Raw genomic sequence first — 57671 nt, forward strand, 5'->3', positions numbered from 1 at the left:
CTCAGGCTTTCGATGCTGCGGCTGGCTGAATCCGCGGCACCGGCCAGTTGCTCGATACGCTGCATGCTCTCGCGCACCACCTGCTGGCCGCTGTCCACCTTGGCATCGGCGGACTGGGCTGCCAGCGCTGCCTGTTCGGCATTGCGGGCCACATCGTGCACGGTGGCGGTCATCTGGTTCATGGCAGTCGCCACCTGCTCGGTTTCCTGCTGCTGGCTGCTGACCTCCAGGTTGGTCTGCTCGGTCACCGCCGACAGCGAGTGGGCCGAACTGGACAGTTGCTCGATGCCCGCCTGCAACCCGCTGACGATGCCGCTCAAACCATTGCCCATCTGCTGCATGGCGGCCAGTAACTGGCCGATCTCGTCACGGCGGTCCACCTCGATGCTGCCACTGAGATCGCCAGCGGCGATCTGCTGCGCCCGGCCGATCACCCGGCGCAAGGGCTGCACCACCAGGCGGGTGATGCCCCAAGCCGCCAGCATGCCCACCAGCAGCGCCAGCAACGAGGCGCCGATGATCAACACGGTGTTCTTTTTCAACTCGCCCTGCATGGCCATGTCTTGGGCGCTGGTGGCCTGGTCGACACGGCTCACCACTTCATCGGCGCGCGCCCGGAGCTGGGCGTAGACCGGTTTTTCCTGGTGCAACAGGTCGGTGTATTCACCCAACTTGTCACTGAAGCTGGCGATGTGGTCGCAGACCTCATTGAGTACGGTCTGGTAACCCGCATCCTGCACCTGCGCCTTGAGCGCTGTGGCCTGCTTCAGGGCCTCGGCGGCCTGCTCGATCTTGCCACCGCCCGTATCGTCCTCCACCCCCTTGCGGCTCTGGTCCAGGCGCACCCGCGCGGCGTCCATGGCCTGCAGCATCAACCGCGCCACCTGGGCCACGTCGTTGGCCTGGGTGATCAATTCACTGCCTTTTTCGCCTTTGGACTCCTTGAGCGCATAAGTGCCGTCGTCGGACAAACCCGCTTGCAGCACATCGAGGTTGTTAGCGACGGTGGTCACCGACCAACTCGCCATGTCCAAGGCCAAGTCCTTGGCCTGGCTGATGTCCACGAACTGGTCGAATGCCTTGCGGTAGGCCGCCAGCGCCGCCGGAACACCCTCGACGCCCGCGGCATCGGCGGCCAGCTGGTCAACCCCCTTGCGCAGGGCTTCGGCGGTCTTGGGGTCGGCATGCAGGGCGAATTCCTGCTCCAGCAGGCGCACGCGCAGCAAGCGGCTATTGAGTGCCGACATCTGCTTGAGGCCATCGAAGCGCTGGCTGATGCTGGCCAACGACCACACGCCGATACCGGCCACCAGCGCGGTCAGCAACAGCACCAAGGCAAAGCCCAGGCCCATCTTCTTCGCCATGCCCAGATTGGCAAAACGTCCACTGCCGGCCGCTGTCATTGCGCGTTCCCCCCGAGTCAATGGCCACAGAGTGGCAACGGCGAGGGGCGAGGCACAAGATCCTGGCGTCGGAATACTGGCAAAAAGCTATAACCGTGTCGCTGTCAGCAACGTCAGCGGCGTTTTCGGCACGGGTGACCTCAGATAGCGGTAGCGCCGCCATCCACCAACAAGGAATGGCCGGTGGTGAACGCCGCCCCGTCGCTGCACAGGTACAACACTGCGCTGGCCACCTCCTCCACCTTGCCGACCCGCCCTACCGGGTGCATGGCAGCGGCGAATTCGGCCTTGCGGGGGTCGGCCTCGTATGCGCGACGGTACATGTCGGTGTCGATCACCGCCGGGCACACCGCATTCACGCGAATGCGCTTCTTGGCGTATTCGATGGCCGCCGACTGGGTCAGGCCAATCACAGCGTGCTTGGACGCTGCGTAGATACTCATCTTCGGCGCCGCCCCCACCCCCGCCACCGAAGCGGTGTTGACGATGGCACCCCCGCCCTGGGCCAGCATCACCGGCAACTGGTACTTCATGCACAGCCACACGCCCTTGACGTTCACGCCCATGATGGCGTCGAACTGCGCCTCAGTGCCTTCGGCCAGGCGGCTGTTCTCGATCTCGATGCCCGCATTGTTGAAGGCATAGTCGACCCGGCCGTACAGCGTGACAGCCTGGTCCATCATCGCCCGCACCTCGGCTTCCACGGTGACGTCACACCGCAGAAAACGCGCTTCACCACCCGCCTCGCGGATGAGCGCCGCAGTGGCCTCACCACCCTGAGCGTCCAGGTCCACTACCACCACGTGCAGGCCCTCGGCGGCAAAGGCCTGCGCCGTGGCCCTGCCAATGCCTGCCGCCGCGCCTGTCACCAGTGCCACTTGCCCGGAAAATGCCATGCCCATGGGGCCACTCCTGCGAAAGATGGGGGGTCAGCCGAGTCTAGCCAAGCGCGCGCCGCACTGCGCATCACTATTGGCCAGCTGTATCGAAGCGTATTCGGCGCAACGGTTACACTTGCAGACCGGCCCTTGCGCCCTTATCAACAGGGCACCCCCTGCCTGCGAGAGTGACTGCCATGACCGAAGCGAACCGCCAATTCCTGCTTGCCCGCCGCCCTGTCGGCGCGGCCAGCCGTGAAGACTTCACCTTTCAGACCGTGCCCTTGGCCGACCTCAGCGACGGCCAGATCCGCGTGAAGAACGCGTACTTGTCCCTGGACCCGGCCATGCGTGGCTGGATGAACGAGGGCAAGTCCTACATCGCGCCCGTCGGCCTCGGCGATGTGATGCGGGCGCTGGGCGTTGGCCAGGTGACCGCCTCGAAGCACCCGGCCTTCAAGGTAGGTGACTACGTCAACGGCGCCTTGGGCGTGCAGGACTATTTCCAAGGCGAACCCAAGGGTTTCTACCCCATCGACCCGACACTGGCGCCGCTGCCGCTGTACCTGTCGGCCTTGGGCATGACCGGGATGACGGCCTATTTCGCCCTGCTGGAAACCGGCGCGCCGAAGGCAGGCGACACGGTGGTCATCTCGGGCGCCGCCGGGGCGGTGGGCAGCGTCGCCGGGCAGATCGCCAAGATCAAGGGCTGCCGCGTGATCGGCATTGCCGGTGGCCAGGAGAAATGCCAATCGTTGATCGACGAACTGGGCTTTGACGGAGTCATCGACTACAAGCGTGAAGACGTGGCCGCCGGCCTCAAGCGTGAATGCCCCAAGGGCGTGGACGTGTATTTCGACAACGTCGGCGGCGACATTCTCGACGCCGTGCTCAGCCGCCTGGCGCCCCACGCGCGGGTGGTGATCTGTGGCGCCATCAGCCAGTACAACAGCAAGACCGGGGTCAAGGGCCCAGCCAACTACCTGTCACTGCTGGTGAACCGGGCGCGCATGGAAGGGTTCGTGGTCATGGACCACGCCGCCAAGTTCGCCGCGGCCGGGCAGGAAATCGCCGGCTGGCTGGCCAAGGGGCAGCTCAAGAGCAAGGAGCATGTGGTGGAGGGGCTGGAGACCTTCCCCGAGACGCTGCAGAAGCTGTTCAGCGGGGAAAATTTCGGCAAATTGGTGCTGAAGGTCTAAGACGGGCGCTGGCCTTTTTTCCTTCGCCCAGTGCTGCTAGGGGTACCTGCAGCACCGGGCGACGTTCGGAAACGCAGCGAGGCCGACGGATCAGGCGTTGAGCTGGGCCACTACATCGGCCAGCGCCTGCGCCGGGTCTTTGGCCTGGCTGATGGGACGCCCGATCACCAGGTAGTCAGAACCGGCATCCAGGGCCTGGCGCGGGGTCAGGATGCGGCGCTGGTCGTCCTGGGCGCTGCCGGCCGGGCGAATGCCCGGGGTCACCAGTTGCAGCGACGGGTGCGCAGCCTTCAGGGCCTGGGCCTCCAGGGCCGAGCACACCAGGCCATCCATGCCAGCCTTGTCGGCCAGGGCCGCCAGGCGCAGCACCTGCTCCTGGGGCTCGATGTCCAGGCCGATGCCCGCCAGGTCTTCACGCTCCATGCTGGTCAGCACGGTCACGCCGATCAGCAGCGGCTTGGCGCCGGTACGCTGGTCCAGCACCTCGCGGCACGCCGCCATCATGCGCAGGCCGCCCGAGCAATGCACGTTGACCATCCATACGCCCATTTCGGCCGCCGCCTTCACCGCCATGGCGGTGGTGTTGGGGATATCGTGGAATTTCAGGTCCAGGAACACCTCGAAGCCCTTGTCATTCAGGGTTTCGACGATGCCCGAGGCGCTGCTGGTGAACAATTCCTTGCCGACCTTCACGCGGCACAGCTTGGGGTCCAGCTGGTCGGCCAGTTTCAGGGCGGCGTCACGGGTGGGGAAATCCAGGGCGACGATGATGGGAGTCTGGCAAGCGGACATGGGCGGGCTCTCAAGGGGGCAAGTCGAAATCGGCGCGCATTGTAGCGGATTTTAGGGGCGCTGGCGCCCCACAAACAGGCACGGCCTGCCCTTAGCCTAGCCCACCCATCTCTACCTGCGACACCAAACCCGCCATTGCGACCCCTTTTGCCCGGCTGGCACGGCCACTGCACGCAAAACAGCACGAACGTTCCAATCCACACGAGGGAGCCGTCATGACTACGCAACTCAAGCCCACCTTGGGCACGCTGCACCTGTGGGGCATCGCGGTAGGGCTGGTGATTTCCGGCGAGTATTTTGGCTGGAGTTACGGCTGGGGCGTGGCCGGCACCCTGGGGTTCCTGGTGACCTCGTTGATGGTGGCCACCCTTTACACCTGTTTTATCTTCAGTTTCACCGAGCTGACCACGGCCATTCCCCACGCGGGCGGGCCCTTTGCCTACAGCCGCCGCGCCTTCGGCGAAAAAGGCGGGCTGATCGCGGGCCTGGCCACCCTGATCGAGTTCGTCTTCGCCCCACCGGCCATCGCGCTCGCCATTGGCGCCTACCTCAACGTCCAGTGGCCCGCCCTGGACCCGCGCCACGCGGCGCTGGGCGCGTACATCGTGTTCATGCTGCTGAACATCCTCGGCGTGCAACTGGCCGCTACCTTTGAACTGGTGGTGTGCATCCTCGCCGTGATCGAGCTGCTGGTGTTCATGGGCGTAGTGGCGCCGGGCTTCAGCGTCAGCAACTTCGTGGCCAACGGCTGGGCCGGCGACAACACCTTCAGCCTTGGCGCGGTGGGCGGCATGTTCGCCGCCATCCCGTTCGCCATCTGGTTCTTCCTGGCCATCGAAGGCGCGGCCATGGCGGCCGAGGAAGCCAAGGACCCGAAACGTACCATTCCCAAAGCCTACATCAGCGGCATCCTCACCCTGGTGCTGCTGGCCGTGGGCGTGATGTTCTTCGCCGGCGGCGTGGGCGACTGGCGGGCCCTGGCGAACATCAATGACCCGCTGCCCCAGGCGATGAAAATCGTGGTGGGCGAAGGCTCGGGCTGGCTGCACATGCTGGTGTGGATCGGCCTGTTCGGCCTGGTGGCCAGCTTCCACGGCATCATCCTTGGCTATTCTCGCCAGTGCTTCGCCCTCGCCCGCGCCGGCTACCTGCCGCGCGGCCTGGCCAAGCTGTCGCGGTTCCAGACCCCGCACCGCGCCATCATTGCGGGCGGCGTGGTCGGCATCGCGGCCATCTACAGCGACGGCCTGATCAACCTGGGCGGCATGAGCCTGACCGCGGCGATGATCACCATGGCCGTGTTCGGCGCCATCGTCATGTACATCATGAGCATGCTCAGCCTGTTCAAACTGCGCCGCAGCGAACCGAACCTGGAGCGCAGCTTCCGCGCCCCTGGCTACCCCATCGTACCGGGCATCGCCCTGGTGCTGGCGGTGGTGTGCCTGGTCGCCATGGCTTGGTTCAACGCCCTGATCGGCCTGATCTTCCTGGCGTTCATGGTGGTGGGTTTCCTGTATTTCCTGTTGACCGGGGCGGCCCGCGCCCGCGCGCCCGCCGATGCCATGCTCACTGGCGTGTAGCGAACGCCTTATAATGGAACCACTGCCGAGCGCTTGGGCTCCAACGGAGTACAAGCCCCGTCTTTCGCCGCCAGCCTGGCGGCGAGCTCGGCGCTCAAGGAGAAGTGGCCATGCCGTGGTATGCCTGGTTGATTCTGGTGGTCGCGATCGGCTCGATCGTCGGCGGCCTGATGATGTTGCGTGACAGCGCCAACAAGGTGGAGCTGACCGATGAACAGCGGCGCAAAGTGGCGCAGCGCAATGCCGAGGCCGATGCTCGGGATGCACAGAACCGCTGATGACCGGCGCCCAGGCCGATCGCCGCCGGGTCGCATCAGGGTGAAGCTTACCCAGTAGGCGGTCGACCTTTCTGTTAACATGATACCCACCATCCCATAAGCCATTCGGAGGGTATCGCCCGTGCGTTACTCTGCAGACCATAAAGCTCAGACCCACGACCGTATCGTCAAGGAAGCCGCAGCGCGATTTCGCCGTGATGGCATCGCCGCCACTGGCCTGCAGCCCCTGATGAAAGCGTTGGGCCTTACCCACGGCGGCTTTTATGCGCACTTCAAATCCAAGGATGAGCTGGTGGAAACCGCACTGCAGGCGGCCACCGACGAGCTGACCGAGGTGTGCGAAAAGGCCTTTGCCAAGCACAACCCCCTGCACAGCTTCATCGACACCTACCTGAGCCCCGCCCACCGCGACGCACCCGAGCGTGGCTGCCCGCTGCCGACCATGGCAGCGGAACTGGGACAACGGGGCCAGGCCAGTAGCGTCACCGACCGCGGGGTACAAGACCGCCTGGCGCGAATCGCGGCCACGCTGAACGCCGACGACGCCGATGAACGAAGCGTGGTCATGCTGTCGACACTGGTGGGGGCATTGATGCTGTCGCGCAGCGTCGAAGATCCACAGCTGTCGCTGCGCATCCTCGACACCGCCCGCGAGGCGCTCAAGCGGCAGGCCGACGAAGCCTGCTGAGCCCCGTCACGTCCAGCGCTTGAACAGCGCGCTGGCGTTCACCCCGCCGAAGCCGAAGCCATTGGACAGGGCATACTCGATCAGCACCTTGCGCGGCTGGCCGCTGACCAGGTCCAGGCCTTCGGCCAGTTCATCCGGGTGTTCCAGATTCAATGTCGCTGGCGCGACCTGATCACGCAGCGCCAACACGGTGAAAATCGCCTCGATGCCGCCTGCGGCGCCCAGCAAGTGCCCGGTCGCCGATTTGGTCGAGGTGATGGCCGGCCCGTTGCCCGTGCCAAACACTGAACGAATCGCCGCCAATTCGCCCTTGTCACCCACCGGCGTCGAGGTGGCGTGGGCATTGAGGTGCTGCACCTGTGCAGGCACGACACCGCCCTGGGCCAACGCCTGGGCCATGGCGCGCCGCGCCCCGCTGCCGTCCTCCGGCCCCGCCGTCAGGTGATAGGCGTCGGCACTGGTGCCGTACCCCACCAGTTCCGCCAGAGGCGTGGCGCCCCGGGCCAGGGCGTGGTCCAGCGCCTCGATCACCAGCATCCCGGCGCCTTCACCCATCACGAAACCATCACGGTCACGATCGAATGGCCGCGAGGCTTTATGCGGGGTGTCGTTGAAGGCGGTGGACAGCGCTCGGGCAGCCGCAAATCCACCCAGGCTGACGCGGTCGATTGCTGCTTCGGCCCCGCCGCATACCGCGATGTCCGCTTCGCCGGCGCGAATCAGCCGTGCGGCATCGCCAATGGCTTGCACCCCAGCGGCGCAAGCCGTGACCGGCGCGCCCAGCGGGCCCTTGAAGCCATGCTGGATCGAGACATGGCCAGCCGCCAGGTTCACCAGGAAAGCGGGAATGGTGAACGGCGACAATTTGCGCGGCCCACGGGCGTCGGTGGTGCGTACGGCATCGACGATGGTACCGAACCCGCCGATACCCGAACCAATGACCGTGGCCGTACGCTCGCGCTCGCCTTGCTCGGTTGGCGCCCACCTTGCCTGGGCCAGAGCCTCCCGGGCAGCCGCCAGCGCGAACAGGATGAACCGGTCCATTTTCTTCTGCTCCTTGGCCGGCGCGGCGGTATCAGGGTCGAAGCCGGCCTGCGGGTCTTGAGCCAGGGTCGGTACCCTGCCACCAACCCGCGCAGGCAGGTCGGCGACAACCTCCTCGGGCAACAGGTCCAACCCGGACTGGCCTTGAAGCAGGCGGCGCCATACGGTTTCTACGCCACAGCCCAGTGGAGAGACCAGGCCCATGCCGGTGATGACGATTCTGCGGTTGTGCATCTTGATTTCCTTGCCTGACACCTGTGACGGTCAACGAAGAGACGGGGGTACGCCCCCCCGCCCCTTTAGATTACGACCACAATACTATCCGCTTGATATGACGATCAACATTTAATTATCCGGCAAGGGCTACAAGGGGCATTCGGCTGATGGAAATTCTGAGGAACGTGTTCGCTCGGTGGATGTATGATCACCGATACATTGCCCAGCCAACACAAGGACGATTCACATGAAGGCATTCATTCTGCTGCTGGCAGCCACCCTTACCGGGTGTGGCACGGTGACCACCGTCATGCGCGACGACCAGGTCACGATCAAGAACCTTAACGATGCGAAGACGTATTGCGGCGCGGTGCCCAGGGTTTATAGCGGCGTGATGTACGACTTCTGCTCGCTACACGCCCCCCTGCCCGCCGGGGATACCACCCAGGCGTCCACTTCGAGGACCCTGGGCTATCTGGTCGAAATGGGCGCCTCTGCCACCCTCGATACGCTGGCCCTGCCGTACACGCTGGTACGGCAGCACCAGGATGGCAGCATCGTTCTCAACTGATGGCTGCACAGGCGGCTCTGTACGAAATGCATCCCAGCTCGGCCATGCTGCGTTGAAAACAGGCCTTCGCGGGAATACCTTTCATACAGGCCCTAGCGGGTTACTCCAGCGCGAGTTTTTCGCGGTTCTTGTCCAGGAGTGACTTGCCGATCCCCTTGACCTCCAGCAGTTCGTCGACCGAGCTGAAGGGGCCATTGGCGTCACGGTGAGCAACGATCGCCTGGGCTTTTGCCAAACCGATCCCGGCGAGTTCGCGTTGCAGGGTTTCGGCATCTGCCTTGTTGAGGCTGACCTTGTCGCCCTGCACCACCATCGCAGACGTGCTGGGCTGAGGGGCGGCAGGCGGGGCCGCGTTGGCGGCGATGGAGACGCTGGCGAGGATGACGAACAGCAGGGACGCGAGAGAAGGTATACGCATTGGGAAGCTCCATGACATCAATGGGTTCAAGGGCGGCTTTCCTGAGCCGCCTCTTTAACCTAGCTCACCCTGTGAAGCAGGCAAATGTGCATTGGTAATGGGATATGTCTCCGGGGAGAAGGGGGCGTAGCCGGATATTCCAGGACCAACCCGCCTACGCGCTCCGCGCCTTGACGTTCAGGGTTGGGTGAACCGAAGCGTGGGAATCATGGGCCTGAGTCATTGCCAGGAAGACAGAGGACAGGTGCTCCCTGTCCACACGTAAATAACGCGCACCATCAACTAATCCCTGCATGGCTGCGGCCACGACGAAATCGAAAGGTAATCCCATTTCGACGGCAGCTCCGGCGACGGCGTCCAACGCCTGTTGCAATATCAGCTCACGATCAGTCGACACTGGCAGCCTCTCCCTCTATCAGAGAGGCAGGCTATAACAATGCGCAACTGTTGTGCTAGCAGTACTGCCGTGAGTCAAGCGTCGCGTCGCTATTAGGATTCCATGCGCGACAGACGCTCACGCTCCGCCCTTACCTGATCAGGCCGGGCGGCCTGGGCAAAATGCGCCAGTGCCATCTCATTTATCACCGAGTTCAGGGCAGATTCCTTGATCCAACGGTAGGAGGCGTTGGCAAGAAGCCCATTCATGGCATTCGAGACAAGGACATCCGTTTCGACTCCCATATCCTTGGCCGCTCCCAACATAGCGATCAGTGCTTGCTCGAGCACCGCTTCCCTTTCAAATGGCATGGCGAATAGCCTCCTTTCAGTGGGAAAAACTATACCCCACCGTATGAGCAAAATGATACAAAGGATGTCGATGTGAAAAATTTATCATCCTGGCATTGGCACGAATCGGCCCAGGGCAGCGCTACCGAAGGCGTGCGGGGAGTAGAGATCAGGTAGACCGCGGCGGTTGATCAGGCAGGTTCAGAGATCGCTGCGCTGCTGCTGGTATATCCAGTCCACGATGTCGCCATCCGGTGCGTAACCACTCACCGTTTCGCGCAGCAGTTGGCGCACAGTCGCGTAATCATCCGCGTCGAGGGCGGCAAGCAGCTGTGCGAAGCGCTCCTTCAGCAGATCCCAATGAAGGTGGTCCTCGCGAGCACTCATGATCATTGGGTGGCGGGTGGCCTCTACGTTGTCGCCTATCAGCAACTCTTCGTACAGCTTTTCTCCAGGCCGCAGGCCGGTAAACTCGATGGAGATATCGCCTTGAGGGTTACGTTCGGAGCGTACGCTGAGACCTGAGAGGTGGACCATTTTTTCCGCAAGCTCGGCAATGCGGACCGGCTCCCCCATGTCGAGCACGAACACGTCACCGCCCCGCCCCATGGATCCCGCCTGGATCACCAGTTGAGCGGCTTCTGGAATGGTCATGAAGTAGCGAGTGATTTTGGGGTGCGTGACCGTCAGGGGGCCACCTGTCCTGATTTGCTTGTAAAACAACGGAATGACGGAGCCTGACGACCCAAGCACATTGCCAAAGCGAACCATGGTGAAGCGGGTTTTGTTGACGCGCGCTACGTTGGCAGGATCACCGTACAATACCGGTGCCAGTTCCCTGCTGAGCGCCTGCAACGTCATTTCGGCGAGTCGCTTGGTGCTCCCCATGATGTTCGTCGGCCTGACAGCCTTATCAGTGGAAATAAGCACGAAGTTGGCAACCCCTACCTGCAAGGCTGCTTGCGCAGTGTTCAGCGTGCCGATGACATTGTTCAGCACACCCTCCGCGATGTTGTGCTCGACCATGGGAACATGTTTATAAGCAGCTGCATGATAAACGGTATCGATACCCCAGGTTGTCATCACATCCAGCAACTTGGCGGGATGACGGACCGAGCCCAGGATTGGAAGCAGCTTTACATTGAATGCCTCGCGGTTCTGACGCTGCTCCAATTCAGTGATGATGGTGTAAAGGTTGAATTCGCTGTGTTCGAACAGGACGAGCAAGCGGGGCTGGAGCGACAAGATTTGCCGACAAAGCTCCGAGCCGATGGACCCTCCCGCGCCGGTAACCATGACAGCCTTGCCCTTGACACAATGCTCGAGCAAATCGTCTTGGGCAGGCACCGCATCGCGTCCCAGCAGGTCGGCGATATCCACTTCCTGGATATCATCGACCTTGACCCGCCCGCTGGCGAGGTCAGTGAAGTTGGGAACACTGCGCACATGCAGGGGAAAGCCCTCGAGAAAGCCCAGAATCTCCCTGCGCCGAGCACGAGTGGTCGACGGCAGCGCCAGCAGCAACTCCTGAGCGCCGGTAACATCGATCATTTGCTGGATATGTTTGGGCTTGAACACCTGAAGCCCGGAGATGACCCGGTCAGCGATGCTGCTATCGTCATCGATAAATGCCACGGGGCGCATCACCCGCCCCATGCGCAGGGCGGCGACTAATTGGTTGCCTGCTACCCCGGCACCGTAAATCGCGACCTTGGTCAGTCCTTCATCACGTGTCCGAAACGGGACGTAGTTGACCGACGTGAACCAGTCGCCCATAAAGTATTGCCGCATCCCCAGGCGCAGGCCACCGATGATGACAAGGCTCAACCACCAATAATTGAAGATGATGGAGCGAGGGACCACGACTTCATGATTGCTGTACCAATAGACAACTACCGCCAGGATCAGAGAGGACAAACTGACGGCTTTGACGATGGCGACCAACGCATCATTGCCGAAATAGCGCATCACGGCACGGTACATGCCGAAGCGAATGAACAACGGGATGGCAACCACTGGCGCACACAGGAACAGCCAGAAATGGACGCGCCACGGATTGTACATGTCCTCTATGCCGAGTCGGACCATGAACGCCAGCCACAGAGCCGCCCAAACCAGAAGGACATCTGTCCCCACCTGGAGTAGTCGCTTGGTGCGCCTTGGCAATGCAAGCAAGTAAGCTCTTAATTTGTCCATAGATCCGTCAGCCAACCGCCTATTCCGTTATATGCCTCATGCATCGTAGTCCACAGTAGCCCCTGCGGCATGAAATTCCTATCCCCGCCAAGCTGTTGCGGCGACCACCCTGATCGTCGCCATTTTTCCATCGCCGGTTGAGCCTGTCCACAGGCTGCCGCCCTCGCTCCAGCGCAAAAGCGTAAGCCATTTTTTCGGACAACAAGAACCGGGCCAATCAGGCGCATTACGCGAGTTGGAAGCCGTCAGGCACCACGTGCCGCAACATTTGTTGACGAGATGCCACACCCTATGCCGTCAACAGGCTGGTCTGCTGCGCTACCATTTGCCCGGGCGACTTGCGCCTGACTGCCATTCACTCGGCAAGTTCCACAAACCGTGAAAAATCTTATCGCTCACGTAAAGAGCAAATCTCGTTATGATCAACGCAGCCACGGCGCTGAAGAGTGCCGACGCTAAATGCAATTGATTAATACTCGCACCGCGAGATACCACGTTTTACCCGGCATTTACCGACCGACCCTGCGGCGGGACACAAAAAAGGCATGACAGGCAAATGACAAGCAATATCGCAGAGGTCGCGGTTCTGCTCTGCACCTTCAATGGTGAACAGTTTCTAGACGAACAGTTGCGTTCAATCGTGCAGCAGACGCACCCGCGATGGACCCTCTACGTCTCCGACGACGGCTCTACCGATGCAACGCTCGCTATCTTGCGTGCCTATCAGCAGCGCCTTGGCGCCGAACGGCTTGTAATAATGAACGGCCCCAGGGGCGGGTTCGGAAAAAATTTCATGTCCCTGGTCGGCAACAAGAGCCTCGCGGCCGATTATTACGCGTTCTGCGATCAAGACGACTTGTGGTTCCCGGACAAATTGGAGCGCGGCATTCGCGCGTTGGAAGCACTGCCTGCCGCAGAACCTGGCCTGTACTGCTCCCGGACCCGGCTGATCGACGAACAACGTCGGCATATTGGCTATTCTCCGCTCTTCAATCGATCACCAAGCTTCAGCAATGCACTGGTCCAGAGCATCGCCGGCGCCAACACCATGCTCATCAACGATGCTGCACGCAACCTCCTGTGCCTGGTTGATGAGAGTGCCCCGATCGTCGCGCATGACTGGCTGACCTACATGATTGTCTGTGGCTGTGGCGGGACCACTATTTTTGATCCGACCCCATCGATCGATTACCGCCAGCACAGCGGCAATCTGATAGGCGCGAATTCAAGCATCCGCCAGCGTCTGGAGCGCCTGGGGAAGATGCTCACAGGGCGGTTCAGTCATTGGAGCGAACAAAATATTGTCGCGCTGGGGAATATCAGGCCTTTTTTGAGCCCGGCAAGTGCCCATATCTTGCAGCAATTCGAAACAGCCCGAAGAAGCCCACTGGCACGACGGATATGCCTGATGCAGAAAGCCGGTGTATATCGGCAAACGCTACAGGGGAATATCACCTTGCTGATTGCAGCCACCTTGAACAAGATCTGAACCTGCGTGAAACGATCAAGCGCGCGCGGGGCCTCAATTCCCCCCCATTCAGCCACCATTTTATTTATGGTAACGTTGACGGCTGAGTGTGTTCGACAACCTCAAAGCGCTGTAAAGGCGACACCACCTTTCCCGCTCCCTTGCTTGTCAAGGAAGAGGGTGTCGGGGCAGACCTTTTTTCGCCGAACCACCCGCAGCGATGTTTTCCCTGTCGCCCCCCTTGGCGAGCCCCCGTGTACGCAGATCGAATGGAAACGGACTGAAGATGAGGCACACGACGATTTTCTTGACCGGGCAGCACATCAGCCGGCGCCCCTTCAGCTTCCCGACCTGCGTCTGCGCAGGCACGTTCGCATGGCACCGCGCCCTTGCGCGCGCTCTTTCTGCTTGACGACCTCCCCCATTCCGAACATTGCCGCACGTTGCGGCAACGGCCCCGCTTGCTTTGAATTTTCTGTGGAGACTCTGCGTCGATGAATGCAACCCCTCTCGCCACCCCTGAGGTCACTTCCTTTCAGCCAAGCGTTTCTGACATCTGCCATACCCCGGCCATGCCCCGGGGGCTGCAATGAATCCGCATCTCGCCCCCCCATCAAGCCCAATCAGCATGGTGCGCAGCCTGTGGACCAACAGGCAACTGATTGGGCAAATGACCAAGCGAGAGGTCATTGGACGGTATCGCGGCTCAGTCATGGGCCTGGCCTGGTCATTCTTCAACCCGGTCTTGATGCTGGCCGTTTATACCTTCGTCTTCTCGGAAATTTTCAACTCTCGCTGGGCGGGCATGGACCCTGGCAAAGGCGGTTTCGCCATACTGCTCTTCGTCGGCATGATCGTGCACGGGGTGTTCGCAGAGTGCGCCAACCGCTCGCCGTCCCTGATCATGTCCAACGCCAACTACGTGAAGAAAGTGCTGTTCCCTATCGAAATACTGCCGGTCATCTCTCTCGGCTCGGCGATTTTCCACGGCTGCATCAGCCTCATCGTGCTGTTGCTGGCACAACTGGCGCTCGCCCATACACTCTGCTGGACCGCCGTGTTCTTCCCGCTCGTACTGATCCCGTTGATTCTGGGGACCCTGGGCATCAGCTGGCTGCTCGCGTCGTTGGGCGTGTACCTGCGTGACGTGGGGCAAATCATCGGGGTATTGACGACCGTCCTCATGTTCTTGTCTCCGGTACTCTACCCCATCGCCTCCCTTCCAGAGGTCTACCGCCCCTGGATGCAACTCAACCCGCTCACTTACATCATCGAGGAAAGCCGCAGCGTGTTGCTGATGGGCAATCTTCCGCAGTGGGATCATCTGGTCGTGGCCATGTTGGTAGGCGTGGTAATGGCCGCAGCGGGCTTCTGGCTCTTTCAAAAAACTCGCAAGGGGTTTGCCGATGTCCTCTGATGACTTCGCGATCAGCGTCCAAGATGTCTCGAAGTGCTTCTACACCTATGAGAAACCATCAGACCGCTTGAAACAATCCATTGTGCCGAGGCTGCAACGGTTCCTCGGCGACAAGGTGACCAGCTACGGCAAAGAGTTCTGGGCGCTGCGCAATGTTTCATTCGATGTACAGAAAGGTGAGACCGTCGGCATCGTTGGCAGAAACGGTTCGGGCAAGTCGACCTTGCTTCAAATCATTTGCGGCACGTTGATGCCCACCACTGGCCAGATAGCGACTCAGGGCAGAATTGCCGCACTGCTGGAACTGGGGTCGGGTTTCAACCCCGAGTTCAGTGGCCGTGAAAACGTGTACCTCAATGGCGCCGTGCTTGGTTTGAGCAAAGACGAAATTGATGACCGCTTCGATGCGATTGCCGGCTTCGCTGACATTGGCGAGTTCATCGATCAACCCGTCAAAGCCTATTCCAGTGGTATGGCGGTGCGGTTGGCCTTCGCCGTCCAGGCCCAGGTGGACCCCGAGATCCTCATCGTCGACGAAGCACTTTCCGTCGGTGATGCGCGCTTCCAAGCCAAATGCTTCGAGCGCTTGAGGCAACTGAAGGAAAACGGCACCAGCATTCTGCTGGTAACCCACGCCAGCGAGCAGGTCGTTACCCATTGCAACCGGGCCATCCTGCTGGATCGTAGCCGAGTGGAAATGATCGGTAGCTCACGACCGGTCGTGAACCGTTACCTGGACATCCTGTTCGGGCGGGAGAAACGTCCCGAGGCGCTCAGCCCTCCCGACGCTGACACGCTTAGCACGGAAGCCCGCGAGCTCAGCCCTGCAGACCCTGTGCTGGATTTCAATACCGACGTTTTCTCGACAAGGATTGGGTACAATCCCCATGAGTATCGCTGGGGTGACGGGGGCGCAACCATCCTCGACTACCACCTTTCGGCCAACGGTCGTGAGTTTCCCAATAGCGTGGAATCAGGTGAAGAGGTTGTGCTCCAGGTAGCTGTGCGCTTCAACCGTATGATCGTCAATCCCATCCTGGGCTTTACCCTCAAGACCAAGGAGGGGGTGACCGTCTACGGCACCAACTCTTTCATGCTGGAGTGTGACGGCGTGCAGAGCATAGGTGCCGCCGGCAGCCACGCCAAGGCATGCCTGCGGTTTGCCGCGCGACTGGGTTCAGGCGACTTTTTCATTTCGCTGGGACTGGCTTCCCGCGAAGGAGAGGAGATCGTGCCGCACGACCGGCGCTATGACTCACTGCACTTCGTAGTAGCACCAACACCTAAATTGCTCGGCCTGATTGATCTGGCTGTCTCAATGGAAATTGATCAGGTGAATGAGAATGTTTGATCTGGAACAGCAAGGATACGTCCTGAACGCGCTCACCGGCATATGGGAGCGGGACGACTATGCAGGCATCGCCTACAGCGATGGGGACACCACCGAAATCAAGCTTGGGAAGATTCTGCGCGAGGCCAGCGACCTATCGGCGCTCTCTTCTGAATTGCGGGAACACTGCACAGACTGGGCAACGCTTTATCACCTGAGTTCTGCTCGCGGAAACATCCTGCGCCCATTCGAGCAGTATCTGAATAGCGATATTCTGGAAATCGGTGCAGGTTGCGGCGCCATCAGCCGGTATCTCGGGGAGTGCGGGGGCAATGTTCTAAGCCTGGAGGGAAGCCCCCGCCGCGCGCAGATGGCTGCCAGCCGCACGCGCGACCTGGACAATGTCACCGTGTTGGCCGAACGGTTCGATGATTTCAAGACAGATCATCGCTTTGACGTCATCACGCTGATTGGCGTCCTTGAATACGCCAGCATGTTCAGTAATGCCGAAGACCCAGCGCTTGGCATGCTCGAACGTATCCGCAGCCTCCTCAAGCCCAATGGCCATCTGTTCATTGCCATCGAAAACCAGTTAGGGCTGAAATACTTCGCTGGCGCGCCGGAAGACCATTTGGGCGTGCCCATGTACGGCATCGAAGGCCGGTACCTGAAGGGTCAGCCAAAGACCTTTGGCCGCAAGGAACTTGCCGAGCTGATCAAGCGCGCAGGATTCGCGCAGTCTGAATTTCTGTCCCCAAGCCCCGACTACAAGTTACCCAACTCGATCACTACCGAAAGGGGGCTCGGCAGCAGAGACTTCGATGCCGCAGCGTTGGCCTGGCAGAATGTGAAGAAGGACCCGCAACTGCCTGGCGAAACCTTTTTCAACCTTGAGCAGGCGTGGCCCGTCGTGATTGATAACGGGCTGGGCATGGACATGGCTAACTCGTTTCTGATCGCAGCGTCTCAGGACCTTCAGCCAACCGTTCCGGAAAATGTCCTCGCCTACCACTACAGCACTGGTCGGAAGACGTCCTATTGCAAGGAGTCGCGCTTTGTCGATACGGCGGACGGCATCGTGGTCAAATACCGACGCCTCGACTCACAGGAAGCTGCGGTAGCATCGCGCGGTTTCAACTATATCCTGCCGGAACAGGATCGCTACGTACGAGGACATGTTCTCTCGGAAGACTTCCTGGATATCGCCGCCACCCAGAATTGGACCATCGATGATTTCGGCGGCTTCGTCACCCAGTACATCCGCGCCCTCCAGGGCCTGCTTGCCCAACGCGGCGAGTCAGTAGAACTGAACGCCGTGGACGCGGTGCTGCCCGGTATCTTCCTGGACGCCGTACCACAGAATATCGTTATCAATGATGAACACACTCCCTCGCTGATCGACATCGAATGGGAGGTCACCTCGGGGGTGTCCCTTGGTCACCTTCTGATGCGTGCATTGTTGTTGCTGATTGCGTCGGCAAATCCATTCGTCGCCAGCCCAGCGATGCCAAGCCGCCGTCAGTTCGTCATTGGCGTACTCAAGGCGGCTGGGCTTTCGGTCACGCACCGACAGTTGGACAGCTACGTGGCACTGGAGGCTGAGTTCCAGGAAACCGTCACTGGCCGCGCTGCTGCTGAATTCCTGGACTGGGCACCGGACGAGCCCGTTCACCAGAAAAAACCCGTCACCCGGGCGGTGATGCACACCAAACTGTATTGCAGCGATGCGCAGGGCACTTTCTCCGAAGCATCCACGGCAACGGCCGAAGTGTTCCCAGGCAAACAAACGCTCAGCTTCGACCTTTCGAATTTCGAGCAGCCGTTGCGCACCATCCGCTTTGATCCGGTCGACACACGGATTTCCTTCTCGATCAATTACATGCGCGTCATCAGTCACGGCGAGACGCTGTGGGCCTGGAGTGGCCGCCTGGACGAACTGAAAGGCGTCGCTGGCTTGATGCAGGTGGCTCGACCGGATTATTCGGGCTTCTTTCTCAGCATGGACAGCGACCCCCACTTCGAATTGCCAATCGACCTCTCCACCCTGAGTGCCTTCACGCATCTGACCCTTGAGCTGGAGCTCGTCATTCATACCGACGAGCACGTCGCACAAGAGCTGAAACAGGGCAGCCATGAGGAAGTGAATAGCCCTCAGAAAGACCTGCACGCCCCGCTTCAGTTACTGTTGGGCATCAACAAGAAACTCAACAACCTGCTGACTGACCGAGAGGGCCGCATCAGGGAGCTGACAGCCGAGCTGGATCTGCGACAACAGCACGGTGAACTCTTTGAATCGAACCTTAACACCAAGGGTGGGGGTGCAGATGCGCATCCGTCTCGGTCGACGGTTGCCGATTCCATCGTGCAGAACCTCATGGGTGAATACTCCAGGCAGATGAGCAAGCGCATTACAGACCTGCTCGCCGCAAAACAGCAACTTGACGAGCACTTCCGACAAGCGCTTGTCATTCATGGCAACAACGCCGAATTGCCCGACGGTGTGCAACTGGGCCAGCAGAGCGTGATGAGCTTGATAGACATTGCCGTGCCAGGCGCTTCTGAAGACCTCGCGGAAAACACCTTGCTGCAAATCAGCGCGCCTGCGTGTAACGAGCAGGTCCGGCAGTTGCAAGCCGAAGTTGCCGCACTTCATCAACAGTTGCAGCAAATGCAGATCGAAAAGGATACGCATATCCATAATCTGAACCTGCATATCCTTGCGCTGGCCCGGTCCACGAGCTGGCGTATCACCCGACCATTGCGAGTATCCGTGCGCGGCGCCCGCATGATCAACGATGGCGCCAAGCTGCTACCCTCCATCGTTCGCCGCGGTGGCGGCGTCGGTGCCACCCTGCGCAAAGCTGCTCGCGTACTGAGGGCTCAGGGTGTGCAGGGTGTGATCGCACATTTGAACTGGTTTCGGAACAATACCTCGCTGGACCTCACGTCCCTTGAGCGCAAGGAAACCAGCGATCGCCACGACTACACCACGTGGGTCGAGCACTATGACACCCTTGATGACACCACTCGCTGGAAGCTGAAGGAGCAGATTCGCCTGTGGCCGAAAACCCCGGTCATCTCGATAATCATGCCCGTGTACAACCCGCCCATTGCCCTGCTGGAAGAGGCTGTCGCCAGTGTGCAGAACCAGCTCTACAGCAAATGGGAGCTCTGCATTGCCGATGATGCGTCGACGAACCCGGAGGTTGCCGAATACCTCAAGAGCGTAAGCAAGAAAGACGCTCGCATAAAAGTCAGTTTCAGGGAAAAGAACGGCCACATCTCGGAGGCAAGCAATTCGGCCCTGGCGTTGGCGACTGGCGCATTTGTCGCGCTGATGGACAACGATGACTTGATTGCGGAGCACGCGCTCTATTGGATTGCCAAGACGATCAACGAAAATCCCCAGGCCGGCATCATCTACTCGGATGAGGATAAAATTGATAACAATGGCGTCCGTTCAGCGCCTTACTTCAAATCCTCCTGGAACAAGTTCCTGTTCCGCTCGCAGAACATGATTTGTCATTTGGGCGCCTATCGTCGCGACTTGGTCAATCAGCTGGGAGGTTTCCGTGTAGGTTTCGAAGGCTCTCAGGATTACGACCTGGCGCTGCGATGCAGTGATGCGATTGACCCGTCAGCCATTATTCATATTCCTCGCGTCCTCTATCACTGGCGCATGCACTCGGGTAGCACGGCGCTGGCCGGCAATGAAAAACCCTACGCCGCACTGGCCGGCGTACGCGCTCTGGACGAGCATCTGCAACGTATCGGCTGCGCAGGCCATACGGAGTTATTGCCGACAGGCATGTATCGTGTGCATTACGAGGTTCCATCGCCCGCGCCGCTGGTCAGCCTGGTGATACCGACCAAGAACGCCCACGCATTGGTGAAGCAATGCATTGATAGCATCATTGGCCTCTCGACTTACCCCGCCTACGAAATCATTTTGGTAGACAACGGTTCGGACGAGCCCGCTTCAATCGAATACTTCGAATCGTTGAAAAACGTGCCCAATGTGAGAGTCGTCCGCGATGACGGGCCGTTCAATTACTCGGCCATCAACAACCGCGCGGTCGAGATCGCCAATGGGGAGCTTGTCGGCCTGATCAATAATGACATCGAAGTCATCACGCCAGAGTGGCTGGATGAAATGGTGGCAATCGCTATGCAGCCGGGGGTCGGCGCAGTAGGTGCCAGGCTGTGGTACCCCGATGATCGCCTGCAGCATGGTGGCGTTGTCGTGGGCGTGGGTGGCGTTGCAGGCCACTCCCACAAATATCTGCCTAAAGGTCACCATGGCTACTTTGGCCGCGCCGAACTGATTCAGGAGTTCTCGGCGGTAACTGCGGCTTGCCTGATCATCAAAAAGTCGATTTTCAACGAAGTTCATGGCTTGGACGAAGTCAACCTCTCCGTGGCATTCAACGATGTCGATTTTTGCCTGCGCGTTCAGGAAGCCGGCTATGTCAACGTCTGGACCCCGTACGCAGAGCTTTATCATCATGAGTCGGCGACACGCGGCCTTGAAGACACGCCAGCCAAGAAAGAACGCTTCACGAACGAAGTGTTATATATGAAGGGGCGTTGGCCGAAGATTGAGCAGGACTATACCTACAACCCGAACCTGACCCTTGAGCATGAGGATTTTGGCTTGGCTTGGCCGCCGCGGGTGACGCCGTAGCTGACCAGAGCAGTGGCCACTGCACGGGTCGGGATACCTTTGTCCCGACCCGTTCCATTGAAGCGACCTGCTTGAATGATCAGGCAGCAGGGACGCAACCGTTTCGCGCTAACATCACCCGTCGCCTACGACAGGCGAGATTACCAGCCGACAGACAAGAGCCATGCGCAAAGACCATTACCCTTTGATTAAAGACCGCCCTGTCAGACTGACGCTAGCTTCTGCTTTCGTCGCTCTGGTCGTCCTCTGGTCACTCACCATCGCCTTCCACGGCGCCCCTGATGAATCGACCCACTTCTTCCTTCTGGATTACCTGTACACAAACCACCACTTCCCGCTTCATACCGTTATCGATCAGCCCTTTCATGGGACGGTGAGCCTCCATACCTGGGCCCCCGGCGATTTCTGGTATCACGGACTGCCGTTTCCGCATGTGCTTGGCGGCCTCGTGACCACCTATGTCGGCAGTTTCATCCTCCCGCAGAACCTGCTTTATTTAGGCGCCAGGGCCTTCAATTGGCTATTGGCAGGGTTGTTCTTCTCGGCGATCTATCGAATTGGGACATCCCAGAACCTGGGCACGAAACGCGCCGCGCTCATAGCCGGGATCATTTGCCTTATCCCACAGGTTACCTTCATTTTTGCCTACTTCAATAGCGATGCGTATGGCATTACCGTCATAGCACTGGCTTTGGCGGCACTACTGGAATACAAAGCAACACCGACATTGAAGACCGCGCTCGCCGCTGGATTCTTCATTGGTTTGACGTGCTTGGCAAAAATATACTTCCTGCCAAGCCTGGTTTTCTTCGCGGTGACGCTTACATTACAAACAGTCTGTGTGAAGCCTTCCAGAACACGCCTGCTGGCACTCATTCTATTGACCGCCTTTGTCACATGCCTACCCATGCTCGCGTATACCTACCATCTTTTTGGTGAAGTCAGTGGTGTTTCCGGCCAGGCTGAGTTCGTCAACATGCATCGCGAAAGCGCAGCCGCAGCCGGTGGCACCTGCTACTTGATGTGCAAGAACGGCTTGGTAGATCTCCACACCTTGATCCCATGGCTTACTACGTCAGCCAAAAGCTACTTCTCATTGACGGGGTGGATGAGCATCGCACTGTCTCAAACCCACTACATCATCGCACTGGCGGCGATGACAGGGCTCGTCCTGGCAACACTATTCCTGCTCATCAGGAAGCCTGCCAACTTTGCGCTCAAGGACTTCAACCTGAACTTCGCCATCCCCAGCATCATGATCCTGGGTTTATTTCCAGCGATCGTTCTATTTAGCATCATCGGCTCTCAGCTGGCGATGCCGCAACCTCAGGGGCGATACCTTTTCGTGACAATCCCCTTCCTTGGCTACTTGATTGCAATGCTGGTTTCCACTCACCCGCTCACTCACTACCAGGCGGGTAAAACTCAATGAGCCTCAACACTGGAAAATTGAAGAACATCCTGTTGGCCGCTGCTTTTATCTGGTTATGCACAGCCAACATCAGTGCACTCCACCGTAATTTCATGGAAGCCCAGAATATTGGCCTGACGCCTGCTGTCAAGCTTCTGGACACACTATCAAATCATAACGTGAGTGCTTGGCAACGCGAAAACGCCGGGATTTCCTCCGCACTGCTCGCAACCCACTTACGTATTTCGGGTGATACCCTGAGCATCACACCTTCAACTTCGACCGAGCCCGTCAAGCTCTCGATCGACCATTATGAAAATAATGGAAATACTTACACTGCCACCGGTTGGGCCTATGCCAAAGGCGCTGATAATGCGCAGATAGTACTCATTTACAAAGGGAAAACGCTTGCCGTTTCCCCCCTAAACGGCGCACGCCCCGATGTTGCTGTTGCATTAGGCACCCCACAGGCGCAAACATCTGGCTTCAGTCTCCAGTTCAAAAGCGAGTCGCCGGTCGAGCAGTGCGATATCCGTTATTATGTAATTTCCGAAACACTGACCGCTTACTCAGCCCCCCCTATTTGCAGCAATCTGAATCATTAAGGATCCGACATGTCGAATATACCTCTTTTTTCTGCAAAAGCCGTTAACGCCGGCCTGGATTTTCAAACGCCTATTAACACGGTATTGAATCGCCATTGGTACATCATGGGCGAAGAGGTGGCGAGCTTCGAGGGGGAGTTTGCCAATTACGTGGGCGTATCAAACTGCATCAGCGTAGCCAACGGTTCCGAGGCCCTCGAACTCGCCTTGAAAGCCCTTGGCGTGAGTAGTGATTCAAAAGTGATAGCGGTTGCCAATGCAGGGTTCTATAGCAGTACAGCGATTCATGCCGTGGGCGCTACCCCACTCTATGTAGACATCGACGCCGCTCTGTTGACCTTGTGCCCACAAAAGCTCCGCGAAGCCTTGGCCCAGAAGCCGGCGGCGATCATCGTCACGCATTTGTACGGTCAACTCGCCAATATCGAAGAGATCATCGCAATAGCTGACGCTGCCGGTGTTCCTGTGCTGGAAGATTGCGCCCAGGCCCACGGCGCTCGTCGCAACGGCAAGCAGGCGGGTAGCTTCGGGACGATTGCGTGTTTCAGTTTTTACCCCACGAAAAACCTCGGCGCGCTGGGCGACGGTGGTGCGATTGTTACCAACGATGACACCCTGGCTGGCAAGGTTCGCCAACTTCGCCAATACGGCTGGTCGAGCAAGTACACCGTTGCAGTGCCAGGTGGCCGCAATAGCCGGCTGGACGAGATGCAGGCCGCCATCTTGCGGGTCAAACTTCCACACCTGGACCAATGGAACGCGCAACGCCGCGCTATCGCAGCACGCTACAACAGTGCGTTCAAGAGCCTGCCGTTGCAGTTGCCGGCTTCGGTCGGTGAGGACTACGTCGCACATCTGTATGTAGTGCGTAGTGATGACCGCACCGGCCTCGCGGCCTTCTTGAAGGAGCAAGGTGTCACTACCGACATCCATTACCCTATCGCTGACCACCATCAACCTGCCTACCAGTCTTCCTGTACCCTGCCGGTTACCGAAAGCGCATGCGATCAGGTAATATCATTCCCTTGTTTCCCTGGCCTTACCGACGAGGAAGTCGGGCGCGTCATCGATGCCGTAACACGGTTTTTTTCATAAGGAGATAGGCTTGCTCACCCTGGTCATACCGGTTTACAAAAACGAAGGGTCGATCCCTGACCTACTGGCGGCTATCACAGGATTGAACCAGAAGCTCGATGGCGAGCTGGAAGTGGTGTTCGTGGTTGATGGTAGCCCCGATCGGTGTTACGAGCTGTTGAGCAAGGCCCTGCCGTCACAGCAATTTGTTTCGAAACTGATATTGCTGTCGCGTAACTTCGGCTCTTTCATGGCGATACGTACCGGACTGCAGCACGGTACCGGGACTCGATTCGCGGTGATGGCGGCTGATCTGCAGGAGCCACCGGAACTCGTCCTGGAGATGGATCGCATTCTTCGTACCGAGCCGATTGATGTCGTGGTGGGCGCCAGAGAGGGTCGGAAGGACCCGCTCCTCTCGCGCACGGCTTCGCGGATTTTCTGGGGTATGTATCGCCGTTATGTCGTACCTGAGATTCCGCCAGGCGGCGTCGACATGTTTGGCTGCAATGCCGCTTTCCGCGATACCTTGTTGACGCTCGACGAACGCCATAGCTCCCTGATTGCGCAAATCTTCTGGCTTGGCTACCGCCGCAAATGCATCACCTACTCACGCAATGAACGTGAGCACGGGAAATCAGCCTGGACTTTCCGCAAGAAGGTCAACTACCTGATGGACAGCGTGTTCTCTTTCACCGACCTGCCCATTCGCCTGCTCATACGCGTGGGCGGTGGCGGTGCGGCACTTGCGGCGCTGCTGGGCCTGTTTATTGCGGCCGCACGGCTGCACGGTATGATCCAGGTCCCCGGCTACGCAATGATCATGCTGGCGATCACTTTTTTGGGGTGCGCCAACCTGCTTGGCCTGGGCATCGTCGGGTCGTACGCCTGGCGCACCTACGAAAACACCAAGAACCGACCTTTGGCTATCCCAATGCGTGTGGATAGCTTCGGAGCAAAGCAATGACTGAAGCGGCTCGTGATTTTTTTGTCCATTCGCATGCGCTATGTGAAAGCCAGAACATCGGTAAAGGTACCCGAGTCTGGGCATTTGCCCACATCCTTCCAGAAGCGAAGCTCGGCGCCGACTGCAATGTGTGTGACCAGGTCTTCATCGAGAACGATGTGGTCATCGGTGACCGAGTGACCATCAAATGCGGCGTGCAGGTGTGGGACGGTATCGAGATTGAGGACGATGTATTCATCGGCCCTAACGTGACGTTCACCAACGACCGCTTTCCGCGCAGCAAAGTGTACCCTGAGACCTTCGCCAAGACGGTCATTCGCAAGGGCGCATCCCTTGGCGCCAACTGCACCATTCTGCCTGGCATTGTCATCGATACCAATGCAATGGTCGGCGCCGGCGCCGTCGTCACCCGCTCGGTTCCGCCAAACGCCATCGTCGTGGGCAACCCTGCCAAGATCATTGGCTATGTCAACGCCAAACCTGGCAGCGCCCAGCAGGAAGCCGTTTCAGGTCAAGCCCAGCCGGTGATCCAAACGTCCGTGGATCAGGTCACCCTGCACTCACTGACGGAGGTAACCGATATCCGCGGTAGCCTGTCGGTAGGTGAGTTCGACCGAGCCATTCCCTTCAACGCCGAGCGCTACTTCCTGGTATACGACGTCCCCACCGCGGAGACGCGAGGCGAGCATGCGCATCGCAAATGCCACCAATTCCTCATCGCGGTGAAAGGCACTGTGCACGTCGTGGCGGATGACGGCGTGAACCGCGAAGAGTTTATTCTCGATAAGCCGAACACAGGCATCCATCTGCCGCCAATGACGTGGGGCATACAATACCGTTACTCGAGCGACGCGGTATTACTCGTATTTGCCTCGCACTATTATGATTCGTCGGACTATATCCGCAATTACGACGAGTTCATCAAACTGAAGAACAGCAGCCGCTGATGCTTCGCGCCGTCTTCGACAAGCTGACGCATTTCAGCTTCATTCGTTTCCTGATGTCGGGCGGTTTCAACACCGCCCTCACCTACGCTATCTACCTGTTGCTTTTGAACCTGACGTCTTATCAGGTCAGCTATAGCGTGGCCTATGGGACGGGTATTCTGATTGCATTCTTGCTTAATCGCTTCTTTGTTTTCAAAACCCACCAGGGTTTGCGCTCTATCCTGCTCTTCCCGTTGGTCTATGTGGCCCAATACCTGGCAAGCCTGGGCATCCTCTGGGTATGGATAGACCAGTTGCATCTGGACGCCAGGCTAGGGCCCCTGGCCGCGATCGTGCTGACCATACCCCTGACTTATGGTCTCTCCAAGCTCATCTTCGGCGCTCAAAAGCCCAGCGACTGAGTGCGCTTTACTCGCGACTGCCTGCCTTGAAGCGATATGCCAAGAGGCAGAGCGGCGCGTAGGCTAGCGCCAACCCTGCAATACCATAGGCAGGGTTGAACGCCGCCCAGGCCGCGATCGGCAACAACCAGCACACGTTGATAACCACCACGCCCATCGTCACCGTGCGGTGGCTGACGTAGTGGCGCGAAGCGAATTGGTACGCGTGGCTGCGGTGAGCCTGATACACCTTGTCCCCACGCAACAGCCGATGCAACAAAGTCCACGTGGCATCAACCACGAACACCCCTAGCAATATCAACCAACTCCACAGGAAAGCGCTATTGGACCAGGCCCCCTGCAAGGCCAGCGCACCAATGATCAACCCGAGGAAACCGCTGCCAGCATCGCCCATGAAAATTTTCGCGGGCGGAAAATTCCAGATCAGGAAGCCGGCCACCGCCGTGCACATCACCAATGGGTATCCGATCAATTCAGTATGGCCGGTCACCCCATAGATCAGGCAAGCACCGGCACACACGAAAATCGCTTCGGCGCTTGCCAGGCCATCAATGCCATCCATGAAGTTATAAAGGTTCAGCACCCAGACGAGGTAGACCAGTGCCAACCCTGCCCCTGACCAACCAAGGTCGATCTGACCCCACGGCGTCGCCAGCGGAGCCAGGCCGCCCAGCCAGAACAGCGCCCACCCCGCCGCCACGAAATGCCCCAGCAAGCGCCAGCGCGCAGCAATGTGCCCATGGTCATCTGCGAAACCGAGAATCGACACCAGTACCCCCGCTCCCAGATAGGCTATTGCAGAAGACTCGCTGGCGAGCCCGACCGACGCCAGTGCCGGCACGGCGAGCAGGAATGTCACGACGATGGAAACACCACCCCCGCGAGGTGTAGGAATCGAGTGAGAGCTTCGTTCATTGGGCACGTCTATCAAGCTTCGTGCCAATGCGTATCGCCGCAGCAGCCCGGTCATGGCGAACGACAGAAGGAGAACGGCGACGCAAATCCAAATGATCATGCTCTGGTCTGGCTCATGAAGTAATGCACAGTACGATTTATCCCTTCGACCGTTCGCATGGGTGGTGTCCAGCCCAGCAGGTTGTTGTTCTTTTCGATGTCCACCTGCAAGGACGCCGTTAGTCGCTGAAGTACACCACGTCTGCCCAGCAGCCCGGCAGCCCACCCCAGCATCCAGACAGGCACGGGCAGCAAGCGAGCCCGCCTGCCCATGGCATCGGCGATAACAGCGAGCAACCGTGAGGTAGAAATGGGTTCTTGATCACTCGCCAGGAATATCTGATTGGCCGCTGCCGGGTGCTGTAGGCAGACACGCACAAGGTCCACGAGGTTATCCAGATAGACCAGACTGCGGCGGTTATCTATGGCGCCCAGAGGCAATGGCACGCCGCGGCGCACCCACCGCAGCATCGCCAGGAAGTTAGCCTTAACCCCGGGCCCGTACACCAATGGGGGACGGATGATTACGACCTGCATTCCGCCCTCGGCAGCCAACGCCATTAAGGCGGTTTCCGCCTCCGATTTGGAAATGCCATAGGCGTCCTGAGGCGCCGGTGCATCGTCGGCATAAAACTTCCGGCCCGGGAGGGTCACCTCACCGTTCACCTTGATGGAACTGAGATAGATGAAACGTTTCACACCGCTCGCTTGGGCATGTCGAGCCAGCGCCAGTGTGGCGTCGACATTGGCTTGCCGAAAGGCCGCTAACGCATCACCCGCTGTTTCATGCATCACATGAACTCGCGCCGCGCAGTGAACGACCACATCGATATCGGTCAGAATGGGCAGACAATCAGGCCGGGCCAGGTCGAATTGGCGAGCAGGACTGTGCGCATCACCCCGCACGCAAGAAATGATACTGAGCAATGGTATCTGCTCGAGGGCGCGCACTATCGCCCCCCCGACAAACCCCGTGGCACCGGTCACCAGTACAGCTGTGGAACTCATCCCTCGTACCCCGCCGTGAATGTCGCCAGAAGGCAGGCCAGCCGAAACATCCACTGGTCACGGCGCCTACGCCGGCACTGCGTCGCATAGGAGAACAAGGCAAGCAGGGTTCGCCGCGAGAGATTGCCGTTCCCGGGGAGCACCGCCCAAGGCCGCCCAATCAATTGCGAAATAAGCGCGACCTGACCAAACCACCAACCATCACGGATACGCGAGAGTCTTTGCAGCAGCGACTTGAGCCCTACGTTGGCGCCCACCTGGTTGTGAGGATGCTGTCGGTAATCCAGGCCTGGGCGAGAATCAATGTACCAGCCGTACCCGTGACTGCGCGCAAAGGCATAGATAAACCAATCATGCAGCGTAATAGCCTGCGCGGCATCCCAATGCGCACATAAGTGCACCTTGAAGGCGCTCGCCAAGGGAGCTGCCAGCACGTAGGTGCAACCAGGCCCTGCCGCTTCGAACAGATGGTCCCATGCAACCTGTGGCTGCGCCTTGTCCAACAGGCGGCGGCGACCATCCGGCCAGAACGCAGTGACATTGCTGGAGTAGGCTTGCGGTTCGCTGAACAACAGATATTCGGTGGCACGCTGAAGCTTATCTGGATGCCAGAGATCATCCTGATCGGATAATGCGATGAAATCGAAAGGCGAGATGTCCACGTCTCGGAACAGGCGGAAGAAGTTCCGCCCTGCCCCGCCCAGCCGGCCGGGCGAAGCCAACACCTGAGCGTTGCTATGCTGACGCGCATATCCCTCGCACCAGGCTTGGGTATCATCGCTGGAAAGGTCGACGCTGATGAATATCGTTACATCAACTTGGTGCTGCGCCTGGATCGAGGCCAGCTGCTGTTCGATCCAACGCATCCCATTATAAGCGGCCAACAGTACGGCGACGCGTGGCTTTACCATTGGCATCAATCGTTTACCAAAAACGAAACGAGGGCCGCTATTCTAGCTTGATACCTAAGCAAAAATCACTGTTCAGCAACGTTTGCAAATAAGGTCCACCGATGAAGCTTCCGGGGTCTTGTTCCGATTTTGGTTACTTGGAACGGAAAGCGTTCAGGCGCCTTTGCAACTTGCCCTAAGCAAGTCATAACCGGACGAACGACGGTATATGAGCTTCACAAGCCTTTACCGGGAAGCCGCCGACGCCGAAGCAATACTAGCGCCGTAAAGATCGGAGCAATGATCATGCCCATAAGGAAGGCGAGAGTCAGTAGAAGAGAGACCGGAAGTTGCGGCGCAGATCGCCCCAGGACAACGATAGAAACCGGTTGTGGGTTTTCTATTGCGAATACCACTCCGGCTGCCGCCACGATTAGTACCAATACAACCAGCAGAAGCCTTCTCAACCTTCCCACAGCATTCTCCTCCCGAAAGGGTCACGCGTGCTCATGTTCTTCATCCTCATTGACCCGATCCCGCAACTCCTTCCCCGGCTTGAAATGAGGCACAAACTTCCCATCCAGACTGACTGACTGCCCAGTCTTCGGGTTACGCCCCACCCGCGGCGCGCGATAGTGCAACGAGAAGCTGCCGAACCCACGAATCTCAATGCGGTCCCCGGTCGCCAAGCACTGTGACATCTGTTCAAGCATGGTCTTGATAGCCAGCTCCACATCCTTGGATGAGAGCAAGCCTTGATGGGTGACAATACGGTCGATCAGTTCAGATTTCGTCATATTTTTCCCTTCTTTATCAAGAAGCTAGACAATCGCTTGAAAGGTTTTAGCATGGCTGGAGGGTTTTGAACAGCCCGCATATTGACTTGTTGCAAAGCTTTACGGTAGCTCGGCGCGGTATCCTCCCAGAAACCTCATGACTGCTTGCACTTCACCACCAAGCTGCGGCTCGACAGCCCTGCAGGATTGATACCAAACGGGTAGTCTGGGGTATCGTCCGTCAGGTCCGTCGTCTTCGCCAATACGTTGTAACCTGAGCTTCCACAGGCCTGCTCCGCCCGTTCATAGCATTTGTCCCAGGAAGATGTAATGCCTGAGCAATTGATGTGCAGCGTTGCTACGCCCCTGATCTCATGCGAAGACATTGAGGCGGCGCACCCCGACAACGCCACGCAGAATGCCGCCAGCAGTAGTCCTTTCATTCTTTGATCCTTGTGCTGCACCCAAACCGCGCAACTCTCCTAGGCCGAGGTGCGTGCATGCCCTGTTTTAGGTAGACAGCTGATTTCACTAGAGATTCTCCCTCGCCAAGGTATTTCTTGCAGAGGGTAAGCGTGGCGTTCCTTCATGACTGTTTAATGTAGCAACGCTGAGGAATTTCGCCCGGGCGAAACAGAGAATGGCGCAGGCAAAACCAAGGCAGCATCAAACAGCTGCCCTGGCGCGCCAGACTCAGAGCGGCGTCACACCTTTGGCTTGCGGCCCTTTCGGCCCATTGGTATCAATGTCGAAAGAAACCGCCTGGTTTTCAGCCAGGGACTTGAAGCCATCGACCTTGATTTCCTTGAAGTGCACAAACACGTCAGGACCACCGCCATCAACCGTGATGAACCCAAAGCCCTTGTCGTTGTTGAACCATTTAACTTTACCGGTAGCCATTTGCTGTTCCTTGGAGGCGGTGATCGAGCCTAGGCTCACTCCACAACCTCGATGTTGATTGCATAAAGCCTGCCGTCCGGGCCCTCCTGGACCTCGTAGGTAACGGCCTGGCCTGGAAGAAAGGTGGGGCCACCCTCCACGCTGGATTTGACCCTGAAGAAGATCTCACGGCCATCGGCGTCATTGGTGATGTACCCGATACCCGCCCTGCTGGAGTCGAGCGGCTCATCCGCGTGCTTTTCCATGGCGGCCTACTCGTTTTCGACGTCGATCGCCTGCTCACCTTTGGCTGTGCGCTCGACCGTGAAGGTAACCCTCTGGCCTTCCGTCAGGCTCTTGTAGCCCGGCGCCTTGATGGCCTTGTAATGGACGAACAGGTCATTGCCGCTCTCGGATGAGATAAAGCCAAACCCCTTGTCGTTGTTGAACCATTTGACTGTGCCCGTCGGCATGAAACCATCTCCTTGAAAAATCAAATAGGCAGATTGCGGGAACCTGCATGCATCCTGCGGACACCTGTATCGATCCGGCCAGGTAACGACGATAGTGCGCGAGGGATGCACGCGGATCAACGAGGGGTTTGTTTCAAAAATGAACGGTGTCGGACCGGTTGGCGGGGGGTGTGATAAGCCGGGATGCAGGCTGTAGGAAAATAGGTACGAGGCGTCTTCCGGAGGGGCCGCTCCGCGTGGAGCACAGAAATCGCAGGCATGAAAAAGGGCGACCGAAGTCGCCCTTTTTCTTAATGGTCAGTCAGAACTTAGTTCTGCTTTTCCATTTGAGCACGCAGCAGGTCACCCAGGGTGGTTGGACCGGTTGCGATGTCCGAAGCAGCTGGCTTGTCGCGCAGGCTCTGGATTGCTTCTTTCTCGTCTTCAACGTCTTTCGACTTGATGGACAAGTTGATCACGCGCGACTTGCGGTCAACGCTGATGATCTTGGCTTCGACTTCTTCGCCTTCCTTCAGGACGTTACGCGCGTCTTCAACGCGGTCACGGCTGATTTCGGAAGCTTTCAGAGTGGCTTCGATGTCGTCGGCCAGGGTGATGATGGCGCCCTTGGCGTCAACTTCTTTAACGGTACCGCGAACGATAGCGCCTTTGTCGTTGACAGCAACGTAGTTGGAGAACGGATCGCTTTCCAGTTGCTTGATGCCCAGGGAGATACGCTCACGCTCTGGATCAACCGACAGGATCACGGTGTTCAGCTCATCGCCTTTCTTGTAGCGGCGTACTGCTTCTTCGCCAGCTTCGTTCCAGGAGATGTCGGACAGGTGAACCAGACCGTCGATGCCGCCGTCCAGACCAATGAAGATACCGAAATCGGTGATCGACTTGATGGTGCCGGAGATTTCGTCGCCCTTGTTGAACTGGCCAGAGAAGTCTTCCCATGGGTTCGACTTGCACTGCTTGATGCCCAGGGAGATACGACGACGCTCTTCGTCGATGTCCAGAACCATGACTTCCACTTCGTCGCCGACTTGTACGACTTTCGAAGGGTGGATGTTCTTGTTGGTCCAGTCCATTTCGGAAACGTGTACCAGACCTTCAACGCCTTCTTCCAGCTCAGCGAAGCAGCCGTAGTCGGTCAGGTTGGTCACGCGCGCCATGACGCGGGTGTTCTCTGGGTAACGAGCCTTGATAGCAACCCATGGGTCTTCACCCAGTTGCTTGAAGCCCAGGGAAACGCGGTTGCGCTCGCGATCGTACTTCAGAACCTTGACGTCGATCTCGTCGCCAACGTTGACCACTTCGGAAGGGTGCTTGATGCGCTTCCAGGCCATGTCGGTGATGTGCAGCAGGCCGTCCACGCCGCCCAGGTCCACGAAGGCGCCGTAGTCGGTGAGGTTCTTGACGATACCCTTGACTTGCTGGCCTTCCTGCAGCGATTCCAGCAGAGCTTCGCGCTCGGCCGAGTTCTCTGCTTCCAGGACGCTGCGACGGGAAACGACAACGTTGTTGCGCTTCTGGTCCAGCTTGATGACCTTGAATTCCAGCTCTTTGCCTTCCAGGTGCGTGGTATCACGAACCGGACGGACATCAACCAGGGAACCAGGCAGGAACGCACGGATGCCGTTAACGTCGACAGTGAAGCCGCCTTTAACCTTACCGTTGATAACGCCCTTGACCACTTCTTCGGCGGCGAAAGCTGCTTCCAGAACAATCCAGCACTCGGCGCGCTTGGCTTTTTCACGGGACAGCTTGGTTTCGCCAAAGCCGTCTTCGACCGCGTCCAGCGCAACGTGAACTTCGTCACCGACCTTGATGGTCAGCTCGCCAGCTTCGTTGTAGAACTGCTCGAGCGGGATGACGCCCTCGGACTTCAGACCAGCGTGGACAGTAACCCAGTCACCGTCGATATCGACAACGATACCGGTGATGATCGCACCTGGTTGAAGGTTGAGGGTTTTCAGGCTTTCTTCAAAGAGTTCTGCAAAGCTTTCGCTCATTTTAATTCCTGTAGATTTGGGCGGAGAAAACGCCCATCAGCCGCACTCCAGACAATGCGGGTTCGTTCATAGTAAAGAAGGCGCACGGGCTAGGGACTGGTTTCCCGTGCGCTTTCTGGTCACCCGGCGATATCGCGGATTGCGATTTCGCTCATGATGCGTTCCAGCACCTGCTCGATGGACAATTCCGTGGAATCCAGCTGAATGGCGTCGGCCGCCGGTTTGAGCGGGGCCACCGCTCGCTGGGTGTCGCGTTCATCACGCGCACGTATCTCATCTAGCAGACTCGACAGACTAACATCTTCGCCTTTGCCCTTCAACTGCAAGTAACGTCGACGCGCACGCTCCTCGGCACTGGCGGTCAGGAAGACCTTCAATGGCGCATCGGGGAACACCACGGTGCCCATGTCACGGCCGTCGGCGATCAGCCCCGGGGCCTCGCGAAAGGCGCGCTGGCGCTGCAGCAAGGCTTCGCGCACGGCCGGCAGGGCCGCGACTTTCGACGCGCCGGCGCCGGCGGTTTCAGTGCGGATGACGGTGCTGACTTCATCGCCTTCCAGAATGATGCGTTGCAGCTGACCTTCGGTCGCGGCGATGAACTGAACATCCAGATGAGCGGCAAGCTGAGCCAGCAGCACTTCATTGTCCAGGGCCACGCCATGGTTGCCGGCATTGAAGGCCAGCAGGCGGTACAAGGCGCCGGAGTCAAGCAGGTTCCAGCCCAGGCGCTTGGCCAGGATGCCGGCCACGGTGCCCTTGCCAGAGCCACTAGGGCCGTCGATGGTAATTACTGGCGCGTGGGAAATCACGACTTGCCCTCTTCGGTTACACGGATCCCGACCTGGCCACACAGCGCCAGGAAGTTGGGAAAGGAGGTGGCGACATTGGCGCAATCGAGGATGCGCACCGGCCCGCTGGCCCGCAACGCCGCCACACTGAAGGCCATGGCGATGCGGTGATCGCCGTGGGCCTGGATTTCGCCGCCGCGCAGCGCGCCACCGTCGATGATTATGCCATCTTCGGTTGGCTGACAGGTTACACCCAGGGCACTCAGACCATCGGCCATGACCTGGATGCGGTCCGATTCCTTCACCCGCAGCTCCTGGGCACCGCGTAGCACGGTGCGACCCTGGGCGCAGGCGGCGGCGACGAACAGCACCGGGAACTCATCGATGGCCAGGGGCACCAGCGCCTCGGGAATCTCGATCCCCTTGAGCACGGCTGAGCGCACCTGCAGGTCGGCCACGGGCTCGCCGCCGACCTCACGCAGGTTGTGCAGGCTGATGTCAGCCCCCATCAGCTTGAGGATATCGATGACGCCGGTGCGCGTCGGGTTGATCCCTACATGTTCCAGCACCAGGTCGGAGCCTTCGGCGATGGAGGCGGCTACCAGGAAGAACGCCGCCGAGGAGATATCCCCCGGCACTTCAATGCGCGTGGCCGCCAGGCCGTGGCCCGATGCCAACGCCACCGTGGCACCCTGGACAGCCACCGGGTAGCCGAAGCCCTGCAGCATGCGCTCGGTATGGTCGCGGGTCGGCGCTGGCTCGGTGACGCGGGTTTCGCCCTCGGCATACAGGCCGGCCAGCAGCAGGCTGGATTTGACCTGGGCGCTGGCCATGGGCAAGGTGTAATCAATGGCCCGCAGGCGCTGGCCGCCTTGAAGGGTCAATGGCGGCAAACCGTCGGCACCGGCCTCGATGCGCGCCCCCATGGCCTGCAGCGGCGCGGTGACGCGACTCATTGGCCGGCGCGACAACGAAGCATCCCCGGTCAGTTGGCTATCGAAGCGCTGGGCGGCCAACAGCCCCGCCAGCAGGCGCATGGACGTACCCGAATTGCCGACATAGAGGGGGCCTGGCGCCGGCTGCAACCCGTGCAGGCCAACACCATGAATGACCAGCCGACCATGGTGCGGCCCCTCGATGACCACCCCCATGTCGCGGAACGCCTGCAGGGTAGCCAGTGCATCCTCACCTTCAAGGAAGCCTTCGACTTCGGTCATGCCTTGCGCAAGGGAGCCCAGCATGATCGAGCGATGGGAAATGGATTTATCGCCTGGCATGCGCACGCTGCCCGACAGGCGGCCGCCCGGTTGCGCAAGGAAGTTCAAGCCCTTGACCGCGCGCTTGTCCATATACGCCCGACGGGCGAGGATCTTGCCGAAATGTTCGCGCGCCACCCGGGCACGGGTAAACACCCCCAGCATATGGTGACCATCACCGGCGGCCACGGCCTCGCGCAGCACATCCAGGTCACTGCGGAAGGTGTCCAGGGTGCGCAGCACGGCATCGCGGTTGGCCAGGAAGATGTCATGCCACATCACCGGATCGCTGCCTGCGATACGGGTAAAGTCGCGAAAACCGCCGGCGGCGTAGCGGAAGATGTCGAGGTTTTCGTTGCGCTTGGCCAACGAGTCCACCAGGCCGAAAGCCAGCAAATGCGGCAAGTGGCTGGTGGCGGCCAGGACTTCGTCGTGGCGCTCGATGGCCATGTGCTCGACGTCCGCCCCCAGGGCACGCCACAGCGCATCCACCACCGACAGCGCGCGGGGCGAGGTTTCGTCCAGCGGCGTCAGGATGACTTTGTGGCGGCGGAACAGCTCGGCGTTGGAGGCCTCTACCCCGCTCTGCTCGGAGCCGGCGATCGGATGGCCGGGCACGAAGTTGAGCAACTGCCGCGGCGCCAGCACCTCGCGGGCGGCGCGCACGACATTGCCCTTGGCGCTGCCCACGTCGGTGAGTATCGCGTCGCCCAGGTCGAGCCGCGCCAGCATGCCCAGGAGTTTTTCCATGGCCAGGATGGGCACGGCCAACTGGATCACGTCAGCCCCCTGGCAAGCGGCAGCCAGGTCTTCTTCACAGCGGTCGACCACCCCCAGTTCCACCGCCAGCTTGCGCGACTGCGGATCCAGGTCCAGGCCCACCACTTCGCCGCACAGGCCGCTTTCGCGCACGCCCTTGGCGAAGGAACCACCAATCAGCCCCAGGCCGACGACCACCAGACGGCCGATCAACGGCGTGGGTGTTGCAACAGAGGAAAAATCAGGCACGAGCCAGAACCTTGCTCAACGCTTCCAGGAAACGGGCGTTTTCGGTAGGCAGGCCAATGGTCACCCGCAGGTGCTGAGGCATGCCGTAATTGGCGACCGGGCGCACGATCACCCCTTCCTGCAACAGCCCCTGGAACACTGGCGCGGCCACGCGGCCCAGGTCGATGCACAGGAAGTTGCCCTTGGACGGGATCCAGCCAAGGCCCAGTTCGCGGCAGCCGTTTTCCAACTGCTGCATGCCGAACTCATTGAGCTCGCGGCTCTTGGCCAGGTAGTCGCTGTCGGTCAGCGCCGCGCAGGCGGCGGCCAGGGCCAGGCTGTTGACGTTGAACGGCTGACGCACGCGGTTGAGCACATCGGCGATCACCGGCGACGACAACGCGTAACCTACCCGCAACGCTGCCAGGCCGTAGGCCTTGGAGAAGGTGCGTGATACCAGCAGGTTGGGGAATTCGGCCAGGTAGTCCAGGCCGTCCGGCAGGTCGCCACCGGTCGCGTACTCGATATAGGCCTCGTCCAGCACCACCAGCACATCGGACGGCACGTCACGCAGAAAGGCTTGCAACGCCTGCGCGTTGAACCAGGTGCCGGTTGGGTTGTTGGGGTTGGCCACGAAGACAATGCGGGTATTGGCATCGATGGCCGCCAGCATGGCCGGCAGATCATGCCCCCACTCCTTCGCCGCCACCACGCGCGCCTGCGCGCCTACTGCCTGGGTGACAATCGGGTAAACGGCAAAGGCGTGCTCGCTGAACACGGCATTCAGGCCAGGCGCCAGGTAGGCCCGCGCAACCAGTTCGAGAATGTCGTTGGAACCGTTACCCAAGGTCACCTGGTTGGCCTGCACACGGCAGCGCTCGGCCAGCCGGGCCTTGAGCTCGAACCCATTGCCATCGGGGTAACGGGTCAGCTCGGCCAATTCATTGGCGATGGCTTCGCGCACCTTGGGGCTGGCGCCCAGCGGGTTCTCGTTACTGGCCAGCTTGACGATGCTGGCCGGGTCCAGGTTCAGCTCGCGCGCCAGCTCATCGACCGGTTTGCCGGGCACGTACGGCGACAATTGTTGAACGCCCGACTGCGCGAGGGCGAGAAAATCACTCATGACTACACTCCGAGCCAAGCATCACAGGACAGCTTTGGGGTAGGAACCCAGCACCTTCAGGGCGACGGCTTCCTGGCTGATTTTTTCCAGCACGCCCTTGATCAGCGGGTCGCGGTGGTGGCCAACGAAGTCGATGAAGAATACGTAGGTCCACTTGCCGCTGCGCGATGGGCGGGTCTCGATGCGCGTCAGGTCGATGCCGTTGTCATGGAACGGCACCAGCAACTCGTGCAGTGCGCCCGGGCGGTTGCTCATCGACACGATGATCGAAGTCTTGTCATCACCGGTGGGCGGCACTTCCTGGTTGCCGATGATCAGGAACCGGGTGGAGTTGTCCGGGCGGTCCTCGATCTTCTCGGCCAGGCGCTGCAGGCCGTACAGGCTGGCAGCCATGTCACCGGCGATGGCGGCGGAATTCCATTCGCCCTTCACCCGCTTGGCCGCCTCGGCATTGCTGGACACCGCGATGCGCTCGACGTTGGGGTAATGGGCGTCCAGCCATTTGCGGCACTGGGCCAGCGACTGGGCGTGGGAGTAGATGCGGGTGATGGCATCGGTCTTGGTGTTCTCGCCGATCAGCAGGTGGTGGTGGATACGCAACTCCACTTCCCCGCAGATGACCATGTCGTGTTCCAGGAAGCTGTCCAGGGTGTGGTTGACCGCGCCCTCGGTGGAGTTCTCCACCGGCACGACGCCGAAGTTGACCGCACCGGCCACCACTTCGCGGAACACTTCGTCGATGGCAGCCATTGGCTTGCTGACCACGGCGTGACCGAAGTGCTTCATGGCCGCGGCCTGGGTGAAGGTACCCTCCGGGCCCAGGTAGGCGACATGCAACGGGTTCTCAAGGGCCAGGCAGGAAGACATGACCTCGCGGAACAAGCGCGCCATCTCTTCGTTGCTCAGCGGCCCCTTGTTGCGCTCCATGACACGCTTGAGCACCTGGGCTTCGCGCTCGGGCCGGTAGAACACCGGCTTCTCGCCTTCAGCCAGGGAGGCCATCTTCACTCGGGCGACTTCTTCCGCACAGCGGGCGCGGTCGCTGATGAGTTCGAGAATTTTCTCGTCCAACGTATCGATGCGGACCCGCAGGGCCTTGAGTTCCTGTTCAGACATCAGGCGTTTTCCTTTTCGAATTCGGTCATGTAAGTGACCAGAGCCTCGACGGCATCCAGGCCGAGGGCGTTGTAGATAGAGGCACGCATGCCACCGACCGAGCGGTGACCTTTCAGGTTCAGCAGACCGCGGGCGTCGGCACCGGCCAGGAAGGCCTTGTCCAGGCGCTCGTCCGCCAAACGGAACGGTACGTTCATCCACGAGCGGGCATTGTGGGAGATGGGGTTGGTGTAGAACTCGCTGCTGTCGATGAAGCCATACAGGCGGTCCTTCTTGGCGCGGTTGCGCGCTTCCATGGCCGCGACGCCGCCCTGCTCTTTCAGCCACTCGAACACCAGGCCCGACAGGTACCAGGAATAGGTGGCCGGGGTGTTGTACATCGAGCCGTTGTCGGCGGCGATCTTGTAGTCGAGCATGGTCGGGCAGGCGCTGCGGGCACGGCCCAGCAGGTCTTCGCGAATGATCACCACCACCAGGCCACTGGGGCCGATGTTCTTCTGCGCGCCGGCGTAGATCATGCCGAACTGCGACACGTCGATAGGGCGCGACAGAATGTCGGAAGACATGTCGACCACCAGCGGCACGTCACCGGTCTGTGGCACCCAGTCGAATTCCAGGCCACCGATGGTTTCGTTGGACGCATAGTGAACGTAGGCGGCACCCGGGGTCAGCTTCCACTCGTTCTGCCCGGGAATGGCCAGGTAGTCGTAGGGCTTGGCGCTGGCGGCTACATTGATGTTGCCGTAGCGGCGCGCTTCCTCGATGGCCTTCTTCGACCAGATACCGGTCTCGATGTAGTCGGCGGTGCCGCCTTCAGGCAACAGGTTCAGCGGGATCTCGGCGAACTGCTGGCTGGCACCGCCCTGCAGGAACAGCACCTTGTAGTTCGAGGGAATGGACAGCAGGTCACGCAGATCCTGCTCAGCCTTCTCGGCGATGGCCACGTAGTCGTCGCTGCGGTGGCTCATCTCCATCACGGAGAGGCCCTTGCCGCGCCAGTTCAGCATCTCGGCCTGGGCGCGCTGCAGAACAGCTTCGGGAAGCGCAGCAGGACCTGCGCAGAAGTTAAAGGCTCGGTTGCTCACATCCACTCTCGCTCTGCTTGATGTCTATTTGCATTGGCCGAGGGCGGTGGCGCCTGCTTCCCCAACTTCGCCGGGCCCGACAGAGAACCTCTGCCGGACCGGGCGAAGCTGGGGGAAACAGACGCCACCGCCCCCAAGCCTTACACGCACAACTGTTGTTTATTCCTGCGGCAACTCATCGTCACCTGCGACGTCTTCCGACGCCTCGACACCGTCCACCGGCGCTTCGAAGCCTTCTTCGCCTTCGAGCAATTCCTCGCCCTCGACCTCCGATGGCTCCTGCACCCGCTCCAGGCCTACCAGCGTTTCGTCGCTGGCCAGCTTGATCAAGGTGACGCCCTGGGTGTTACGGCCCAGGCTGGAGACTTCGCCGACACGGGTCCGCACCAGGGTACCCTGGTCGGAGATCAGCATGATCTCCTCACCGTCCAGTACCTGTACAGCCCCGACCAGGCGGCCGTTACGTTCGTTGCTGACCATGGCGATCACGCCCTGGCCGCCCCGCTTGTACTCGGGGAACTCGCTGATGGCGGTACGCTTGCCATAACCACGCTCGGAAGCGGTGAGGATCTGGCTGCCTTCTTCCGGGATCAGCATGGAAATCAGCTTCTGGCCTTCCGGCAGGCGCATGCCGCGCACGCCGCGGGCGGTACGACCCATGGCCCGTACGTCGGACTCCTTGAAGCGGGTCACCTTGCCGCCGTCGGAGAACAGCATCACTTCACGCTCGCCGTCGGTGATGGCGGCGGAGATCAGCACGTCGCCCTCGTCCAGCTCCAGGGCAATCAGACCGACGCTGCGCTGACGGCTGAAGGACTCCAGCGGGGTCTTCTTCACGGTGCCGTTGGCGGTGGCCATGAAGATGAAGTGGCCTTCGGTGTATTCCTCGACCGGCAGCATGGTGGTGATGTACTCGCCATCGTCCAGCGGCAGCAGGTTGACCAGCGGGCGACCACGGGCGGCACGGGAGGCCTCCGGGATCTCGTAGGTCTTGAGCCAGTAGACCTTGCCTTTGCTGGAGAACAGCAGCAGGGTGGTATGGCTGTTCGCTACCAGCAGGTGAGCGATGTAGTCTTCGTCCTTCACGCCGGTCGCCGACTTGCCCTTGCCGCCGCGGCGCTGGGCCTGGTAGGCAGCCAGTGGCTGGGTCTTGGCGTAACCGCCGTGGGAAATGGTGACCACGCGCTCTTCTTCCGGGATCATGTCACCCAGGGTCAGGTCCAGGCGCGCATCGAGAATCTCGGTGCGGCGCACGTCGCCGTATTCGGCGCGGATCACTTCCAGCTCTTCGCGGATCACTTCCATCAGGCGCGCGGCGCTGTTGAGGATGCGGATCAGCTCGCCGATCTGGTTGAGGATTTCCTGGTACTCGGCCAGCAGCTTCTCGTGCTCCAGGCCGGTCAGGCGGTGCAGGCGCAGGTCGAGGATGGCCTGGGCCTGTTCCGGCGACAGCCAGTACTTGCCATCACGCAGGCCATATTGCGGGTCCAGGTTCTCGGGGCGCGAAGACTCGGCGCCGGCCGCTTCCACCATGGCCACCACGGCGCTGGATTCCCAGGCGGTGCTGACCAGGGCTTCCTTGGCCTCGGAGGGCGTTGGCGAGGCCTTGATCAGGGCGATGACCGGGTCGATGTTCGACAACGCCACGGCCTGGCCTTCCAGGATGTGGCCACGCTCGCGGGCCTTGCGCAGTTCGAAGACGGTACGGCGGGTCACCACTTCGCGGCGGTGGCGCACGAACGCTTCGAGCAGGTCCTTGAGGTTCAGTACACGCGGACGGCCGTCGATCAGCGCGACGACGTTGATGCCGAACACGGCCTGCATCTGGGTCTGGGCGTACAGGTTGTTGAGGATGACCTCAGGCACTTCGCCACGGCGCAGCTCGATGACGATGCGCATGCCGTCCTTGTCGGACTCGTCGCGCAGCTCGGTGATGCCTTCCAGTTTCTTCTCTTTCACCAGCTCGGCGATCTTCTCGATCAGGCGAGCCTTGTTCAGCTGGTACGGCAGCTCGGTGACGACGATCTGCTGGCGGCCACCGACCTTGTCGATGTCTTCCACCGTGGAGCGGGCGCGCATGTAAATGCGGCCACGGCCGGTGCGGTAGGCTTCGATGATGCCAGCGCGGCCGTTGATGATGGCGGCGGTCGGGAAGTCCGGACCGGGAATGAACTGCATCAGCTCATCGATGGTGATGTCGGCGTTGTCGATCAGCGCCAGGCAGCCGTCGATGACTTCACCCAGGTTGTGCGGCGGAATGTTGGTGGCCATGCCCACGGCGATACCGCTGGAACCGTTGACCAGCAGGTTGGGGATCTTGGTCGGCATGACTGCCGGGATCTGCTCGGTGCCGTCGTAGTTGGGCACCCAGTCCACGGTTTCCTTGTGCAGGTCAGCCAGCAGCTCGTGGGCCAGCTTGGTCATGCGCACTTCGGTGTATCGCATGGCCGCGGCGTTGTCGCCGTCCACCGAACCGAAGTTGCCCTGGCCGTCTACCAGCAGGTAGCGCAGGGAGAAAGGCTGGGCCATGCGAACGATGGTGTCGTAGACCGCGGTGTCACCGTGGGGGTGGTACTTACCGATCACGTCACCGACCACACGGGCGGATTTCTTGTACGGTTTGTTCCAGTCGTTGCCCAGCTCACTCATCGCAAACAGAACGCGGCGATGCACGGGCTTCAAGCCATCACGCGCATCAGGCAGTGCACGCCCGACGATGACGCTCATCGCGTAGTCGAGGTAGGACTGTCTCAGTTCGTCTTCGATATTGACCGGGAGGATTTCTTTGGCCAGTTCGCCCATGAGAAGCCTGATTCCTTTTTCTGGTGAAACTCCGCGACATCCACCGGGACGTACGAAGCTCGCCGCCGACGGCCAGTGCCGCGAGGCGACTTACGACAAATCAACGAGTTATGCTCAGGATCTGCGCAGTGGGGGCCGCACCTAGAGGCGACCCTGGAAACCGTCGGATGTTACCACAATCGCCGTCAGGGACCTATCCCCCTCAAGGCTTGCAAACCCATTAATTGATAGGCAAATGCGCTTTAAGGTGGGTCTGAGGGGCTTTTGGGGGGATAGCGGGTGTTTTCGGGTGGTTTTTTTGATCGCTTTGGGTTGGATTTGTGGCGCCTGCTTCCCAGGCAAGCCTGGTCCCACACCTTTCGCGGCGGTAGTGTCAGTGAGGCAAAGCACGATCGTGTCCCAGGAAGTGGTGTAACTAAACCAATCGAAGGCGCCCTGCGGGCGAAAGAGGTTGGTCATCGTGGTTTTTGGCTAACGTTGAGTTTGCGGACTTAACCTTCACCAGAGAAACCACGATGACCAAGCCCACTATCGCATTGACCGAGTTGGTTGAGAAAGGGGCAGATGCTGATCTGCTCAAGCAAATGATCCAGTTCGTTGCCCAGCGCATGATGGAGTTCGACGTCGAAGGCCTGTGCGGCGCCGGCTTCGATGTCAAAAGCCCAGACCGGACGAACAGCCGCAACGGCTACCGTGATCGCCTCTGGCAAACCCGCGCTGGCGATGTCGACCTAAAGATCCCGAAACTGCGTCAGGGTAGCTATTTCCCCGGCTTTCTAGAGCCACGCCGTACTGCCGAGAAGGCTATGGCGGCGGTGATCCAGGAGGCCTATATCCAGGGTGTTTCAACGCGTTCAGTGGACGAGCTGGTCAAAGCCATGGGCATGACCGGCATCTCCAAGAGCCAGGTGTCACGGCTGGCTGGCGAGATTGATGAGCGGGTCCACGCCTTCCTTGATCGCCCACTTGAAGGCGACTGGCCCTATCTCTGGATCGATGCTACTTACGTCAAGGTGCGGGAGGCCGGGCGCATCGTCTCGGTCGCCGTCATAATCGCCGTGGCCGTGAACACCGATGGTGGCCGCGAAGTCCTGGGCATGCGGGTTGGCCCTTCGGAAGCCGAGCCGTTCTGGACAGACTTCCTGCGAAGCCTTATGCGGCGTGGCCTGCGTGGCGTAAAGCTGGTCATCTCTGACGCCCACGAAGGGCTCAAGGCCGCTGTTTCCAAGGTCTTCAACGCGACTTGGCAGCGTTGCCGCGTGCACTTCATGCGCAACGCCATGGCCCATGTCGGCAAGGGGCAACGCACCATGGTGGCGGCGCTCCTGCGTACGGTTTTCGCCCAAGACAGCCGTACCGAATGCCATCAGCAGTGGCGCCTGGTCGCCGATCAACTGCGCGAAAAGTACCCCAAGATCGCAACGCTCATGGACGGCTGCGAGGATGAAGTGCTGGCGCACATGGCGTTTCCCAAGGCGCACCGGCAGCAGTTGCACAGCACCAATCCACTGGAGCGGCTCAATGCCGAGATCAAGCGCCGCACCGATGTCGTGGGTATCTTTCCCAACGATCCGGCGATCACACGGCTGGTAGGCGCGATGCTGTTGGAGCAGAACGACGAGTGGTGCCTGCAACGGCGTTATATGCAGTTGGAGGCCTTTGAGGCAGTCAGCGATAATCCACAGGCCAAGCTGTCGGCCGTGATCAACTAAACGGCAAGCTCTGTGGCCAGAACCGCGATGAGTTACACCACTTCCTGGGACACGATCCAAAGCACTTAGCCCTGGCGCATGCCAGGCCTACCCGGAACTGCCATGGCTGACACCCAAGGTGTGGGACCGGGCTTGCCCGGGAAAGGTAGCGCCTGCTTCCCAGGCAAGCCTGGTCCCACACCCTTCGCGGCAGTGGGGTCAGTGAGGCAAAGCACTTAGCCCTGGAGGCATGGCAGGTCTGGCCGGGACTAGCCTGTCTGCCCCCCAAGGTGTGGGACCGGGCTTGCCCGGGAAGGGAGTTGCCTGCTTCCCAGGCAAGCCTGGTCCCACACCCTTCGCGGCAGTGGGGTCAGTGAGGCAAAGCACTTAGCCCTGGCGGCATGCCAGGCCTACCCGGAACTGCCATGACTGACACCCATGGTATGGGACCGGGCTTGCCCGGGAAAGGTGGTACCTGCTTCCCAGGCAAGCCTGGTCCCACACCTTTCGCGGCAGTGGGGTCAGTGAGGCAAAGCACTTATCCCTGGCGGCATGCCAGGTCTACCCGGAACTGCCATGACTGACACCCATGGGGTGGGACCGGGCTTGCCCGGGAAGGGAGTTGCCTGCTTCCCAGGCAAGCCTGGTCCCACACCCTTCGCGGCAGTGGGGTCCGTGGGGCAAAGCACTTAGCCTTTGGAGGCATGGCAGGTCTAGCGGGAGTGGCCTGACTGACACCGAGGGTGTGGGACTGGGCTTGCCAGGAAACAGGTTCAATACTGGCAAACATCTGGAAACCAGCCAGCACTTCGATTTTTGCATAACCACCTAAGGTAGGCATAACTCATCAATAAAGGGCAAAGAGCATGCCTCTGTACAATGAAAGGCGCCTGCGTGTTGGTCGGATTTCAGAAATCGGTCGCGTTTACCTGATCACGACAAGCACCTTCAGCCGAACTCCACACTTCGGGGACTGGCAAGTCGGACGACTGGTGGTCAGGGAGCTCATGCGCGAGCAGGCAGAAGGCAACGCGTTTAGCCTGGCCTGGGTGCTGATGCCCGACCATCTTCATTGGCTGGTGGAGCTCAAATGCGGCAATTTGTCAGCCATGATTCGGCGAGTCAAATCCCTTTCAACGCGAAGCCTGAATGCCACTGCCAATCACAGAGGCAAGATATGGCAAAAAGGTTTTCATGACCGTGCTTTGCGTCGGGAAGAAGACCTGAGGGCTACCGCCCGCTATGTCATTGCCAACCCCCTAAGGGCTGGCCTGGTGAAAAGGGTTGGGGATTATCCTCTGTGGGATGCCGCTTGGATTTGAGTGCTTGGCTGGATTTGTGGTGCCTGCTTCCCAGGCAAGCCTGGTCCCACACCTTTCGCGGCGGTAGTGTCAGTGAGGCAAAGCACTTAGCCCTGGAGGCACTGCAGGTCTAGCCGGAACTGCCATGGCTGACACCCATGGTGTGGGACCGGGCTTGCCCGGGAAAGGTAGCGCCTGCTTCCCAGGCAAGCCTGGTCCCACACCTCTCGCGGCAGTGGGGTCAGCGGGGCAAAGCACTTAGCCCTGGCGGCATGGCAGGTCTAGCCGGAACCGCCCCGACTGACACCCATGGTGTGGGACCGGGCTTGCCCGGGAAAGGTGGTGCCTGCTTCCCAGGCAAGCCTGGCCCCACACCCTTCGCGGCAGTGGTGTCAGTGAGGCAAAGCTCTTAGCCCTGGCGGCATGGCAGGTCTACCCGGAACTGCCCTGACTGCCCCCCATGGTGTGGGACCGGGCTTGCCCGGGAAGCAGACGCCACCCATCAATGCAAGCGTTTGCGGCACATCAACTGCGCCATCTTCGCCGTGTCGGGGCGTTCGACGATGCCTTTCTCGGTGACGATGACGTCGATCAGGTCGGCAGGAGTGACATCAAACACGGGGTTGAACACCTCGACATCAGCCCCCACCCGTTGCCCGCCTACGTCCAGCAGCTCGCTGGCGGCGCGCTCCTCCAGGTAAACGTCGTCACCACTGGCCACACCCATGTCGATAGTGGAACTGGCCGCCACCACCATGAAGCGCACGCCGTGGTGCATGGCGGTCACCGCAAGCTGGTAGGTGCCGATCTTGTTCACCACGTCGCCATTGGCGGCAATGCTATCGGCCCCGACGACCACCCAGGTGATGCCCTTGGTTTTCATCAGGTGGGCCGCGGCCGAGTCGGCATTGATGGTCACCGGGATCTGTTCATTGGCCAGCTCCCAGGCCGTCAGGCGCGAGCCTTGCAACCAGGGGCGTGTTTCGTCGACGAATACGCGCTCCACCATCCCTTCGCTAAACGCCCCGCGGATCACCCCCAGGGCGGTGCCGAAGCCGCCGGTGGCCAGCGCGCCGGTGTTGCAATGGGTGAGCAAGGCCTGCATGTTGCCCTGATGACGGCGAATGATGTCCACCCCCAGCTGCGCCATGGTCAGGTTGGCCTCGCGGTCACTTTCATGGATGGCAACGGCTTCAGCCTCCAGCAGCGCCAGGGCATCGGGTTGCTGGCGCACGCGCACCAGCCGCTCACGCATGCGGTTCAGCGCCCAGGACAAGTTGGTCGCCGTGGGCCGCGCGCCCGCGAGGGCGTCGAAGTCGGCGTCCAGCGCCGCCACCCAGTCACCCCCCTGCGCCTGGCGCTGGCGCGCCGCCAGCACCAGGCCGTAGGCGGCGCTGATACCAATGGCCTGCGCCCCACGCACCACCATGGCCGCAATGGCCTCGGCCACCCCGTGCGCGTCGGTGTAGGCCAGCCACTTCTGTTCGGCGGGCAAGGCACGCTGGTCAAGCAAATGCAGGGCGCCGTCACGCCATTCAATGGCCCTGACTTTCTCTGCTGCCAATAGACGTTCGCGCATTGCCTACCCCTGATCTGAAAGCCGACATCAAAAGCGGCCGATTATAGCGAGCCCCCGAAGAAGACGCTCGGGTATACTTCGCCATCATCGATTGAAAGCACCGGATATTTCCCATGCCCAATGCCAGCCCGCCGCTCGACCTGCTGCTCCTGCCCACGTGGCTGGTGCCCGTGGAACCGGCCGGCGTGGTGCTCAAGGAGCACGGCCTGGGCATTCGTGATGGCAATATAGTATTCATCGGCCCGCGGGCGGAAGCCTTGAAGTACCAGGCAGCAGAGGTAAGGGAGCTTCCCGACATGCTGCTGACGCCCGGCCTGGTCAATGCCCATGGCCACGCCGCGATGACCCTGTTTCGCGGCCTGGCCGACGACCTGCCGCTGATGACCTGGCTGCAGGACCATGTCTGGCCAGCCGAGGCGCGCTGGGTGGACGAAGCGTTCGTGCGCGATGGCACGGACCTGGCCATCGCCGAGCAGCTCAAGGGCGGCATCACCTGCTTTTCGGACATGTATTTCTACCCACGCACCGCCAGCGAACGGGTACACCACAGCGGCATGCGCGCGCAGATCTGCATCCCGGTGCTGGATTTCCCTATTCCCGGCGCCCGCGACGCCGACGACGCCCTGCATCAGGGCATCGAGCTGTTCAACGACTTCAAGCACCACCCGCGCCTCTCCATCGCCTTCGGTCCCCACGCCCCTTATACCGTGGGTGACACCAACCTGGAGAAAATCCGTGTGTTGGCCGACGAGCTCGATGCCCCCATTCAGATGCATGTCCATGAGACCGCCGGCGAGGTGGACGAGGCCGTGAGCGCCAGCGGCGAACGCCCGCTGGCCCGCCTGGCGCGTCTGGGCCTGCTGGGCCCGCGGCTGCAGGCCGTGCACATGACCCAGATCAGCGAAGACGACCTGGCGCTGCTGGTGGAAAGCAATACCAGCGTGGTGCACTGCCCCGAATCCAACCTGAAACTGGCCAGCGGCTTCTGCCCGGTGGAACGCCTGTGGCAAGCCGGCGTCAATGTGGCAGTAGGCACCGACGGCGCCGCCAGCAACAATGACCTGGACCTGCTGGGCGAAACCCGTACCGCCGCCCTGCTGGCCAAGGCCGTGGCCGGCAGTGCCACGGCCCTGGACGCCCACCGCGCGTTGCGCATGGCCACCCTTAACGGCGCCCGCGCAGTGGGCCTGCAGGCCTGCATCGGCTCGCTGGAGGTGGGCAAGGCCGCGGACATCACCGCCTTCGACTTGTCGGGTCTGGCGCAACAACCGATCTACGACCCGGTGTCGCAACTGATCTATGCCACCGGACGCGAGTGCGTGAAGCATGTCTGGGTGGCCGGCAAGGCCTTGCTCGATGACCGGCGCCTGATGCGCCTGGACGAGCAGGCGCTGGTCGACACCGCCCAACGCTGGGGCCAGCGCATTGGCGCCCGGCACGAATAACCGTCACGGCGGCGCTCAAGCCGCCGGCTACCGATTTCAAGCAAGTTTTCAGAGGACACCCCCATGAGTAACGTCGACTACGCCGAAATCGCCAAATTCGAAGCCTTGGCGCACCGCTGGTGGGACCGCGAAAGCGAGTTCAAGCCACTGCACGACATCAACCCGATGCGGGTCAACTGGATCGACGAGCGCGCCAAGCTGGCCGGCAAGAAGGTGCTGGACGTAGGCTGCGGCGGCGGCATTCTCAGCGAGGCCATGGCCCTGCGCGGCGCGACCGTGACCGGTATCGACATGGGCGAAGCGCCGCTGGCCGTCGCCCAGTTGCACCAGCTGGAGTCCGGCGTGCAGGTGCAATACCGGCAGATCACCGCCGAAGCCCTGGCCGAGGAAATGCCCGGTCAGTTCGACGTGGTCACCTGCCTGGAAATGCTCGAGCACGTGCCTGACCCTTCTTCGGTCATTCGCGCCTGCTTCAAGATGGTCAAACCCGGCGGCCAGGTGTTTTTCTCCACCATCAACCGCAACCCCAAGTCGTACCTGTTCGCGATCATCGGTGCCGAGTACATCCTCAAGCTGATGCCGCGCGGCACCCATGACTTCAAGAAATTCATCCGCCCTTCCGAGCTGGGCGCCTGGGCCCGCACGGCCGGCCTGGCGGTCAAGGACATCATCGGCCTGACCTACAACCCGTTGACCAAGCACTACAAGCTGGCCGCCGACGTCGACGTCAACTACATGGTCCAGACCCTGCGGGAGGAGTGATCGATGCGCTTGAGAGCGGTTCTCTTCGACATGGACGGTACGCTGCTGGACACCGCGCCGGACTTCATCGCCATCTGCCAGGCCATGCTCGCCGAACGCAACCTGCCGGCCATCGATGACCAGTTGATCCGCGACGTGGTCTCCGGCGGCGCCAAGGCCATGGTTTCGGCCACCTTCGCCCTGTCACCCCAGGCACCGGAATTCGAGGCCTTGCGCCTTGAGTTCCTGGAGCGCTACCAAGTGGGTTGCGCCGTGCACAGCCACCTGTACGAAGGCATGGCCGAGCTGCTGGACGACATCGAGAAGGCAGGGCTGCGCTGGGGCGTGGTCACCAACAAGCCCGTACGGTTCGCCGAGCCCATCATGCAACAGCTGGGGCTGGCCGAGCGCTCGGCGCTGCTGATCTGCCCGGACCACGTGACCCACAGCAAGCCGGACCCGGAGCCCCTGACCCTGGCATGCACGATGCTCGACCTGGACCCGGCCAGCGTGCTGTTCGTGGGTGATGACCTGCGTGACATCGAGTCGGGCCGCGACGCCGGTACGCGTACTGCCGCGGTGCGCTATGGCTACATCCACCCCCACGACAACCCCAGCCACTGGGGGGCGGATGTGGTGGTAGACCGGCCGCGGGACCTGCGCAAGGTGCTCGACCAGGCGCTGTGCGGCTGCTGACCTGACAAGGGGCGTCGCTTGCCCCGATGCCAACCCAAAGGACAACCCATGTTCGACTACACCGCACCACCCGACCTGCTCGATGGGCGTGTCATCCTGGTCACCGGTGCCGGCCGCGGCATCGGTGCCGCCGCTGCGCTGGCCTACGCCGCACACGGCGCGACCGTGCTGCTGCTGGGCAAGACCGAAGCCAACCTGAATCAGGTCTACGACCAGATCCAGGCCGCCGGCTATCCGCAAGCAGTGGTCATCCCGTTCAACCTGGAAACCGCCCTGCCCCACCAGTACGACGAACTGGCGGTCATGATCGAGAACGAATTTGGTCGCCTGGACGGCCTGCTGCACAACGCCTCGATCATCGGCCCGCGCACGTCGGTCGACCAGCTCAGCGGCGAGCACTTCATGCGCGTGATGCATGTCAACGTCAACGCCATGTTCATGCTCACCCAGACCCTGCTGCCACTGCTCAAGCTGTCTGCCGACGGGTCCGTGGTATTCACTTCCAGCAGCGTGGGGCGCAAGGGGCGGGCCTACTGGGGCGCGTACGGGGTATCGAAGTTCGCCACCGAAGGGCTGATGCAGACCCTGGCCGACGAGCTCGATGCCATGGGCACCTTGCGGGCCAACAGCCTCAACCCAGGCGCCACCCGCACCAGCATGCGGGCCCAGGCGTACCCGGCCGAACCGCCGGAGAAAAATCCGCTGCCCGAGGCCATCATGCCGGTGTACCTGTACCTGATGGGCCCCGACAGCAAGGGCGTGAACGGCCAGGCGTTCAACGCCCAGTAAGGCGTCAGTGCTGAGCGACCGCTACCACGCGCTCGCGACGCACGGTACGCTGTTCCAGCTCCAGGGCCATGCAGCGCTCGAGGAAATTGAACATGTAGTCGTAGCTCATGCAGATGGCGCGGCGCAGCTCCGACTGCAGGGCACGGGTGGGGTTGTGCCCGGCCAGGGTGCAGATGATCTCCAGCGCTTCCCACGGGTGGGCGTCATCGTACTGGGCATGCATTTTCAGCCACTTCATGGCCCGCTTGCGCCCTTCCTCCGGGAAAGCCTGGGCGTAGGTGTCGTTTTCGCACACCACCGCCGACCATTCACCAGTCGCCCCTTCAATCGCATAGTTGGTCGCCGCCATGCCGATGATCAGCGAGTCGGCCGTGGTGCTCTGCCAGCACCAATGGCTCAGCGACAGCAGTTCGGCAGGCACATCCTGGGCCTGCAGATCCTCGAGGGTGATGCCATGGGCGTTGCACCAATGCAGCCAGTAGTCCGCGTGGTTGAGCTCGACACGGATGTTGCGCATCAACCAGCGACGCGCCATGTCTTCGCCAGGGTGGCGACCGAAGCGCGTCTTGGTCAGGCTGTTGGCCATGTACAGGGAGAATTGCTCGACCACCGGCCAACCGCCAATCAGGTACTGGCGCATGGTCTTGGCGCTCAGCGTGGCATCGCGCATATGGCGGTACAGCTCATGCTCGACCACCCGGCGCTTGCTTTCACTGCAGTCGCGGATCAGTTGCTGAGCCCAGAGCGGGTAACTGGTGGCTTCCATGAGGGGGCCAGTACGGACGAACGCCTCGATCACTTTTCAGATTCCTTCTTTATGGAGTGACGGTCACGGCTGCCAGCGTCAGCGAAACGTCCCCGGCGCCGTGAACAACAAAGGGCGGGGGCGGATCTCGCGTCGCTGCAGACTTTCGCAGGTGAATACCTGTGGACGTTCTATCAGATAACCCTGGGCATAATCTACCCCGATTTCCAGTAGCGCCTGCTCTATCAGCGGTGTTTCGACGAACTCGGCGATGGTTTGCTTGCCCATGACATGGCCGATATGGTTGATGACCTCGACCATGGCGCGGTTCACCGGGTCGTCAAGCATGTCCTTGACGAAACTGCCGTCAATCTTGAGGAAGTCCACCGGCAGGTGTTTCAGGTAGGCGAACGAAGACATGCCAGCGCAGAAATCGTCCAGAGAGAACCGGCAGCCCAGGCCCTTGAGCTCATTGATGAAGCGAATGGCGCTGCCCAGGTTGGAGATGGCCGCGGTTTCGGTGATTTCGAAACAGATCAGCTCCGGCGGTATGGAGAAGCGCTGGAACTGCTCACGCAAGTAGGCCAGGAAAGCGTCATCGCCGATGCTCGTGCCGGACAGGTTGATGGCGCAGATCGCCAGCGGTTGCGGCGCACCCTCGCTCAGGCACTGCTGGATGACCTTGAAGACGTTCTGCACCACCCAGCGGTCCAGGGCCGTCATCAACCCATAGCGCTCGGCGGCGGGAATGAAATTTTCCGGCATGATCACCCGCCCGCTTTCATCATGCAGGCGCAGCAGAATCTCGATATGGCCACCGGAGTTGTCGGTACGGCCCAGAGAGGCGATTTCCTGGGCATATAGCACGAAGCGGTTGTCTTCCAGGGCCATGTGCAGCCGCTGCACCCAGGCCATTTCCCCGAAGCGCATGGACAGCTCGGTGTCATCGGCGTGGTACACCTGAACCCGGTTGCGGCCCTTTTCCTTGGCCATGTAGCACGCCATGTCGGCGGCGCGCAGCGAAGCTTCCAGCGTGGAGGGTGCCTGGGCGATGTGCACCAGGCCGATACTGACCGTGGTGACGAACGGCCGCCCTTTCCAGACGAAATGCAGGTTCTGCACGGTCTGGCGCAGGTTCTCAGCGATGCGCTCCGCCATGTCTGCTGGGCAGTTTTCCAGCAGGATGCCGAATTCGTCACCCCCCAGCCGTGCCAGGGTATCGCCTTCGCGCAGGCCCGATTGCAACAGGGTGCAGATGTGCCGCAACAGTTCATCACCCGCGGCGTGGCCACAGGTGTCGTTGACCAGCTTGAACTGGTCCAGGTCCAGAAACATCAATGAATGGCGGCTCTGGGCGCGGTTGAGCTTGCCCAGGGCCTGTTCCAGGCGGAATTCGAATTCGCGGCGGTTGGCCAGCCCGGTCAGGGCGTCGTGGGTAGCCTGCCACGACAAGTTGGCGATGTACTGGCGCTCCTGGGTCATGTCATGCAGCACCAGCACGGTGCCACTGATACGCCCGTCGGTACGGATGGGCGCGCCCACCAGGGTCACCGACACGGTACTGCCGTCCAGGCGCTGGATCAGCTTGGCGTGCTCACTGCCCCCGGACAACTGCCCGGCCAGGATGTGTTCGATCAGGGTGAAACTGTCTTTCTCGGCGTTTTCGTCCAGCAGGTTGAACAACGACGCCAGCGGCAAGCCATTGGCCTGCTCGGCGTTCCAGTGGGTCAATTGCTCGGCGGCCGGGTTCATGTAGGCGATGCAGCCCTCGAAGTCGGTGGCGATCACGCCGTCGCCGATGGAGGCCAGGGTGACCTGGGCACGCTCCTTTTCCAGTTCCAGGGCATTGGCGAAGGCATGGCGCTGGCCCAATAGCCGGTGCACCCGCCACAGGGCCAGGGCGATCAGCAGCACCGCCGTGCCCAGGTTGACCACCATCAACAACCGCCACAGGAACCGCGACCCTTCGCCCAGGGCGTCACTGAACGCCTTGGCCGCGGGCGTGACGCCGTCGTTGATGGCCAGGATCTGGTCCTTCCAACGCATGATGTCTTCTTCGGTGGCACTGCCGCGGCTGATGCCGGCGTGCATCTGCTGGGCCACGTTGTCCAGTTGCACCAGGTAACTGTCGCCCACGGTCCAGCGCTCGATGGCGCGCTCCAGGTAGCTGAAATGGCGGAAATTGAGGTACAGCCAGATCAGGCTGGAGACATCGTCGGGGTGGTTGCCGCCCTGCAGAATGCCTTGGCGCGCCGCTACCAGGTCGGGGGCCGGACGGTCCAGGGCCACGCGCAGGTCATGGCTGCCCTGTGGCACGGCGATGGCGGTCTGGTATTTGCTGAAGATACGCTCGTCGCGGCTGTCGGCGTACAGGTTGAGATAATAGATTGCATCCTTCTGGCCCTTGGACCAGAGACTCTCGCCCGCCACATAGCCCCGCACGGCGGACAACGCGTACAGGCTGATGCAACCCAATAGAGCCTGAAACAGTACGACTGCGATAAATGGCCAGACGATGCCCAATAATCTCGGCGTTTCGAGAGTCCGATTTTGCTTCATGAGGTCCCTTGCATCAGCAGCGCCAGACAACCACCAGGGAAAACTCCACTTCCATCAGCACAGCCTAGGCGAAAACTGCGCGAACAGGGGATTTCTGGCGGTCAGGCATCTTGTTTCGTTCAACACGGCACTTTACAGGCCTATCCAAATGAATGGCTAGCCTTGTCTTTGGTACAAATGTACCGGTATTGCCCGCCCTAGACCTGTTGCAGGTGGCCGTACAGGCGCGCGTAAAGCCCACCCTCGGCGATCAGTTGCTGGTGGTCACCGTCCTCGGCAATGCGCCCGCCGTCGAAGACCAGCACGCGGTCGGCCTGCTTCACCGCGGAAAGCCGGTGGGCGATGATCAGCGTAGTACGCCCGCCCAGGAAGCGCGCCATGGCCTGGTGCAGGTTGTATTCAGTAGCGGCATCCAATGCCGAGGTGGCCTCGTCGAGAATGACCACCTGGGGGTTGGCCAGGATCATGCGGGCGATGGCCAGGCGTTGACGCTGGCCGCCGGACAGGCGCACACCGGAACGGCCGACGATGCTGTCCAGGCCCTGGGGCAACGCGCGGATGGTGGTGTCCAGCTGGGCCGTTTCCAACGCCTGCCAGCAGGCCTCGTCGCTGCGCTCACGGCCCAGGGTGAGGTTGGCGCGGACGGTGTCGTTGAACAGCGACGGGTGCTGCAGGACCACGGCGACATGCTCGCGCAGCGTGGCCAAGCCGATCTCCTGCTGGGTACAGCCGCCGAATCGGATCACGCCGCTCTGGGGGGTATACAGGCCGAGCAACAGCTGCACCAGGGTGCTCTTGCCGCCGCCGCTCGCACCGACAATGGCGACTTTCTCGCCCGGGGCGATGGACAGGTTCAACTGGTCCAGCACTTTGTCTTCGCCGTAGCCGAAACTCAGGTCGCGCACGTCGATGCCCACCGTGTCGCGGTTGCGAAACGGGTTGATCCCCCCAGGGTACTGAGGTTCGTCGGCGCGGGCCAGCAGTTCGTTGATGCGCGTCAGGGCGCCATCGGCCGCGTAGTAGGCGTACTGCAGGTTGAGCAGTTGCTCCACCGGCCCGATCATGAACCACAGGTAACTGAATACCGCCAGCATCTGGCCGATGGACAGATCGGAAAACAGCACGGTGAGCATGGCCACCGCCCGAAAAATGTCGATACCGAACTGGAACAGCAGGCCGCTGGCGCGCCCGGAGGCGTCGCTTTTCCATTGCGAGGCCACGGCGTAATCGCGCACCTCACGCGCCCGCTGGCCAAGACGGCCGAGGAAGAAGCCCTGGCGGTTGCCCGCACGCACTTCCTGGATGGCGTCCAGGGTCTCGGTGAGGGCCTGGGTGAACCGCGCGGTGCTGTCGTTTTCCAGCTTCTTGAGGGACTTGACGCGCTTGCCCAACTGCACGGTGGCGAAAATCACCAACGGGTTGAACAGCAGTATCAACAGCGCCAGCTTCCAGTTCATCCACATCAGGATGCCCGCGGTGCCGACCAGCGTGAGCATGGCCACCAGGAAACGGCTGAGGGTTTCGCCAACGAATTTGTCGAGGGTGTCCAGGTCGGTGACCAGGTGAGTGGTGACGGTGCCGCCGCCCAGGCTCTCGTATTCACTCAGCGAGATGCGCTTGAGGCGCTCGATGAGGCGGATACGCAGGCGGTAGACCACATCCTTGGCCAGGCCGGCGAACAGTTTGGCTTGCACCACGTTGAACACCAGCGCCAGGCAACGCAGGCAAAACGTCACCAGCAGCATCAGGCCGATGTAGCCCGCCGCCTGCTGCCAGGCAGCGGGCAAGGCGTGGTCCATGACCTTCAGGGCCGTGTCACCATGGCCCAGCAGCACTTCGTCCACCAGCAATGGCAGCAACAGCGGGATCGGCACGCTGCACAGGGTAGCGAGCACGGCCACGCCATTGGCGATCCACAGGGCTTTGCGATGCCTCAGGGCCAGTTGCCGGATGTGCGCCCAACTGAGCCGGTCAGGGCTGACGGGCTCGGGCCGCAGGGGCAGTTCGGTCGGCCCGGGCAGTTCAAGCATGGGCGGCCCTTTCCAGCCAGCGGGCAAACAGCGGTGCCAGCTCCTCCAGTGGCTGGTAACCATTGGTCAACAACGCCATCTGCCCGCCACGCTGGGCAAGCATGGTGGGAAAACCGGCGATGTTGAGGTCGCGCACCCAGCTGAAATCGTCCGCGGTGGCGCTGAGCAATTCGGCGCTGTCGAAGGCCGCGGCAAATTCGATGCGCGGAATGCCGGCCGCTTCCGCCAACTCCACCAGCACCGCCACCTGAGTCACGTCGCGCCCCTGGGCGTAGAACGCGTGCTGGATCAGCTTGGCCATGTCCCAGGCCGCGCCCTCGTCGAGGCTGCGCACCGCCACCACGGCACGGCACGCAGGCTCGGTGTCATAGACGAAGCCCTCGGGCAGCGCCCCCTCGAACTTGAAGGGCTGGCCGGTGGCGTCATGCACGGCGTGCCAGTGGTGCAGGATGCTGCTGCGCAGGGACGGTTCCAGCGCAGCCCCGCCCCCGGTGCGCAACCCGCCCATGACCAGGTGCACGCCCACGCCGGCGGCCTTCGCCTGCTGGATCAGTGCCTCGGCCACCGGGGCAAAGCCCCAGCACCAGGAACACATGGGGTCCATCACGTACAGCAGGCGGGTTTGCATGGCGTCAGTCCTGGGCGGCTTTGCGGTAATTATGGCCTATCGGATGAGGAAGATTGCGCGCCTTTGCCAATTCAATCTGTTTCTGGCGGTCGATGGCGCTCTTGCGGGTTTTCTCGCTGAGGCTGTCCCAGCAATGGGGGCAACTGATACCCGGCGAATAGTGCTCGCTGGCACGGTCCTCGGCACTGATGGGGGTGCGGCAGGCATGGCACTGGTCGTAGTCGCCCTCGGTCAGGTCGTGGCGCACGGTGACGCGGTTGTCGAACACGAAGCAGTCACCCTGCCACTTGGTTTCTTCCTGGGGCACCTCTTCCAGGTACTTGAGGATGCCGCCCTTGAGGTGGAACACCTCGCCGAAACCCTCGCCCAGCATGTAGCTGGAAGCCTTCTCGCACCGAATACCGCCGGTGCAGAACATCGCGACCTTCTTGTGCACGGCCGGGTCGAAGTTGGCCTTGATGTAATCCGGAAACTCGCGGAACGAGGTGGTCTTGGGATCAATGGCGCCTTCGAAGGTACCAATGGCCACTTCATAGTCGTTGCGGGTGTCGATCAGCAGCACTTCGGGGTCGCTGATCAGGGCATTCCAGTCCTTGGGCTCCACGTAGGTACCAACGCTGCGGTTGGGGTCCACGCCGGGCACGCCCAGGGTCACGATTTCCTTCTTGAGCTTGACCTTGGTGCGGTAGAACGGCTGCTCGTCGCAGTACGATTCCTTGTGGTCGATGTCCACCAGGCGCGGGTCGTTGCGCAGCCAGGCCAACAGGCCGTCGATGCCTTCGCGGGTGCCGGACACGGTACCGTTGATGCCTTCCTCGGCGATCAGCAGGGTGCCTTTGATGCCGTTGTCGACCATGGCATTGAGCAGGGGCTCGCGCAGGTCAACGTAATCTTCCAGGGTGACGAACTTGTACAGTGCCGCCACGACAATGGCTTGTGTCATGGGTAAAAACTCCAGGTGGTCATCCTCGCAAAGGAAGGACCGGGTCGAAAAACAGGTGAGTTGAAACGACTGTAGGAGCGCCCCACCCTCCCCCACG

General features: G+C 60.8%; 51 protein-coding genes and 1 pseudogene (1 of these 52 cut by a window edge). 21 read left to right on the top strand and 31 right to left on the bottom strand.

Annotated elements, in window-relative coordinates:
• From HWQ56_RS29510 to HWQ56_RS21240, 3 genes and pseudogenes are all read right to left on the bottom strand, one after another.
• Positions 1 to 341: the beginning of a methyl-accepting chemotaxis protein gene (locus HWQ56_RS29510; RefSeq protein WP_425331976.1), read on the bottom strand. Its footprint begins 532 nt before the window's first position; the window shows 341 of its 873 coding nt (coding positions 1-341); it begins with the start codon at positions 339 to 341; its stop codon lies off the left edge, out of view.
• A gap of 36 nt (positions 342 to 377) precedes the next feature.
• Positions 378 to 1403, bottom strand: a pseudogene (locus HWQ56_RS29515) (methyl-accepting chemotaxis protein); the annotation flags it as partial.
• A gap of 140 nt (positions 1404 to 1543) precedes the next feature.
• Entirely contained in the window at positions 1544 to 2305 is a 762-nt protein-coding gene (locus HWQ56_RS21240; RefSeq protein ID WP_176571714.1) for an SDR family oxidoreductase, read from the bottom strand.
• 173 nt (positions 2306 to 2478) lie between these two features.
• On the opposite strand from HWQ56_RS21240, the gene HWQ56_RS21245 reads away from it, so the two are divergent.
• On the top strand, positions 2479 to 3480 hold the full coding sequence (locus tag HWQ56_RS21245) for an NADP-dependent oxidoreductase (protein ID WP_158152682.1): 1002 nt from the start codon (positions 2479 to 2481) through the stop codon (positions 3478 to 3480).
• A gap of 90 nt (positions 3481 to 3570) precedes the next feature.
• Here the strand turns inward: HWQ56_RS21245 and pyrF are convergent, their stop codons facing one another.
• Positions 3571 to 4272 (bottom strand): orotidine-5'-phosphate decarboxylase, encoded by a 702-nt coding sequence (pyrF, locus tag HWQ56_RS21250; RefSeq protein WP_158152681.1) that lies wholly within the window; start codon positions 4270 to 4272, stop codon positions 3571 to 3573.
• Between the two features lie 215 nt (positions 4273 to 4487).
• Between pyrF and eat the strand changes: the two genes are divergently transcribed.
• From eat to HWQ56_RS21265, 3 genes are all read left to right on the top strand, one after another.
• Positions 4488 to 5852, top strand: a complete 1365-nt coding sequence (gene eat, locus HWQ56_RS21255) for an ethanolamine permease (RefSeq protein ID WP_176571715.1) — start codon at positions 4488 to 4490, stop codon at positions 5850 to 5852.
• 110 nt (positions 5853 to 5962) lie between these two features.
• Positions 5963 to 6130 carry a DUF2897 family protein gene (locus HWQ56_RS21260; protein WP_158152679.1) on the top strand — a complete coding sequence of 56 codons (168 nt, stop codon included), beginning with the start codon at positions 5963 to 5965 and terminating at the stop codon, positions 6128 to 6130.
• A gap of 121 nt (positions 6131 to 6251) precedes the next feature.
• The gene (locus HWQ56_RS21265) at positions 6252 to 6818 is read left to right on the top strand and encodes a TetR/AcrR family transcriptional regulator (RefSeq protein ID WP_176571716.1); all 567 of its coding nucleotides are present in this window, start codon (positions 6252 to 6254) and stop codon (positions 6816 to 6818) included.
• 6 nt (positions 6819 to 6824) lie between these two features.
• Here the strand turns inward: HWQ56_RS21265 and fabF are convergent, their stop codons facing one another.
• On the bottom strand, positions 6825 to 8096 hold the full coding sequence (gene fabF, locus HWQ56_RS21270) for a beta-ketoacyl-ACP synthase II (protein ID WP_176571717.1): 1272 nt from the start codon (positions 8094 to 8096) through the stop codon (positions 6825 to 6827).
• A 229-nt stretch (positions 8097 to 8325) separates the two neighbouring features.
• Between fabF and HWQ56_RS21275 the strand changes: the two genes are divergently transcribed.
• A complete protein-coding gene (locus tag HWQ56_RS21275) occupies positions 8326 to 8649 on the top strand; it encodes a YceK/YidQ family lipoprotein (protein WP_176571718.1) in 324 nt (107 codons plus the stop codon).
• 100 nt (positions 8650 to 8749) lie between these two features.
• On the opposite strand, the gene HWQ56_RS21280 is transcribed toward HWQ56_RS21275, so the two are convergent.
• From HWQ56_RS21280 to HWQ56_RS21295, 4 genes are all read right to left on the bottom strand, one after another.
• Positions 8750 to 9067: a ComEA family DNA-binding protein gene (locus HWQ56_RS21280; protein WP_176571719.1), complete on the bottom strand. Its 318-nt coding sequence runs from the start codon at positions 9065 to 9067 to the stop codon at positions 8750 to 8752.
• A 154-nt stretch (positions 9068 to 9221) separates the two neighbouring features.
• Positions 9222 to 9464: a hypothetical protein gene (locus tag HWQ56_RS21285; protein WP_158152674.1), complete on the bottom strand. Its 243-nt coding sequence runs from the start codon at positions 9462 to 9464 to the stop codon at positions 9222 to 9224.
• 92 nt (positions 9465 to 9556) lie between these two features.
• On the bottom strand, positions 9557 to 9814 hold the full coding sequence (locus tag HWQ56_RS21290; protein ID WP_158152673.1) for a hypothetical protein: 258 nt from the start codon (positions 9812 to 9814) through the stop codon (positions 9557 to 9559).
• A gap of 180 nt (positions 9815 to 9994) precedes the next feature.
• Entirely contained in the window at positions 9995 to 11989 is a 1995-nt protein-coding gene (locus HWQ56_RS21295) for a polysaccharide biosynthesis protein (protein WP_158152696.1), read from the bottom strand.
• Between the two features lie 556 nt (positions 11990 to 12545).
• Between HWQ56_RS21295 and HWQ56_RS21300 the strand changes: the two genes are divergently transcribed.
• From HWQ56_RS21300 to HWQ56_RS21345, 10 genes are all read left to right on the top strand, one after another.
• The gene (locus tag HWQ56_RS21300) at positions 12546 to 13478 is read left to right on the top strand and encodes a glycosyltransferase family 2 protein (RefSeq protein WP_176571720.1); all 933 of its coding nucleotides are present in this window, start codon (positions 12546 to 12548) and stop codon (positions 13476 to 13478) included.
• A gap of 568 nt (positions 13479 to 14046) precedes the next feature.
• Positions 14047 to 14874, top strand: a complete 828-nt coding sequence (locus tag HWQ56_RS21305) for an ABC transporter permease (protein WP_158152671.1) — start codon at positions 14047 to 14049, stop codon at positions 14872 to 14874.
• Positions 14864 to 16225, top strand: a complete 1362-nt coding sequence (locus HWQ56_RS21310) for an ABC transporter ATP-binding protein (RefSeq protein ID WP_176571721.1) — start codon at positions 14864 to 14866, stop codon at positions 16223 to 16225. Before HWQ56_RS21305 ends, HWQ56_RS21310 begins: the two co-directional genes overlap by 11 nt.
• A complete protein-coding gene (locus HWQ56_RS21315) occupies positions 16218 to 20888 on the top strand; it encodes a glycosyltransferase (RefSeq protein ID WP_176571722.1) in 4671 nt (1556 codons plus the stop codon). Before HWQ56_RS21310 ends, HWQ56_RS21315 begins: the two co-directional genes overlap by 8 nt.
• A gap of 163 nt (positions 20889 to 21051) precedes the next feature.
• Entirely contained in the window at positions 21052 to 22320 is a 1269-nt protein-coding gene (locus HWQ56_RS21320; protein ID WP_176571723.1) for a hypothetical protein, read from the top strand.
• Complete coding sequence (locus tag HWQ56_RS21325; protein ID WP_176571724.1) at positions 22317 to 22904, top strand: hypothetical protein; 588 nt, start codon at positions 22317 to 22319, stop codon at positions 22902 to 22904. Before HWQ56_RS21320 ends, HWQ56_RS21325 begins: the two co-directional genes overlap by 4 nt.
• A 9-nt stretch (positions 22905 to 22913) precedes the next feature.
• A complete protein-coding gene (locus HWQ56_RS21330) occupies positions 22914 to 23999 on the top strand; it encodes a DegT/DnrJ/EryC1/StrS family aminotransferase (protein ID WP_176571725.1) in 1086 nt (361 codons plus the stop codon).
• A 4-nt stretch (positions 24000 to 24003) separates the two neighbouring features.
• Complete coding sequence (locus HWQ56_RS21335; protein WP_176572459.1) at positions 24004 to 24945, top strand: glycosyltransferase family 2 protein; 942 nt, start codon at positions 24004 to 24006, stop codon at positions 24943 to 24945.
• Positions 24942 to 25892: a WxcM-like domain-containing protein gene (locus HWQ56_RS29295; RefSeq protein ID WP_176571726.1), complete on the top strand. Its 951-nt coding sequence runs from the start codon at positions 24942 to 24944 to the stop codon at positions 25890 to 25892. The genes HWQ56_RS21335 and HWQ56_RS29295 overlap by 4 nt, the downstream gene beginning before the upstream one ends.
• Entirely contained in the window at positions 25892 to 26293 is a 402-nt protein-coding gene (locus HWQ56_RS21345) for a GtrA family protein (RefSeq protein ID WP_245217795.1), read from the top strand. The genes HWQ56_RS29295 and HWQ56_RS21345 overlap by 1 nt, the downstream gene beginning before the upstream one ends.
• A 7-nt stretch (positions 26294 to 26300) precedes the next feature.
• Here the strand turns inward: HWQ56_RS21345 and HWQ56_RS21350 are convergent, their stop codons facing one another.
• From HWQ56_RS21350 to gyrA, 16 genes are all read right to left on the bottom strand, one after another.
• Positions 26301 to 27308 (bottom strand): MraY family glycosyltransferase, encoded by a 1008-nt coding sequence (locus HWQ56_RS21350; protein ID WP_176571727.1) that lies wholly within the window; start codon positions 27306 to 27308, stop codon positions 26301 to 26303.
• The gene (locus HWQ56_RS21355) at positions 27305 to 28255 is read right to left on the bottom strand and encodes a UDP-glucose 4-epimerase family protein (protein WP_176571728.1); all 951 of its coding nucleotides are present in this window, start codon (positions 28253 to 28255) and stop codon (positions 27305 to 27307) included. The genes HWQ56_RS21350 and HWQ56_RS21355 overlap by 4 nt, the downstream gene beginning before the upstream one ends.
• Positions 28252 to 29172 (bottom strand): glycosyltransferase, encoded by a 921-nt coding sequence (locus HWQ56_RS21360; protein ID WP_176571729.1) that lies wholly within the window; start codon positions 29170 to 29172, stop codon positions 28252 to 28254. Before HWQ56_RS21360 ends, HWQ56_RS21355 begins: the two co-directional genes overlap by 4 nt.
• Positions 29173 to 29381: 209 nt before the next feature.
• Entirely contained in the window at positions 29382 to 29621 is a 240-nt protein-coding gene (locus HWQ56_RS21365) for a lipopolysaccharide assembly protein LapA domain-containing protein (protein ID WP_158152662.1), read from the bottom strand.
• 21 nt (positions 29622 to 29642) lie between these two features.
• Positions 29643 to 29942, bottom strand: coding sequence for an integration host factor subunit beta (gene ihfB / locus HWQ56_RS21370; protein ID WP_008370717.1), 300 nt, complete (start codon positions 29940 to 29942; stop codon positions 29643 to 29645).
• Between the two features lie 134 nt (positions 29943 to 30076).
• Positions 30077 to 30364 carry a hypothetical protein gene (locus HWQ56_RS21375; protein WP_158152661.1) on the bottom strand — a complete coding sequence of 96 codons (288 nt, stop codon included), beginning with the start codon at positions 30362 to 30364 and terminating at the stop codon, positions 30077 to 30079.
• Between the two features lie 250 nt (positions 30365 to 30614).
• Positions 30615 to 30821 (bottom strand): cold-shock protein, encoded by a 207-nt coding sequence (locus HWQ56_RS21380; RefSeq protein WP_158152660.1) that lies wholly within the window; start codon positions 30819 to 30821, stop codon positions 30615 to 30617.
• A 35-nt stretch (positions 30822 to 30856) separates the two neighbouring features.
• Complete coding sequence (locus HWQ56_RS21385) at positions 30857 to 31066, bottom strand: cold-shock protein (protein ID WP_158152659.1); 210 nt, start codon at positions 31064 to 31066, stop codon at positions 30857 to 30859.
• 6 nt (positions 31067 to 31072) lie between these two features.
• Positions 31073 to 31273, bottom strand: coding sequence for a cold-shock protein (locus tag HWQ56_RS21390; RefSeq protein ID WP_176571730.1), 201 nt, complete (start codon positions 31271 to 31273; stop codon positions 31073 to 31075).
• A gap of 308 nt (positions 31274 to 31581) precedes the next feature.
• A complete protein-coding gene (gene rpsA, locus HWQ56_RS21395) occupies positions 31582 to 33270 on the bottom strand; it encodes a 30S ribosomal protein S1 (RefSeq protein WP_027977357.1) in 1689 nt (562 codons plus the stop codon).
• 119 nt (positions 33271 to 33389) lie between these two features.
• The gene (cmk, locus tag HWQ56_RS21400) at positions 33390 to 34079 is read right to left on the bottom strand and encodes a (d)CMP kinase (RefSeq protein ID WP_158152657.1); all 690 of its coding nucleotides are present in this window, start codon (positions 34077 to 34079) and stop codon (positions 33390 to 33392) included.
• Positions 34076 to 36286: a bifunctional prephenate dehydrogenase/3-phosphoshikimate 1-carboxyvinyltransferase gene (locus HWQ56_RS21405; RefSeq protein WP_176572461.1), complete on the bottom strand. Its 2211-nt coding sequence runs from the start codon at positions 36284 to 36286 to the stop codon at positions 34076 to 34078. Before HWQ56_RS21405 ends, cmk begins: the two co-directional genes overlap by 4 nt.
• A 28-nt stretch (positions 36287 to 36314) precedes the next feature.
• The gene (gene hisC / locus HWQ56_RS21410) at positions 36315 to 37424 is read right to left on the bottom strand and encodes a histidinol-phosphate transaminase (RefSeq protein WP_158152656.1); all 1110 of its coding nucleotides are present in this window, start codon (positions 37422 to 37424) and stop codon (positions 36315 to 36317) included.
• Between the two features lie 21 nt (positions 37425 to 37445).
• Positions 37446 to 38540: a prephenate dehydratase gene (gene pheA / locus HWQ56_RS21415; RefSeq protein WP_158152655.1), complete on the bottom strand. Its 1095-nt coding sequence runs from the start codon at positions 38538 to 38540 to the stop codon at positions 37446 to 37448.
• On the bottom strand, positions 38540 to 39625 hold the full coding sequence (serC, locus tag HWQ56_RS21420) for a 3-phosphoserine/phosphohydroxythreonine transaminase (RefSeq protein ID WP_176571731.1): 1086 nt from the start codon (positions 39623 to 39625) through the stop codon (positions 38540 to 38542). The genes pheA and serC overlap by 1 nt, the downstream gene beginning before the upstream one ends.
• 159 nt (positions 39626 to 39784) lie before the next feature.
• Positions 39785 to 42427 (bottom strand): DNA gyrase subunit A, encoded by a 2643-nt coding sequence (gyrA, locus tag HWQ56_RS21425; RefSeq protein ID WP_158152653.1) that lies wholly within the window; start codon positions 42425 to 42427, stop codon positions 39785 to 39787.
• 515 nt (positions 42428 to 42942) lie between these two features.
• On the opposite strand from gyrA, the gene HWQ56_RS21430 reads away from it, so the two are divergent.
• Entirely contained in the window at positions 42943 to 44139 is a 1197-nt protein-coding gene (locus tag HWQ56_RS21430; RefSeq protein ID WP_060501916.1) for an IS256 family transposase, read from the top strand.
• 845 nt (positions 44140 to 44984) lie between these two features.
• Positions 44985 to 45440 (top strand): REP-associated tyrosine transposase, encoded by a 456-nt coding sequence (locus HWQ56_RS21435; RefSeq protein WP_176571732.1) that lies wholly within the window; start codon positions 44985 to 44987, stop codon positions 45438 to 45440.
• 481 nt (positions 45441 to 45921) lie between these two features.
• On the opposite strand, the gene mtnA is transcribed toward HWQ56_RS21435, so the two are convergent.
• Positions 45922 to 46998 (bottom strand): S-methyl-5-thioribose-1-phosphate isomerase, encoded by a 1077-nt coding sequence (mtnA, locus tag HWQ56_RS21440; RefSeq protein WP_158158061.1) that lies wholly within the window; start codon positions 46996 to 46998, stop codon positions 45922 to 45924.
• Positions 46999 to 47111: 113 nt separating this feature from the next.
• Between mtnA and HWQ56_RS21445 the strand changes: the two genes are divergently transcribed.
• The 4 genes from HWQ56_RS21445 to HWQ56_RS21460 all read left to right on the top strand — a co-directional run bounded on the left by HWQ56_RS21445 (position 47112) and on the right by HWQ56_RS21460 (position 50669).
• Entirely contained in the window at positions 47112 to 48443 is a 1332-nt protein-coding gene (locus tag HWQ56_RS21445; protein WP_176571733.1) for a TRZ/ATZ family hydrolase, read from the top strand.
• A gap of 63 nt (positions 48444 to 48506) precedes the next feature.
• Complete coding sequence (gene ubiG / locus HWQ56_RS21450) at positions 48507 to 49205, top strand: bifunctional 2-polyprenyl-6-hydroxyphenol methylase/3-demethylubiquinol 3-O-methyltransferase UbiG (protein WP_176571734.1); 699 nt, start codon at positions 48507 to 48509, stop codon at positions 49203 to 49205.
• A gap of 3 nt (positions 49206 to 49208) precedes the next feature.
• Positions 49209 to 49880 carry an N-acetylmuramic acid 6-phosphate phosphatase MupP gene (mupP, locus tag HWQ56_RS21455; RefSeq protein WP_176571735.1) on the top strand — a complete coding sequence of 224 codons (672 nt, stop codon included), beginning with the start codon at positions 49209 to 49211 and terminating at the stop codon, positions 49878 to 49880.
• A 48-nt stretch (positions 49881 to 49928) separates the two neighbouring features.
• A complete protein-coding gene (locus HWQ56_RS21460; RefSeq protein ID WP_176571736.1) occupies positions 49929 to 50669 on the top strand; it encodes a YciK family oxidoreductase in 741 nt (246 codons plus the stop codon).
• Between the two features lie 4 nt (positions 50670 to 50673).
• On the opposite strand, the gene HWQ56_RS21465 is transcribed toward HWQ56_RS21460, so the two are convergent.
• The 5 genes from HWQ56_RS21465 to trhO all read right to left on the bottom strand — a co-directional run bounded on the left by HWQ56_RS21465 (position 50674) and on the right by trhO (position 57574).
• Positions 50674 to 51468: an iron-containing redox enzyme family protein gene (locus HWQ56_RS21465; protein WP_176571737.1), complete on the bottom strand. Its 795-nt coding sequence runs from the start codon at positions 51466 to 51468 to the stop codon at positions 50674 to 50676.
• A 45-nt stretch (positions 51469 to 51513) separates the two neighbouring features.
• The gene (locus HWQ56_RS21470) at positions 51514 to 53973 is read right to left on the bottom strand and encodes an EAL domain-containing protein (protein ID WP_158158055.1); all 2460 of its coding nucleotides are present in this window, start codon (positions 53971 to 53973) and stop codon (positions 51514 to 51516) included.
• Positions 53974 to 54170: 197 nt separating this feature from the next.
• A complete protein-coding gene (locus HWQ56_RS21475) occupies positions 54171 to 56003 on the bottom strand; it encodes an ABC transporter ATP-binding protein (RefSeq protein ID WP_158158054.1) in 1833 nt (610 codons plus the stop codon).
• Entirely contained in the window at positions 55996 to 56631 is a 636-nt protein-coding gene (locus HWQ56_RS21480) for a DsbA family protein (protein ID WP_158158053.1), read from the bottom strand. The genes HWQ56_RS21475 and HWQ56_RS21480 overlap by 8 nt, the downstream gene beginning before the upstream one ends.
• A gap of 4 nt (positions 56632 to 56635) precedes the next feature.
• Positions 56636 to 57574 (bottom strand): oxygen-dependent tRNA uridine(34) hydroxylase TrhO, encoded by a 939-nt coding sequence (gene trhO / locus HWQ56_RS21485; RefSeq protein ID WP_176571738.1) that lies wholly within the window; start codon positions 57572 to 57574, stop codon positions 56636 to 56638.
• Positions 57575 to 57671: the final 97 nt, after the last annotated feature.

The organism is Pseudomonas eucalypticola (assembly GCF_013374995.1).
Taxonomy (GTDB): domain Bacteria; phylum Pseudomonadota; class Gammaproteobacteria; order Pseudomonadales; family Pseudomonadaceae; genus Aquipseudomonas; species Aquipseudomonas eucalypticola.

Coding starts and splice junctions, on each gene's coding strand:
- HWQ56_RS21240 (WP_176571714.1), bottom strand. CDS start 2,305: ATGGGCATGGCATTTTCCGGGCAAGTGGCACTGGTGACAGGCGCGGCG.
- HWQ56_RS21245 (WP_158152682.1), top strand. CDS start 2,479: ATGACCGAAGCGAACCGCCAATTCCTGCTTGCCCGCCGCCCTGTCGGC.
- pyrF (WP_158152681.1), bottom strand. CDS start 4,272: ATGTCCGCTTGCCAGACTCCCATCATCGTCGCCCTGGATTTCCCCACC.
- eat (WP_176571715.1), top strand. CDS start 4,488: ATGACTACGCAACTCAAGCCCACCTTGGGCACGCTGCACCTGTGGGGC.
- HWQ56_RS21260 (WP_158152679.1), top strand. CDS start 5,963: ATGCCGTGGTATGCCTGGTTGATTCTGGTGGTCGCGATCGGCTCGATC.
- fabF (WP_176571717.1), bottom strand. CDS start 8,096: ATGCACAACCGCAGAATCGTCATCACCGGCATGGGCCTGGTCTCTCCA.
- HWQ56_RS21275 (WP_176571718.1), top strand. CDS start 8,326: ATGAAGGCATTCATTCTGCTGCTGGCAGCCACCCTTACCGGGTGTGGC.
- HWQ56_RS21280 (WP_176571719.1), bottom strand. CDS start 9,067: ATGCGTATACCTTCTCTCGCGTCCCTGCTGTTCGTCATCCTCGCCAGC.
- HWQ56_RS21290 (WP_158152673.1), bottom strand. CDS start 9,814: ATGCCATTTGAAAGGGAAGCGGTGCTCGAGCAAGCACTGATCGCTATG.
- HWQ56_RS21295 (WP_158152696.1), bottom strand. CDS start 11,989: ATGGACAAATTAAGAGCTTACTTGCTTGCATTGCCAAGGCGCACCAAG.
- HWQ56_RS21300 (WP_176571720.1), top strand. CDS start 12,546: ATGACAAGCAATATCGCAGAGGTCGCGGTTCTGCTCTGCACCTTCAAT.
- HWQ56_RS21305 (WP_158152671.1), top strand. CDS start 14,047: ATGAATCCGCATCTCGCCCCCCCATCAAGCCCAATCAGCATGGTGCGC.
- HWQ56_RS21310 (WP_176571721.1), top strand. CDS start 14,864: ATGTCCTCTGATGACTTCGCGATCAGCGTCCAAGATGTCTCGAAGTGC.
- HWQ56_RS21315 (WP_176571722.1), top strand. CDS start 16,218: ATGTTTGATCTGGAACAGCAAGGATACGTCCTGAACGCGCTCACCGGC.
- HWQ56_RS21320 (WP_176571723.1), top strand. CDS start 21,052: ATGCGCAAAGACCATTACCCTTTGATTAAAGACCGCCCTGTCAGACTG.
- HWQ56_RS21325 (WP_176571724.1), top strand. CDS start 22,317: ATGAGCCTCAACACTGGAAAATTGAAGAACATCCTGTTGGCCGCTGCT.
- HWQ56_RS21330 (WP_176571725.1), top strand. CDS start 22,914: ATGTCGAATATACCTCTTTTTTCTGCAAAAGCCGTTAACGCCGGCCTG.
- HWQ56_RS29295 (WP_176571726.1), top strand. CDS start 24,942: ATGACTGAAGCGGCTCGTGATTTTTTTGTCCATTCGCATGCGCTATGT.
- HWQ56_RS21345 (WP_245217795.1), top strand. CDS start 25,892: ATGCTTCGCGCCGTCTTCGACAAGCTGACGCATTTCAGCTTCATTCGT.
- HWQ56_RS21350 (WP_176571727.1), bottom strand. CDS start 27,308: ATGATCATTTGGATTTGCGTCGCCGTTCTCCTTCTGTCGTTCGCCATG.
- HWQ56_RS21355 (WP_176571728.1), bottom strand. CDS start 28,255: ATGAGTTCCACAGCTGTACTGGTGACCGGTGCCACGGGGTTTGTCGGG.
- HWQ56_RS21360 (WP_176571729.1), bottom strand. CDS start 29,172: ATGCCAATGGTAAAGCCACGCGTCGCCGTACTGTTGGCCGCTTATAAT.
- ihfB (WP_008370717.1), bottom strand. CDS start 29,942: ATGACGAAATCTGAACTGATCGACCGTATTGTCACCCATCAAGGCTTG.
- HWQ56_RS21375 (WP_158152661.1), bottom strand. CDS start 30,364: ATGAAAGGACTACTGCTGGCGGCATTCTGCGTGGCGTTGTCGGGGTGC.
- HWQ56_RS21380 (WP_158152660.1), bottom strand. CDS start 30,821: ATGGCTACCGGTAAAGTTAAATGGTTCAACAACGACAAGGGCTTTGGG.
- HWQ56_RS21385 (WP_158152659.1), bottom strand. CDS start 31,066: ATGGAAAAGCACGCGGATGAGCCGCTCGACTCCAGCAGGGCGGGTATC.
- HWQ56_RS21390 (WP_176571730.1), bottom strand. CDS start 31,273: ATGCCGACGGGCACAGTCAAATGGTTCAACAACGACAAGGGGTTTGGC.
- rpsA (WP_027977357.1), bottom strand. CDS start 33,270: ATGAGCGAAAGCTTTGCAGAACTCTTTGAAGAAAGCCTGAAAACCCTC.
- hisC (WP_158152656.1), bottom strand. CDS start 37,424: ATGAGTGATTTTCTCGCCCTCGCGCAGTCGGGCGTTCAACAATTGTCG.
- pheA (WP_158152655.1), bottom strand. CDS start 38,540: ATGTCTGAACAGGAACTCAAGGCCCTGCGGGTCCGCATCGATACGTTG.
- gyrA (WP_158152653.1), bottom strand. CDS start 42,427: ATGGGCGAACTGGCCAAAGAAATCCTCCCGGTCAATATCGAAGACGAA.
- HWQ56_RS21430 (WP_060501916.1), top strand. CDS start 42,943: ATGACCAAGCCCACTATCGCATTGACCGAGTTGGTTGAGAAAGGGGCA.
- HWQ56_RS21435 (WP_176571732.1), top strand. CDS start 44,985: ATGCCTCTGTACAATGAAAGGCGCCTGCGTGTTGGTCGGATTTCAGAA.
- mtnA (WP_158158061.1), bottom strand. CDS start 46,998: ATGCGCGAACGTCTATTGGCAGCAGAGAAAGTCAGGGCCATTGAATGG.
- HWQ56_RS21445 (WP_176571733.1), top strand. CDS start 47,112: ATGCCCAATGCCAGCCCGCCGCTCGACCTGCTGCTCCTGCCCACGTGG.
- ubiG (WP_176571734.1), top strand. CDS start 48,507: ATGAGTAACGTCGACTACGCCGAAATCGCCAAATTCGAAGCCTTGGCG.
- mupP (WP_176571735.1), top strand. CDS start 49,209: ATGCGCTTGAGAGCGGTTCTCTTCGACATGGACGGTACGCTGCTGGAC.
- HWQ56_RS21460 (WP_176571736.1), top strand. CDS start 49,929: ATGTTCGACTACACCGCACCACCCGACCTGCTCGATGGGCGTGTCATC.
- HWQ56_RS21470 (WP_158158055.1), bottom strand. CDS start 53,973: ATGAAGCAAAATCGGACTCTCGAAACGCCGAGATTATTGGGCATCGTC.
- HWQ56_RS21475 (WP_158158054.1), bottom strand. CDS start 56,003: ATGCTTGAACTGCCCGGGCCGACCGAACTGCCCCTGCGGCCCGAGCCC.
- HWQ56_RS21480 (WP_158158053.1), bottom strand. CDS start 56,631: ATGCAAACCCGCCTGCTGTACGTGATGGACCCCATGTGTTCCTGGTGC.
- trhO (WP_176571738.1), bottom strand. CDS start 57,574: ATGACACAAGCCATTGTCGTGGCGGCACTGTACAAGTTCGTCACCCTG.